The sequence below is a fragment of the Actinomadura rubrisoli genome (assembly GCF_004349215.1).
In the GTDB taxonomy this organism is placed as follows: Bacteria; Actinomycetota; Actinomycetes; order Streptosporangiales; family Streptosporangiaceae; genus Spirillospora; species Spirillospora rubrisoli.
Genome location: NZ_SMKU01000042.1, coordinates 1 through 40,896, shown reverse-complemented (window position 1 = coordinate 40,896; position 40,896 = coordinate 1). Strand labels below are relative to the sequence as shown.

The 40,896-nt window shown below is 71.3% G+C and carries 41 protein-coding genes and 1 riboswitch; of the genes, 26 read left to right on the top strand and 15 right to left on the bottom strand.

All coding sequences use genetic code 11. The annotated features are described in order from the left end of the window. From E1298_RS11475 to E1298_RS11465, 3 genes are all read left to right on the top strand, one after another. Positions 1 to 1,001: FecCD family ABC transporter permease (locus tag E1298_RS11475; RefSeq protein ID WP_243725517.1), on the top strand; the 1,001-nt coding region annotated here is incomplete at its 5' end. A gap of 73 nt (positions 1,002 to 1,074) precedes the next feature. Then, on the top strand, positions 1,075 to 1,857 hold the full coding sequence (locus E1298_RS11470) for an ABC transporter ATP-binding protein (RefSeq protein WP_131892175.1): 783 nt from the start codon (positions 1,075 to 1,077) through the stop codon (positions 1,855 to 1,857). Positions 1,858 to 1,899: 42 nt separating this feature from the next. After that, positions 1,900 to 3,303: a cation:proton antiporter gene (locus E1298_RS11465; RefSeq protein WP_131892159.1), complete on the top strand. Its 1,404-nt coding sequence runs from the start codon at positions 1,900 to 1,902 to the stop codon at positions 3,301 to 3,303. On the opposite strand, the gene E1298_RS11460 is transcribed toward E1298_RS11465, so the two are convergent. From E1298_RS11460 to E1298_RS11445, 4 genes are all read right to left on the bottom strand, one after another. Beyond that, a complete protein-coding gene (locus tag E1298_RS11460; RefSeq protein ID WP_131892157.1) occupies positions 3,300 to 4,109 on the bottom strand; it encodes an ABC transporter ATP-binding protein in 810 nt (269 codons plus the stop codon). The two genes, E1298_RS11465 and E1298_RS11460, sit on opposite strands and share 4 nt — an antisense overlap. Beyond that, complete coding sequence (locus E1298_RS11455; RefSeq protein ID WP_131892155.1) at positions 4,106 to 5,137, bottom strand: FecCD family ABC transporter permease; 1,032 nt, start codon at positions 5,135 to 5,137, stop codon at positions 4,106 to 4,108. Before E1298_RS11455 ends, E1298_RS11460 begins: the two co-directional genes overlap by 4 nt. Then, positions 5,134 to 6,126, bottom strand: coding sequence for an ABC transporter substrate-binding protein (locus E1298_RS11450; protein WP_131892153.1), 993 nt, complete (start codon positions 6,124 to 6,126; stop codon positions 5,134 to 5,136). Before E1298_RS11450 ends, E1298_RS11455 begins: the two co-directional genes overlap by 4 nt. Positions 6,127 to 6,171: 45 nt before the next feature. Further along, positions 6,172 to 6,349: riboswitch (cobalamin riboswitch) on the bottom strand. 40 nt (positions 6,350 to 6,389) lie between these two features. After that, positions 6,390 to 7,052 (bottom strand): FadR/GntR family transcriptional regulator, encoded by a 663-nt coding sequence (locus tag E1298_RS11445; protein WP_165975421.1) that lies wholly within the window; start codon positions 7,050 to 7,052, stop codon positions 6,390 to 6,392. A 212-nt stretch (positions 7,053 to 7,264) separates the two neighbouring features. On the opposite strand from E1298_RS11445, the gene E1298_RS11440 reads away from it, so the two are divergent. The 8 genes from E1298_RS11440 to E1298_RS11405 are packed head-to-tail and all read left to right on the top strand — an operon-like array spanning position 7,265 to position 16,069. Next, positions 7,265 to 8,434 carry a sugar phosphate isomerase/epimerase family protein gene (locus E1298_RS11440; protein WP_207944566.1) on the top strand — a complete coding sequence of 390 codons (1,170 nt, stop codon included), beginning with the start codon at positions 7,265 to 7,267 and terminating at the stop codon, positions 8,432 to 8,434. Then, a complete protein-coding gene (locus tag E1298_RS11435) occupies positions 8,431 to 9,588 on the top strand; it encodes a sugar phosphate isomerase/epimerase family protein (protein WP_207944565.1) in 1,158 nt (385 codons plus the stop codon). The genes E1298_RS11440 and E1298_RS11435 overlap by 4 nt, the downstream gene beginning before the upstream one ends. Beyond that, positions 9,576 to 10,817 carry a M24 family metallopeptidase gene (locus tag E1298_RS11430; protein WP_131892149.1) on the top strand — a complete coding sequence of 414 codons (1,242 nt, stop codon included), beginning with the start codon at positions 9,576 to 9,578 and terminating at the stop codon, positions 10,815 to 10,817. The genes E1298_RS11435 and E1298_RS11430 overlap by 13 nt, the downstream gene beginning before the upstream one ends. Before the next feature lie 40 nt (positions 10,818 to 10,857). Further along, positions 10,858 to 11,973 carry an ABC transporter substrate-binding protein gene (locus E1298_RS11425; RefSeq protein WP_131892147.1) on the top strand — a complete coding sequence of 372 codons (1,116 nt, stop codon included), beginning with the start codon at positions 10,858 to 10,860 and terminating at the stop codon, positions 11,971 to 11,973. A gap of 8 nt (positions 11,974 to 11,981) precedes the next feature. Beyond that, positions 11,982 to 12,812, top strand: a complete 831-nt coding sequence (locus tag E1298_RS11420) for an ABC transporter ATP-binding protein (protein WP_131892145.1) — start codon at positions 11,982 to 11,984, stop codon at positions 12,810 to 12,812. Continuing rightward, the gene (locus E1298_RS11415) at positions 12,809 to 13,576 is read left to right on the top strand and encodes an ABC transporter permease (protein WP_207944564.1); all 768 of its coding nucleotides are present in this window, start codon (positions 12,809 to 12,811) and stop codon (positions 13,574 to 13,576) included. The genes E1298_RS11420 and E1298_RS11415 overlap by 4 nt, the downstream gene beginning before the upstream one ends. Before the next feature lie 10 nt (positions 13,577 to 13,586). Continuing rightward, positions 13,587 to 14,351, top strand: coding sequence for an ABC transporter permease (locus E1298_RS11410; protein ID WP_131892143.1), 765 nt, complete (start codon positions 13,587 to 13,589; stop codon positions 14,349 to 14,351). Positions 14,352 to 14,380: 29 nt separating this feature from the next. Then, positions 14,381 to 16,069 (top strand): 2-oxo-4-hydroxy-4-carboxy-5-ureidoimidazoline decarboxylase, encoded by a 1,689-nt coding sequence (locus E1298_RS11405; RefSeq protein ID WP_131892141.1) that lies wholly within the window; start codon positions 14,381 to 14,383, stop codon positions 16,067 to 16,069. Here E1298_RS11405 and E1298_RS11400 read toward each other — a convergent pair. From E1298_RS11400 to E1298_RS11385, 4 genes are all read right to left on the bottom strand, one after another. After that, positions 16,035 to 16,982 carry an NsdA family TPR-like regulatory protein gene (locus E1298_RS11400; RefSeq protein WP_131892139.1) on the bottom strand — a complete coding sequence of 316 codons (948 nt, stop codon included), beginning with the start codon at positions 16,980 to 16,982 and terminating at the stop codon, positions 16,035 to 16,037. The genes E1298_RS11405 and E1298_RS11400 overlap by 35 nt on opposite strands. Continuing rightward, complete coding sequence (locus tag E1298_RS11395; protein ID WP_131892137.1) at positions 16,979 to 18,166, bottom strand: MAB_1171c family putative transporter; 1,188 nt, start codon at positions 18,164 to 18,166, stop codon at positions 16,979 to 16,981. The genes E1298_RS11400 and E1298_RS11395 overlap by 4 nt, the downstream gene beginning before the upstream one ends. Before the next feature lie 68 nt (positions 18,167 to 18,234). Further along, complete coding sequence (locus E1298_RS11390) at positions 18,235 to 18,735, bottom strand: hypothetical protein (RefSeq protein ID WP_131892135.1); 501 nt, start codon at positions 18,733 to 18,735, stop codon at positions 18,235 to 18,237. Between the two features lie 127 nt (positions 18,736 to 18,862). After that, complete coding sequence (locus E1298_RS11385; RefSeq protein WP_131892133.1) at positions 18,863 to 19,315, bottom strand: helix-turn-helix transcriptional regulator; 453 nt, start codon at positions 19,313 to 19,315, stop codon at positions 18,863 to 18,865. Between the two features lie 434 nt (positions 19,316 to 19,749). Between E1298_RS11385 and E1298_RS11380 the strand changes: the two genes are divergently transcribed. From E1298_RS11380 to E1298_RS11345, 8 genes are all read left to right on the top strand, one after another. Then, positions 19,750 to 20,571 (top strand): response regulator, encoded by an 822-nt coding sequence (locus tag E1298_RS11380; RefSeq protein WP_243725516.1) that lies wholly within the window; start codon positions 19,750 to 19,752, stop codon positions 20,569 to 20,571. A gap of 84 nt (positions 20,572 to 20,655) precedes the next feature. Beyond that, the gene (locus E1298_RS11375) at positions 20,656 to 20,820 is read left to right on the top strand and encodes a lasso RiPP family leader peptide-containing protein (protein WP_131892131.1); all 165 of its coding nucleotides are present in this window, start codon (positions 20,656 to 20,658) and stop codon (positions 20,818 to 20,820) included. Between the two features lie 351 nt (positions 20,821 to 21,171). Continuing rightward, positions 21,172 to 22,728, top strand: a complete 1,557-nt coding sequence (locus E1298_RS11370; protein ID WP_165975420.1) for an asparagine synthase-related protein — start codon at positions 21,172 to 21,174, stop codon at positions 22,726 to 22,728. Next, positions 22,725 to 22,985, top strand: a complete 261-nt coding sequence (locus tag E1298_RS11365) for a lasso peptide biosynthesis PqqD family chaperone (RefSeq protein WP_131892127.1) — start codon at positions 22,725 to 22,727, stop codon at positions 22,983 to 22,985. Before E1298_RS11370 ends, E1298_RS11365 begins: the two co-directional genes overlap by 4 nt. Beyond that, the gene (locus tag E1298_RS11360; RefSeq protein WP_131892125.1) at positions 22,982 to 23,413 is read left to right on the top strand and encodes a lasso peptide biosynthesis B2 protein; all 432 of its coding nucleotides are present in this window, start codon (positions 22,982 to 22,984) and stop codon (positions 23,411 to 23,413) included. Before E1298_RS11365 ends, E1298_RS11360 begins: the two co-directional genes overlap by 4 nt. Next, positions 23,410 to 24,375, top strand: a complete 966-nt coding sequence (locus E1298_RS11355; protein ID WP_131892123.1) for an ATP-binding cassette domain-containing protein — start codon at positions 23,410 to 23,412, stop codon at positions 24,373 to 24,375. The genes E1298_RS11360 and E1298_RS11355 overlap by 4 nt, the downstream gene beginning before the upstream one ends. A 29-nt stretch (positions 24,376 to 24,404) precedes the next feature. Further along, a complete protein-coding gene (locus E1298_RS11350) occupies positions 24,405 to 25,280 on the top strand; it encodes an ABC transporter permease (protein WP_243725515.1) in 876 nt (291 codons plus the stop codon). Between the two features lie 258 nt (positions 25,281 to 25,538). Further along, positions 25,539 to 26,150, top strand: a complete 612-nt coding sequence (locus E1298_RS11345) for a helix-turn-helix transcriptional regulator (protein ID WP_131892121.1) — start codon at positions 25,539 to 25,541, stop codon at positions 26,148 to 26,150. A 65-nt stretch (positions 26,151 to 26,215) separates the two neighbouring features. Here E1298_RS11345 and E1298_RS11340 read toward each other — a convergent pair whose 3' ends face one another. Then, positions 26,216 to 26,845, bottom strand: a complete 630-nt coding sequence (locus E1298_RS11340) for a TetR/AcrR family transcriptional regulator (protein ID WP_131892119.1) — start codon at positions 26,843 to 26,845, stop codon at positions 26,216 to 26,218. 152 nt (positions 26,846 to 26,997) lie between these two features. On the opposite strand from E1298_RS11340, the gene E1298_RS11335 reads away from it, so the two are divergent. From E1298_RS11335 to E1298_RS11320, 4 genes are all read left to right on the top strand, one after another. After that, on the top strand, positions 26,998 to 28,440 hold the full coding sequence (locus E1298_RS11335; protein ID WP_131892117.1) for an MFS transporter: 1,443 nt from the start codon (positions 26,998 to 27,000) through the stop codon (positions 28,438 to 28,440). Then, a complete protein-coding gene (locus tag E1298_RS11330) occupies positions 28,437 to 29,780 on the top strand; it encodes a carotenoid oxygenase family protein (RefSeq protein WP_131892115.1) in 1,344 nt (447 codons plus the stop codon). Before E1298_RS11335 ends, E1298_RS11330 begins: the two co-directional genes overlap by 4 nt. Positions 29,781 to 30,266: 486 nt before the next feature. Next, positions 30,267 to 30,764 carry a DUF488 domain-containing protein gene (locus E1298_RS11325; RefSeq protein WP_207944563.1) on the top strand — a complete coding sequence of 166 codons (498 nt, stop codon included), beginning with the start codon at positions 30,267 to 30,269 and terminating at the stop codon, positions 30,762 to 30,764. 503 nt (positions 30,765 to 31,267) lie between these two features. Beyond that, a complete protein-coding gene (locus tag E1298_RS11320) occupies positions 31,268 to 31,690 on the top strand; it encodes a hypothetical protein (protein ID WP_131892113.1) in 423 nt (140 codons plus the stop codon). Between the two features lie 164 nt (positions 31,691 to 31,854). Here E1298_RS11320 and E1298_RS11315 read toward each other — a convergent pair whose 3' ends face one another. After that, positions 31,855 to 32,418 carry a YciI family protein gene (locus E1298_RS11315; protein WP_243725514.1) on the bottom strand — a complete coding sequence of 188 codons (564 nt, stop codon included), beginning with the start codon at positions 32,416 to 32,418 and terminating at the stop codon, positions 31,855 to 31,857. 189 nt (positions 32,419 to 32,607) lie between these two features. Between E1298_RS11315 and E1298_RS11310 the strand changes: the two genes are divergently transcribed. Beyond that, positions 32,608 to 33,273 (top strand): helix-turn-helix transcriptional regulator, encoded by a 666-nt coding sequence (locus tag E1298_RS11310; RefSeq protein ID WP_165975419.1) that lies wholly within the window; start codon positions 32,608 to 32,610, stop codon positions 33,271 to 33,273. 192 nt (positions 33,274 to 33,465) lie between these two features. Here E1298_RS11310 and E1298_RS11305 read toward each other — a convergent pair whose 3' ends face one another. Beyond that, the gene (locus tag E1298_RS11305; RefSeq protein WP_131892109.1) at positions 33,466 to 34,107 is read right to left on the bottom strand and encodes a DUF805 domain-containing protein; all 642 of its coding nucleotides are present in this window, start codon (positions 34,105 to 34,107) and stop codon (positions 33,466 to 33,468) included. A 208-nt stretch (positions 34,108 to 34,315) separates the two neighbouring features. Here E1298_RS11305 and E1298_RS11300 point away from each other — a divergent pair, with 208 nt between their 5' ends. Both E1298_RS11300 and E1298_RS11295 read left to right on the top strand, forming a co-directional pair. After that, complete coding sequence (locus E1298_RS11300; RefSeq protein WP_165975417.1) at positions 34,316 to 35,881, top strand: FAD-dependent monooxygenase; 1,566 nt, start codon at positions 34,316 to 34,318, stop codon at positions 35,879 to 35,881. A gap of 36 nt (positions 35,882 to 35,917) precedes the next feature. Then, positions 35,918 to 36,775, top strand: a complete 858-nt coding sequence (locus tag E1298_RS11295) for a maleylpyruvate isomerase family mycothiol-dependent enzyme (protein WP_131892104.1) — start codon at positions 35,918 to 35,920, stop codon at positions 36,773 to 36,775. 96 nt (positions 36,776 to 36,871) lie between these two features. Here the strand turns inward: E1298_RS11295 and E1298_RS11290 are convergent, their stop codons facing one another. From E1298_RS11290 to E1298_RS11275, 4 genes are all read right to left on the bottom strand, one after another. After that, positions 36,872 to 37,531, bottom strand: coding sequence for a DUF4360 domain-containing protein (locus E1298_RS11290; protein ID WP_131892102.1), 660 nt, complete (start codon positions 37,529 to 37,531; stop codon positions 36,872 to 36,874). Positions 37,532 to 37,564: 33 nt separating this feature from the next. Beyond that, on the bottom strand, positions 37,565 to 38,218 hold the full coding sequence (locus E1298_RS11285; RefSeq protein WP_131892100.1) for a DUF4360 domain-containing protein: 654 nt from the start codon (positions 38,216 to 38,218) through the stop codon (positions 37,565 to 37,567). 744 nt (positions 38,219 to 38,962) lie between these two features. Continuing rightward, positions 38,963 to 40,450: a hypothetical protein gene (locus tag E1298_RS11280; protein ID WP_131892098.1), complete on the bottom strand. Its 1,488-nt coding sequence runs from the start codon at positions 40,448 to 40,450 to the stop codon at positions 38,963 to 38,965. A 5-nt stretch (positions 40,451 to 40,455) separates the two neighbouring features. Then, positions 40,456 to 40,896, bottom strand: a 441-nt coding sequence (locus E1298_RS11275) for an OmpA family protein (RefSeq protein ID WP_165975416.1), incomplete at its 5' end; no start/stop codon positions are given.

Sequence of the window (40,896 nt, the reverse complement as noted above, 5' to 3'; positions counted from 1 at the left end):
GCTCCGCCCGGGTCCGCCCCCGGACGGCCGTCGTCACCGTCCTGCTGTGCGTGCTGCTGGCCGCCGTCGTCGTCGCGGCCCTGGGGATCGGCGACTTCCCGCTGTCGCCCCGGCAGGTGATCGCGACGCTGCTCGGCGGCGGCCCGCCCGGCGCGGAGTTCATCGTGATGGACCTGCGGTTGCCGCGGGTGCTGGTCGGCTGCACGGTCGGCGCGGCCTTCGCGCTGGGCGGCGCGGTCTTCCAGAGCCTCACCCGCAACCCGCTCGGCAGCCCCGACATCATCGGGTTCACCACCGGGTCGGCGTCCGGCGGGATCGCGGTCATTCTGCTGTTCGGCGGCGGCGCCGCGCAGATCGCCGCCGGAGCCGTCGCCGGGGGCCTGTGCACCGCGGTCGCGGTGTACCTGCTGGCCTTCCGCGGCGGCGTCCACGGGATCCGGCTCGTCCTCGTCGGCATCGGGATCAGCGCCCTGCTGGAGGCGCTCAACGCCTACCTGCTCAGCCGGGCGTCGGTGAACGAGGCGCAGAGCGCGTCCGCCTGGCTCGTCGGCAGCCTCAACGCCCGCGGCTGGGAGCACCTGCGCCCGCTGGCCGCCGCGCTCGCCGTGCTCGTGCCCTGCGCGGCGCTGCTCGCCACCCACCTGCGCATCCTGGAGTTCGGCGACGCCACCGCCACCGCGCTCGGCGTCCGCGCCGAGCGGTCCCGGCTCGCGCTGATGGCCGTCGGCGTCGGCCTCACCGCCGCCGGGACCGCCACCGCCGGGCCCGTCGCGTTCATCGCCCTGTCCGCACCGCAGCTCGCCAAGCGGCTCACGCGGGCGCCCGGCCCGAACCTGCTGCCCGCAGCCCTGACGGGCGCGGTGCTGCTGTGCCTCAGCGACCTGGCCGCGCAGCGGCTCCTCGCCCCCACCCAGCTTCCGGTGGGCGTCATGACCGGCGCGGTCGGCGGCGTCTACCTGGGCTGGCTGATGCTCACCGAATGGAGGGCCGGACGTGCCTGACCTCGACGACACGGCACCGGACGCCACCGGGCCCGCCGCCGCGCCGCCCGCCGGCCGCCTCGCGGCCCGTGGGCTGACCGCCGGCTACGACCGGCGCACCGTCATCGGCGGCCTCGACCTGGACGTCCCCGACGGGTCGTTCACGGTCATCGTCGGGCCGAACGCCTGCGGCAAGTCGACGCTCCTGCACACCCTGGCGCGCGTGCTCAGGCCCAAGGCCGGGACGGTGCTCCTGGACGGGGCCGCCATCGCCCGCCTCCCCTCCAAGGAGGTCGCCCGCCGCCTCGGCCTGCTCGCCCAGCAGCCCGTCACCCCGGACGCCATCACCGTGGCCGACCTGGTGTCGCGGGGCCGGCACCCGCACCGGCGCGCGCTGCGCGGCTGGTCCCGCGAGGACGACGCCGCCGTCGCCCGCGCCCTGGCCGCCACCGACACCGCGGCGCTGGCCGGCCGCCAGGTCGACGAGCTGTCCGGCGGGCAGCGCCAGCGCGTCTGGCTGGCCATGGTCCTCGCCCAGGACACGCCGATCATGCTGCTGGACGAGCCCACCACCTTCCTCGACATCTCCCACCAGATCGACATGCTCGACCTGTGCGCGTCGCTCCACGAGGACCACGCCCGCACCCTCGTGGTCGTCCTGCACGACCTCAACCACGCCTGCCGCTACGCCACCCACCTGATCGCCATGCGCGACGGCGCCGTCATCGCGCAGGGACCGCCCGACGAGATCGTCACCCCCGCCCTCATCGAGGAGGTCTTCGGCCTGCGCTGCCAGATCATCCCCGACCCGGTCACCGGCACCCCCCTCGTCGTCCCCCTGTCGCGCAGGCACGCCCGCCGCACCGCGGACCTGTGACACCCGTCCGACGCCGGACGCCCAGAACCCGGAGGACCCCGGATGCCCCTGCTCGCGGCCCCCGTCGCCCCGCTCGGCGGTGACGTCCTGCTCGTCTTCCTGCTCCAGGTCGGGATCCTGCTCGGCCTGGCCGTCCTGCTCGGGCGGCTGGCCGCGCGCGCCGGAATGCCCGCCGTGGTGGGCGAGCTGGCCGTCGGGCTCGTCCTGGGGCCCTCGCTCCTGCCGCACGTGGCGCCGGGGCTATCGGACTGGCTGCTGCCGCAGCGGCCCGAGCAGGCGCACCTGCTGGACGGCCTGGGCCAGGTCGGGGTGCTGATGCTGGTCGGCGTGACGGGCATGCACCTGGATCTGGAGCTGGTGCGGCGGCGGGCGGGCGCCGCGCTGGGGATCAGCCTGGGCGGGCTCGTCCCGCCGTTCGCGCTGGGCATCGGCCTGGGGCTGGTCCTTCCGGGGCTGTTCCTGTCCCCGTCGGCGGACCGGCTGGTGTTCGCGTTGTTCATGGGCGTGGCGATGTGCGTGAGCGCGATCCCGGTGATCGCCAAGACACTGATGGACCTGAACCTGCTGCACCGCAACATCGGGCAGCTGATCCTGACCGCGGGCATGGTCGACGACGCCTTCGGATGGCTGATGCTGGCAGTGGTGTCGGCGATGGCGGGCGGTGGCGGGCTGGGCGGCGACACGCTGACCGCCGCGGTCGCGCTGGTCGGCATCGTCGTCGCCGCCGCGCTGGTCGGCCGCCCGGTGGTGCGGGCGGCGTTCCGGCTCGGCGCCGGCCGCACCGCCTTGACACCCCGGCCCGGCACCGTCCCCGGCACCGCCCCCGGAGACGGTCCTGACGGCGGCACCGCCGCTGGGGCCCCGGCGGCGGTGGCGGCGGTGCTGATCCTCCTGGGCGCGGCGGGGACGCACGCGCTGCACCTGGAGGCGGTGTTCGGGGCGTTCGTGATGGGGATCCTGGTCGGGAACGCCTCGGGGGTGGACCCGGCGCGGCTGGCGCCGCTGCGGACGGTCACGCTGTCGGTGCTGGCGCCGGTGTTCTTCGCCACCGCCGGGCTGCGCATGGACCTGACCGAGCTGGCCCGCCCACAGGTCGCGCTCGGCGGCGCCGCCGTCCTGGCCATCGCCGTCGCCGGCAAGTTCGCCGGGGTCTACGCCGGCGCCCGCCTGAGCCGCATGACGTCGTGGGAGGGACTCGCCCTGGGCGCCGGCCTCAACGCCCGGGGCGTCATCGAGGTCGTCGTCGCCATGGTCGGGCTCCGCCTCGGCGTCCTGACCACCGCCGCCTACACCGTCATCGTCCTGGTCGCCATCGTCACCTCGGTCATGGCCCCGCCGATCCTCCGCTACGCGATGGCGCGCGTCGAGCACACCGCCGACGAGCACCTCCGTCGGCAGCGCCAGGACGGCCTGGTCAGCGGCGAGACGGCCCGCTCGCCCGGCTAGAACGGTCGGTCAGGTCGATCGGCCAGGACGGTCACCTGCGGGACGCCGGTGCGGGGATGGACGGCCACCTCGGCGTCGACGCGGTAGACCTCGGCCAGCAACTCCGGGGTGAGGACCCGCTCCGGAGCGCCCGCGGCGACGACGCGCCCGCCGTCCAGGACGCAGAGCCGGTCGCAGAACGCGGCGGCGAGATTGAGATCGTGCAGGGCGACCACGGCGGTGACGCCGAGCCCCCGGACGAGCCGCAACGCGTCGAGCTGGTGCCGCAGATCCAGGTGGTTGGTCGGCTCGTCCAGCACCATCGTCCCGGTGCGCTGGGCGAGCGCGCGGGCGATCAGCACCCGCTGCTTCTCGCCGCCCGACAATCGGTCGAACGGCGCTTCGGCGAGCCCGCCGACGTCGGCGGCGGCCAGCGAACCGGAGATGATGTCGCGGTCGGACGCGTCGTCCCCGGCGAAGGCCCGCTTGTGCGGCGTGCGCCCCATCGCGACGACGTCGTACACCGTGAGCTCGAAGTCGCCGGGCGTCTCCTGGAGGACGGCGGCCAGCCGCCGCGCGAGCCGCCTGCCGGGCATCCGCCAGACGTCCTCGCCGTCCAGCAGGACCCGTCCCGAAGTGGGACGCAGCGCCCGGTAGAAGGTGCGCAGAAGGGTGGATTTCCCGGCGCCGTTCGGGCCGACCAGGCCGACGACCTCGCCCGCCCCGGCCTCCAGCGACACGCGGTCGACCAGGGTCCTGCCGCCGAGGGCGACCGAGACCTCCTCGGCGCGCAGCGTCGCGGCCGGTGCCGTGCCCGCCGCCGTCACATCGCCCTCCGTCGCATCAGCCAGAGGAAGAACGGGCCGCCCAGCAGCGCCGTGAGGACGCCGACCGGGACCTCCTCGGGGGCGATGAGGGTGCGCGCGGCGAGGTCGGTGGCGATGAGGAAGGCCGCGCCGAGCAGCGCCGCGGCGGGCAGCGCCCGCCGGTGGTCGGCGCCGACGAGCAGCCGCACCACATGCGGCATGATCAGGCCGACGAAGCCGATCTGCCCGCTGACCGCGACGATCGTGCCGATCAGCAGGGCGACCAGGGTGAAGAGCGCGGCGCGGAAGCGGTGCACGTCCAGGCCCAGGGCGGCGGCCGCCTCCTCGCCGGCCAGCAGCAGGTTCAGCGACCGGGTGACCCCGAGCAGGACCGCCGTGCCGAGCAGCACGGCCGCCGCCGGGATCCACACGATCGTCCAGGTGGTCCCGGCGAGCCCGCCGAGCATCCAGCGCAGCGCCGCCTGGGTCTTGTGCGGGTCGTCCGAGGTGACGACGAGGAAGCTCGCCACCGCCGACAGCACCTCCGCCATGGCGACGCCCGCCAGCACCAGCCGGACCGTGGTCATGCGCCCGCCGGACCGGGCCAGGAAGTAGACCGCCGCCAGCGCCGCGAGGGCCCCGGCGAACGCCGCGAGCGGCACCGAGAACGTGCCGAGCGCCGTCAGCCCGAACACCATGACCAGCACCGCGCCGACCGTGGCCCCCGACGAGATCCCGAGCAGCATCGGGTCGGCCAGCGGGTTGCGCACCAGAGCCTGGAGCGCCGTGCCGCTGACCGCGAGCCCGGCGCCGACCAGCCCGGCCAGCAGCACGCGCGGCAGCCGGACGTCCACCACGATCGTCTCGCGGACCGGCGTCCAGGTCGGCTCGGCCAGCGCGGGATGCACCCGGTGCAGCAGGATCCCCCAGACCTGCCCGGCCGGGACGCCGACCGAGCCGATCGCGATCCCGGCCGTGGCGGCGGCGACCACGAGCCCCGCCAGCAGCGCGAGCACGAGGGCGTAGGACGTCCTGGTCAGGCCCGTCACCGGAAGCGGTCCGGGTGGAGCTGGCGCGCCAGCGATTCCACACCGGACGGCACCCGCACCCCCAGCACCGTGGACGACAGCGGCAGCACCGCGAACCGCTTGTTCCTGATCGCCGGGACGTCCTTGAACGCCGGATTGCCCAGCAGGAACCGCTTCTTGGCATCGGCGGTCTGATCGCCGTAGTCGTAGATGACGATCACTTCGGGCGCGCGTTCGGCGAACTGCTCGAACGACACGTCCCCGAACGCCTTGCCGACGCCCGCGAACAGGTTCACCGCGCCCGCCAGCCGGATCATCTCGTTGCCGACGCCCGCGCCGCCCGCGGTGAACACCGTCTTGTCGCCGCTGTCGTAGACGGCGACCTTGACCGGCCGTACCCCGGAGATCTTCGCCCTGACCGCGTCCAGCGTGGCGTGCAGCTTCGCGATCTCCTGCTCGCCCCGGCCGGGCACGCCGAAGATCCTGGCGATATTGCGGATCTCCTCGTCCATCCGGGCCGTGGTGACGGGGCCGGAGGGGCATGCTTCGAGGTTGAGGTAGGTGGCGATCCCGGCCTTGGCGAGCACGGCCCGGCCCCGTCCCTCCTTCTCGTCGAACGTGCTGGTGAAGCCGCCGTAGACGAAGTCGGGCTCGGCGGCCAGCAGCCGCTCGTACGAGGGGTACTCCTTCGAGATCACCTTGATCTTGTCGTAGGCGGCCTGGTACGCGGGCAGGACCCTGTCGTCCAGATAGCCGGTGCCCACCATCGAGCCCTGGAGCCCGAGCGCCAGCATGACCTCGGTCGCCTGCTGGTTCAGCGCCACCGCGCGGCGCGGCGGGGCCTTGTAGGTCGTCTTGACGCCGCAGTTGTCCATCGGCACCGGGAACCCCGGCGCGGCCGCCGCGCTCCGCCCGGAATCGGCACCGGAGCCTTCGCCCGTCCCGCCGCACCCGCTGATCAGCAGCGCCGCGGCCACCAGGCAGGCCGGCAGCGCGCGTCTAACCGTCATGAATCCAGGTCCTCCTCATCCGGGGAGATCCGCCCCAGTCATTTCGAGGAGGCGACCGCGTGAGTCTCCTGGCTCTCGGGTCGACGCTCGTCCCGGCCTTCCCACCCGCCGCGCGGGCAGTGGCCTTCTCGGGAGTCGCTCACCGATCACAGTGGCGGGACCGCGCCGGATTCACACCGGCTTCCTCGTTCCGCCGTCGCCTTCAGCCGACATCATGGCACATCCGGCGCGTCCGTCTCGGACCAGGTCAGAGCGGAACGCCGTCAGCCCAGCAGGTCGCGCAGGAACCGCCGGTAGTCCTCGTGCAGGTCGTGGCACGCCTGCCGGGCCTGCTCGAACTCGCCCCGGAGCACGCCGGCGGCCAGGACGCGGTGCCGCTCCAGCGTGGCCTCGTCCATGGTGCTGCCGTTGGGGCTGATCTTGAGCACGGTCGAGATCTCGCCGGTGAAGTCCTCCCAGAGGCGGACCGCGGTCGCCGAGCGGGCGCAGGCGACGATCGCGCGATGGAACCGGTGGTCGGCGCGCGTCGCCAGGGTGCCGTGCGCGACGCACCGTTCGAGTTCGGCCAGCGCGGCCTCGACCTCGGCGATCTCCGCCGCGCCGGGGTCGCACCGCGTCGCCACGCCGAGGACGCCGCACTCGATCACCTCGCGCATCACGGTCACCTCGACGAGGGACCGCTGCGCGTCCTGGGACTGGACCGCGACGTCCTTGGCGGTCACGAAGGCGCCCCGTCCCACCTGGATGTCGACCAGCCCGAGCGAGCTCAGCATGCCGAGCGCCTCGCGGACGACGGGCCGGGAGACGCCGAACGACTCCGAGAGCCGCCGCTCCGACGGGAGCCGCTCGCCGGGCCCGTACCGCCGGGCCCGGATGTCCTGGAGCAGCTGGTCGGCGACGCGCGAGCGCTGGGTACCCGCGCTCACCAGTGCCCACTCCCGCGCCGCGTCATCACCGGGTCGACTCCTTCGTTCGCTCATGCAACATACCGGGCGGCTCGGCCGCGGTCGGCGCGGAGGTGACGCCGCTCTGCGACAGGACCCTGGACAGGAGCTGGGACGCATTGCTACATTCCCGGCAACTGGTAATACCAGTAATACCAGAGGACGGCCCTTAAGCGGAGAAGAGGTGCTCGCCGGTGCGTGACAGCAAGCCCGTCCCGGAGCCCGCCGTCCCGGAGACCACGGTCCCGGAGACCGCAGTGCCGGAGACCACGGGGGCGCCGTGGGCCCCGCGGATCGGGGTCGACGGCCGCAAGTTCCCGGGCGCCATGCGGGGCGGGTGCCACGACACCCTCGCCCGCGCCCACGAGGCGGGCTTCGGCGGTGTCTTCTTCCGCACCGTCCTCGACATGAGCCCGGCCCTCGACGCGGGCGAGCTGCGGGAGATCCGCGACCACGCCGACGATCTCGGCATGTACCTGGAGGCGGGCCTGGGCAAGGTCAACCCGTTCGCCACTCCGGAGGCGCCCGAGCTGCGGGCGGCGGGCGGCGGCGACATCCTGCTCGGGTTCCGCCGGATGATGGAGGCCGCCGCGCGGATCGGGTGCGTAGAGCTGTGGGCGGCCACGACCAACTACCAGGCCGGATACCCCGGCAAGTTCGTCTGGGACCGGTTCCGCACCGACGTGACCTGGCCGGCGCAGCTCGCGGCGACCCGCCGCTTCCTGAAGCGGCTGCGCCCGATCGCCCTCGACCTCGGGGTGCACATCAACCTGGAGACGCACGAGGAGATCACCTCGTTCGAGCTCGTCGAGCTGGTCGAGGCGGTGGGTCCGGACGCGTGCGGCATCGTCTTCGACACGGCCAACCCGCTCCAGCGCCTTGAGCATCCGCGGTACACCGCCGACCGGGTCGCGCCCTACGTACGGCAGACGCAGCTCAAGGACTGCGCGCTCACCCCGGTCGAGGGTGGCTACCGGTTCGACCTGACGCCCTGCGGGGACGGCCTGGTCGACTTCGCGTACGTCCTGTCGGCGCTCGCCCGCACCGCCCCGGCGGTGAACCTGACGATCGAGAACCAGGAGTCGCGCGAGGACTTCCCCGGCCCGGCGCCGGTCACGGTGCTGCCGATCCGCGACCCGGACTTCGTCGGCTCGCACTCCGACCTGACCGTCGCCGAGTTCGCCGCGCTCACCGACCTGGTGCACGACCGCGCGTCGCGGGACCCGCGGGCCAGGGCCTCGGCCGCGCCGGCCCGCTTCGGCGACGCCGAGGCGATGGCCGCCGTGCTGCGCAGCCTGGACCACCTCACACAGGTCCGCGAACGCGTGGCCGCCGCGTCCCGTCCCCTGGCGGTGACGGCATGACGGCCGTGCAGGGCTCGCCGCCGGCAGAGACATCGGCCCCCACCCAGGAGGACACCGCTCCCATGCGGGTCGGGATCGACGGGCGCAAAGTGCCCGGTGCCACGGGACGGCCGAGCATCGAGCGGCTGGACCTGGCCAAGGACCTGGGCCTCGACGGGGTGTTCTACCGGACGATCTTCGACATGGACCCCGGCCTGGATCCCGGCCGGCTGGCCGAGCACCGCCGGCATGCCGACGGCCTCGGGCTCTACCTCGAAACCGGCGTGGGCAACGTCAACCCGTACGCGATGGCCGAGCACCCCCATCTGCGCCGCGCGGGCGAAGGCGACACCGTGCTCGGCTTCCGCCGCGCGATCGAGGCGGCGGCCGGGATCGGGTGCCGGGAGCTGTGGGCCGTCACCGGCGGCTTCAAGAACTACCCGGGCCGGTTCGCCTACGACCGCTTCCGGACCGACGTCGACTGGCAGGCGCAGCTCGCCGAGACCGCGCGCTTCCTGGAGCTGCTCGCGCCGATCTGCCGGGACCACGGCGTCCACCTCAACCTGGAGACCCACGAGGAGATCACCTCCTTCGAGCTGGTCCGGCTGATCGAGCGCGTCGGCCCCGACGTCCTGGGCATCACCTTCGACACCACCAACCTCCTGCAACGCGGGGAGAACCCGCTGGAGAGCGCCCGGCGGGTGGCGCCGTACGTCCGCCAGACCCATGTCAAGGACTGCCTCCTCGGCATCGGGGACGACGGGCTGCGCTACCAGCTCCGGCCGGTGGGGAGCGGCGCGCTCGACGTGCCGGCGATCCTCCGGACGCTGCGGGACGCCGGAGCCCGGCCCAACCTCAGCCTGGAGACCCTGACCTCCGCGTCCGAGTCCGGCGGGGGCGAGGACGGCCTGCACCCGTACCTGCGCCCGCTGACGATCGAGATGTACGACCCGGTCTGGCACGCCATGCACCCGGACCTGACCTCCGCCGAGTTCGCCGCCACCATCCGGCTCGCGGTGGAGGGCGACCGCAGGGTGGCCGAAGGCGATGCCGAGTCGATGGCCGCGTTCGCGGGGCGCCCGTTCACCCACGCCGACGCGGTGGCCTTCGTCCAGGCGGGCGCCGCCCACCTGCGCTCGCTCGCGCCCGTGGGGAGGATGTCGTGCACGAGGTAGCGGCCGCGGCCGGGGCGCTGCCCGTCCGCTGGGACGAGCTCTGGCGGCGGGCCGGTGACGACGCGCTCGACGCGATCGTGGTCCTCGGCGCTCCGGGATGCCTGGGGCCGTCCGCCGACTCGCCCGGCGACGTGCGGTTCCTCACCGGCTGGACGCCGCCTTTCGGCCCGTCCGCCGTCGTGCTCCGCCGCGACCTGCGGCCGGTGGTGCTCGCGATCGGGCCGCATGACGCCCGGGGGTTCCGTGCGCGGCTGGGCGACGCGGCGGAGGTCCGGCAGGTGGCCGGGCCTGGAGTGCTCGCCGACTCGGTGGCCGGGCTCCTTGAGGCATCGCGAACCGGCGGTGAGGGCAGTGCGGGTGTCACGGGCGGCGCGGGTGTCACGGGTGTCGCCGGGCTGTCGGAGCTGCCCGCTGCGCTGGCGGACGCGCTGCGCGGGGCCCTGGGCGAGCCGCGGCCGGTCGACGGTCACCTCCACGCGTTGAGGGTGCGCCACTACGCCGACTTCACGTACCGGGCGACGGCCGTCGCGGCGATCTCTGACGCGATGGTCGAGCGGGTCTTCGCCGAGGCCGCCGCGCGCCCCTGCTCCGGCGCCGAGCTGATGATCCTGGCCGAACAGGTCGGACGGTCCCTCGGCGCCGAGACCGCCGGATGCTGGATCGCGACCGGCCCGGCACCGTCCACCACCTACTTCGAGCAGCGGGAGCTGCGGGAGGTCCTCGCCGACGGGGACCGCCTCCAGATCGGGACCACCGTCCGCTATGAGGGCTTCTACGGCCAGAGCCTCAGGATGGCCGTGATGGGCCGCCCGCCGGCCCTGCTGGAGGAGCACGCCCGCCGCCTGGTGGCCGTCCAGGACGAGATCGCCGCGCTGATGCGGCCCGGTGTGCCGCTCGCGGACGTCGCCGCCCGCATGGCCGAGCTCGTCGGCGAAGCGTGCCCCTACCCGGCGGGGGAGGACCCGTTCCGGTTCCAGTTCTGCCACGGGCTGGGGCTCAGCTACTCCGAACCGGCCATGCGCGCCATCAGCGGTGCGGGCCAGGCCGACCCCGCGTTCGCGGACGCCGTCCTCGCAGACGGCATGGTGGTGGAGGTCCACCCGAACTACTCCGTGCCGGACCTCGGGCACGTGTGCGCCGGGGACATGGCGCAGGTGACCCCGGCCGGAGCCGTCTGGCTCACCTCATCGGCCCGCGGCCTCGTCCGCCTCGGCACCGCCCCCGGCTAGCTCCCGGCCGGTTCCACCCCACCTCACGAAGGGCGCCACCGTGATCGAACAATCCCAGATCATCTCCGGTTCAGGCGGCACGACGCCGAGGTCGCCGGTCCGTTCCCGCCGGGACGTCCTCAAGGCCGCGGCGGCGGGGTCACTGCTGGCCGGCGCGGGGACGCTGGCGGCGGCCTGCGGAGGCGGCGCGGCGGCCGGCGGCTCCGGCTCCAAGACCCGGCTCAAGGTCGCGCTGGGGTGGGTGACCAACATCGAGTTCGCCGGGTTCTGGCTGGCCGTCGAGCGGGGCTACTACCGCGACGAGGGCCTCGACGTCGTGTTCAAGGGAGGCGGCACCAACTCCCCGCTCCCGCACGTCCAGCTCGCCTCGGGCGCGGTCGACCTCGCGGTCGACCCCAACATGCGCCAGGTGCTCGAAGTGATCGGCAAGGGCAACGACCTGGTGGTGCTCGGCGCCCAGTTCCAGACCGACCCCAACGGGCTGCTCTCGCTGTCCAAGCGCCCGCTGTCCAGGCCGAGCGACCTGCCCGGCCTGCGGATCCTCAGCCAGCAGGGAACGCAGCCGGTCCTGGAGGGCCTCTACAAGGCCAACAACCTCAAGCCCGACTTCACGTTCATCCCCACCGGGTTCGACCCCGGCGCCCTGATCCAGGGCAAGGGCGACGCCTACAACTGCTTCGTCACCAACCAGCCCATCACGCTGGAGACCAAGTTCGGGCTGAGACGCGGCGCGGGCTACGAGGTCGTGACCTACGGCGCCCTGGGCTGCCCGGCCTACGCCAGCCTCATCTCGTGCAAGCGCTCCATGGTGGACCGGCGCCGCGACGTCGTCGTGAAGTTCATGCGGGCGTCCGCGCGCGGCTGGCAGGACAACCTGGCCGACCCCGGCGCCGCGGTGAAGGTCGTGATGCGCAAGTACGGCGTCGACCTCGGCCTCAACGAGAAGCAGCAGAGCCGCCAGAACGAGCTGCAGAAACCGCTGACCGAGAGCGCCTTGACCAAGTCCAAAGGGATGCTGCGCATCGATCCGGAGCTCATGAAGTCCCAGATGTACCCGTGGCTCCGGTTGGCGGGCGCGGCGCGGCTGCCGGACGCCGACAAGGTCGTCGACACCTCGATCCTCGACGAGGTGTTCAAGAACGGCCCCCGGCTTTGAGCGGCGCCATGGTCGACAACGGGCGCCCCTCCAGGGGCGGGCACGACGAGCCGGCCGCGGACACCGCCGCGGTGGAGCTTCGCGGGGTCGTCAAGGAGTTCCCCCTGTCGCGCCGGCGCGAGCCCCTGTGCGCTCTGGACGGGTTCGATCTGACGGTCGCGCGCGGCGAGTTCGTCGCCCTGCTCGGGCCGTCGGGCTGCGGCAAGTCGACGGTGCTGCGAATGATCGCCGGGCTGGAGGCCCCCACCCGGGGCTCGGTCCAGGTCGAGGGCGGCGCTCCGTCCGCGCTGATCGCCGAGCACCGCCTCGGCGTCGCGTTCCAGGACTCGGCGCTGCTGCCGTGGGCGAGCGCGTGGGACAACATCGCGCTGCCGTTCCGGCTGGCCGGACGCCCCGTCCCCGAGCAGCGGATCCGCGCCCTGCTGGAGACGGTCGGGCTGGAGGGCTTCGCCCGGGCCCGTCCGAGGCAGCTGTCCGGCGGGATGCGGCAGCGGGTCTCGATCGCCAGGTCCATGGCGCTGGACCCCGACGTGCTCTTGCTGGACGAGCCGTTCGGCGCGCTGGACGCCGTCACCCGCCGCCGCCTCAACCTCGAACTCGGGGCCGTCTGGGCGCAGCGGCGCACCACCACCGTGCTGGTGACCCACGACGTGGCCGAGGCCGTCCTGCTCGCCGACCGGGTGGTCGTGATGACCGGCCGCCCCGGCTCGCTGGCCCACGTCGAGCCCGTCCCGGCGCCGCGGCCGCGCGGGGAGGACTTCACCCGCGGCCACGACTTCCACGACGTCGTCGACCGGCTCATCTCCCTGCTCGACGACCCCGCCGGCGGCCCGCGATGAGCCGCCGGCAGCACACGATGAACACCGCGCGCGGACTGGGCACCAGCGTCCTGGGCGTCGCCATCCTGCTGGGGCTGTTCGAGGCGGTCGGCCGGACCGGGGTCGCCGGGGAGACCTGGCCGCCGCTGTCCTCCGTCCTCGCCTACAGCGTCGATGAGCCGGGACGGGTGGTCCTCGCGCGCGCGACCAAGGCGACCGTGGCCGAGGCGTCGGCCGGGCTCCTCATCGGCGTCCTCGCCGGGGTCGTCGCCGCCGGGCTGGGCCTGCTGGTCCCGTGGCTGCGGACGGGCATGAGCCAGCTGGCGATCCTGCTCAGCACCCTGCCGCTGATCGCGCTCGGCCCGGTCCTGGTCACCACGGTCGGCAACGAGCGGACGCCCGCGGTGATCGCGGCGCTCGGCTCGGGCTTCGCGGTCTTCGTCGCGATGTCCTCGGCGTTCTCCCGTCCGGCGACGGACCTGGACGACCTGTTCCAGGTCCTCGGCGCCTCGCGGACGAGCACCATGGTGCGGCTGCGCGCCCCCGCGGCGGTCCCGGCCTTCCTCGACGGGCTGGCGCTGGCCGCCCCGGCGGCCCTGCTCGGCGCGGTCGTGGGGGAGTGGTTCGGAGCCCCGCGCGGCATCGGCCTCCTGCTTGTCAGCTCGATGCAGAACTTCGAGGTCGTCCAGCTGTGGGCGGCCGCGCTGTGCGTCTCGGCCGTGTCCCTGGCCGCCTACGGGACGCTGTCCGGCGTCCGCCGGGCCTCGGTCCGCCGATTCACCTGAGGAGGACCCCGTGAACCACGCGCGCACCCCGCGGATCCTGCTGCGCTCCCTCCAGGTCGCCTGGCCGGCCGTCCTCCTCGTCGGCGGATGGGCGCTGTGGGTCAGGGCGAACGGGTACACCGAGCTGGTGGCCCCGATGCCGCAGAGCGTGGCCGCCGACATCCTCACCCACCCGGGCGCCTACCTGGGACCGGTGCTCACCACGGCCTGGACGGCCCTGGCCGGGCTGGTCGCCGGGACGCTCGTGGGTTGCGTCCTCGCCGTCCTGGTCTGGTCCTCCCGGATCCTGACCGCCGTGCTGACCCCGGCGGCGGTGCTGATGCGGTCGGTGCCGGTGGTGGCGATCGTGCCGGTCATGATCGGACTGCTCGGCACCGGCAGGCCCTCGGTCGTCGCGATCACCGTGGTGGTGACCTTCTTCCCGGCGTTCAGCCTGGTCGCCTCCGGCCTGAGAGCACCGCCCGCGAGCACCCGGGACGTCTTCGCGGTGCTCGGCGCGTCGAAGACGGCCACCCTGGCCCGCCTGCTGATCCCGTACGCGGTGCCGAACGCGCTGGTGGCCGTCCGCATCGCCGCCCCCAGCACGATCCTGTCGGCGATGCTGGCCGAGTTCCTCATCGGCAAGAGCGGCCTGGGGTTCATGTTCGTCGACTCCGTGTCCTACTCCCACTACGCCCGCGCGTGGGGGACCGGCGTGGTCGCCACGGCACTCGCGGTCGCGGCGTTCGTCGCCGCGACCCGGCTGGAGCGCTGGACCCTCGCCCGGGTGGCGTGATTCCACCGCATCCTCACGGGAGAACACGCATGCACGATCACGACCGTGTCCGGCAGGCGGACGGCGCGTTCCGGGTCAGCCCGTTCAACGCCCGGCCCGAGCTCCACGACGCCTACGACTGGCCCGTCCCGCTCACCCTCATCGACAGCACGCTGCGCAAGACGTTGTTCACGGCCGGCACCGTCACCAGCATCGACGGGTTCCTGCGGATCGCCGAGCAGCTCGCGCTGGCCGGGGTGCGGCACGAGTGCCTCAACGTGGACTGGACCGGCGCCACCACACCGCCCGAACGCCAGCTTGAGCTGGTCCGGGCGGTCGGCTCCCGCGACTTCGGGTTCACCCTGAACGTGTTCGCCGACACCCTGCTGTCCGACGGGGAGCGCACTCCGCCGGTCGGCATGCGCGAGACCGCCGAGCTGCTCGTCGGCCTCGGCGCCGACACCCTGGCCCCCGGGATCGTCCCGGCCGCCGGTCCGGACGCCCGGGCCCGCCAGATGGACGAGCTGGAGGCGCTCTTCGAGGTGGCCCGAGACCTCGGCGCGGGGGTGACCGTCACCCTCGCGCAGGTGGGCCTGCGCGACCTCGACGAGATGGTGCCCGCGGTCAACCGCGCGATCGAGCTCGGGGCGCTGCGGATCGACCTGATGGACTCGGTGAGCAGCCTCGGCCCGGAGGCGTTGAAGCTGTTCGTCCGGACGTTCCGCGACCGGCTGGCGGCGCCCGTGCCGCTGACCATGCACACCCACGACGACTTCGGCCTCGCCGCCGCGTGCACCCTTGCGGCCGCGACGGCCGGCGCGTCCCCCGACGTCGCCGCCGGAGGCGTGTCGTACCGGTGCGGCTTCGCCGCGATGGAGGAAGTGGTGCTCGCCCTGGAGACCCTCTACGGCGTGCGCACCGGCATCGACCTGACGGCGCTCACGCGGCTCGCGCGGACGGTGGCCCGGGAGTCGGGCCTTCCCATCCCGCCGCTCAAGCCGGTCGTCGGCCGGTACGCCTACCTGCGCCACATGCCCCGCGACGTCGCCGCCGCGCTGCGCGACGGGCCCGACGCCTTCCCGCCGCCGTCGTCGTGCGTGGCTCCCGCGATGGTCGGCGGCCGGCTGGAGTGGGTGTGGGACAGCCTCGGCACCGACGACATGGCCGCGGCTCTGGCCCAGTCCCGCGGCGAGACGCTCACCGCCGAGGAGACGTCCTGCGTCCGGCGGGCCCTGGACGCCGCGGTGGCCGGCATCGAGCGGTACCCGCGATGGCTCGAACCCGGCCGCGTCGCCGAGATCTTCGACCGGACCCTCGCCGATCTGCGCCGCCGGGAGACCACGGTCCCGGCCGCCGTCACCGACTCCGCCGTCGAAGCCGGGGTGGCGGCCTTCGACGCGCTCGACCCGCGCCGGGCCGCCGAGCTGGCGTACACCTGCTGCGCCTGGGCGCCGTGGGCGGACCGGCTGGCCGTCGGGCGCCCGTACCGCACCTGGGACGCGCTGGACGAGGCGGCCCGCGCGGGCCTGGCGGGCCTGGGGGAGGACTCGCTCGCGGCGCTGGTGGACAAGCACCCGCCGATCGGCGCCGAAACCGGGAACGCGGACATGCGGCGGCGCATGGAGAACACCCGGTCGCAAGAGCTGTCCGTGGCCCGCGCGGAACTGACCGCGATCGTCCGGACCCGGCTCCGCCGCATGGCGGCTATCGAAGGCGGGACGGGGCGTTGGTCCGCTTGATGGCCTGCCGGATATCGTCGATCGAGTCCCGCACGCTCCGGGGCGTCCTCCCGTCCCGGCCGAATTGGTCGAGGGTGGCCAGGAGGCGGGATCGGGGGCGGCTCGACCCGACAGTCCCTTCCAAGGAGAGCAACTCGCCGGTGGTGGAATCCATATCGGTCCAGGCCCGGGATTCCAGTTGCGCGTGCAGCAGGATGCACAGATAGAGGAAACGGTCCCTGCGCGCCTCCGGCGGGGCGGCCGAGAGAGCGCTCTGGATGTGGGAAAGCGCCGGCCTCCATTCACCGAGGCTGCCGAGCATCGCGCCGGTGGCGTGGGTGAACCCTCGTTCGGAGACCCACCAAGCCCAGCCGGGATCGCGGTCGCGGGTGCCCTCGGAAAGCAGGCCCTTCGCCAGATCCAGCGTCTTGAAGGCATCGCTCTTGAGACCCATCTGGGCATGGGCACGGGCCACTCGCAGCTGGAACATGGCCGTGAGGCGGGGGGTGAGCCCGCCTCGGTCGAGGATCGGGCGGACCAGGTCGAGGGTTCTTTCCGGGCGTCTCAGATAGGTGGCCTGAAGGCTCATGTTGTGCAGGACGAACAGTTCCATCGAGCGGTCACCGGCACTGCGCGCGAGATTCAGCGCGAACCTGTTGCCGCGAAGCGACATGGGGTGCCGGTTCGCATCGCACAGCAGCCATGCCGTGACCTCCGCCAGTTCGGCGAGGGCGGCTTCAAGGTCACGCCTGGCGCTCTTCCTCACGCCGCGTCGGCGGAGGTCCTGGCGCGCCGCTTTCAGGGTCCTCAACGCAAGGGCGGAAGCCCGGTCTCCGCCGTGCCGGATATCGAGCGCCACAAGGTGCTGCACATGCTGCCGCACGTCGAGGACGTCGTCCTCATCGAGCGGGCCCAGCTCCGCGGAGAGAATCATCCGCGCCGGCCTCGCGTGCTCGCCAATGTCTGGGCGTCGATGCCTGAAGCCGATCGGGCGAACGCGTCCGCCAGCAGGGTCAGCCAGCGAATCTGGCTGGGCAGATCGTCTCCGGGAGCGGCGGGGACCACGTCCGCCGGCGCCGAGGCCGGACGGCCGTCGGCCTTGGCGCGCAGGGCCGCGCGGAGCTGGAACGCCTCCACGGCCGCCTGGAACGCCGCACCGTCCAGCCCGGCCGCGGACGCCCTTTCCCGGGCGGCGTCCGCATCGTCGGGATGGACGAATGGGCGCAGCGCGAGCTGACCGTCCAGGATCTCAATGACACGCCGGTAGAGCCGCATATTCAGGCCCCGGGAGGGAAGCTTGCCGGCGAGTCCCGGGCGAGGCTCCTTGGCTATCGTCGGATTGGCCTGGTACAGAGCGAACCAGAGCGGATAGAGCCGGTAGTAGGCACGGAATTCGCCGATCGACCGGCGAGCGGCGGACAGCGACGGGCCCCAGCCCGGAATCGTCCACCCCATCAGTTCCAGCAGGGAGCCGGTGTCCCCGGCCAGCCACTGTAAGGGGTCCCAGGGCTCCATGTCCGCGCCGGCCTGCACACCGGCGATCTCCACGTAGCGCATTATGCAGTACACCAGGATGAAGCCCGCGCCCGCGGCGACGATCCACATGCCGCGGCGCAGCCAGGCCCGAGCGGCGATTCCCGCATAGCGGATGGAGACCCGCATCGTGATGATCTGGCCGATGGCGACGACGCTGACATAGGCGTACAGATATGCCGCATAGCGGGGGTTGTCCAGGTTCAGCAGGCTGGCCGTCTCCGCCGTGCGCCGCTTGTCGGGCAGCGCGAAGGCGAAGAGGGCGATCAGGGATATCAGGAGCGGGCCGAAAACACCGATGATCTTGTAGCTCTTCGTCCTGGCGGCCTCCGGAGGATGCGACCAGTGCATGAGCACGATCAACTGGGCCGCCGTGAGGACGACGATGATGCAGTGGATGAGGATGGTCGTCGTGTTCTTGTAGCCGAACAGGTCCGCGATATGCGGCCATATGAAGTCCAGCCCCAGGAAGAAGCTCAGGAACGAGCAGGTGAAATAGGTGCAGATGGCTATCAGGGCGGGATCGGCGACGTCGCGCACGAGCCTTGGCAGCGTGTAGAGCAAGGCCGCCAGAGCGCCGATCATGCAGGTCCACTCAAAGACAAGGTAGGGCACCAGGAGTACCTGCCTCTCGGTTGGATGCGTTTCGGCGATCAGAGCCGGGAAGTCCCGCGCACGCCGACCGTCCCCTCGATCCTGGCGACGATCTCGGCGTGTTCACGGGGTGCCGCCGGCGCGCTGCGGCCGTACCGCGCGGTGGCCGGCGTGACCGCCAGGGACATGAGATCCGCGAACGTCTCCGCCTCCAGTTCCTGCACGCAGTCATAGGCCGTACGGCCGAGCATGGTGGTGATCAGCTCTGGATCGAGGTCGGGCAGCAGGGACGCGTAGCGGCCGCCGGCCGGGCCTGGGCCGGACCCGTGCTCCAGGAGCATGTGGCCTATCTCGTGCAGGACGATGTGCTGCTGATGCAGGATCGAGGTCCCCTGCTCGTGGAATATGTAGTCGGCCTCGGCCGCGCTGACCCATATGCCGCAGGGCGTGCCCACCCCGGTCGTGAGGGGAAGCAGCCGGATCGGACGATTCCGCTGCTGTCCGAGCCGGTGGCAGAACCCGTCGAGGTCGAATGGCTCGGGAACATCGAGAGCGTCCACCAACTCCTGGCATCGATTCAGCACGTCGCGGCGGACCAACGCGTGATCTCCCGTCTCGTCATGGAGGCATCCCAGGGTCACGGCATCAGGCGGCGCCTCCAGTCGCGAACTGCCCTAACGAACTGCCCTAACGATCGTCCTGACCGCCCGGCGGCCGACCGGAGCGCTGCTGTTCCATGCGTGCCGCGCTGGTGATGATCTCGGTGATCATTTGCCTTCCCTCGGGTGACAAGTCCGCCAGGGCGCGGAGCGTCGCGTTCCCGATTCCGCCGTCGCGCATCAGAGCGAGCAGCGATAGCTGCCCTTCGATGCGCTCGGCCTCTTCGCCGTCGCCGAAGTAGCCGATAGGCACCTTGAAGAAGGTAGCAAATGCGTTCAGCGTGCGCAGAGTGGGATTCGGCTGGCGCCCCGTCCGGAGCTTCCAGACCGTGGACCGCGATATCACCTCGTTGGTCGCTCCCTGCACCGCGGCGGCCACCTCGGCATCGGATGGTTGCTGCGCGCCATCGGCCGGCCACATGTGGCAGATCAGCCAGTTGATCTTGTCCGCCAGAGACCGGTGCGGTTTTTCGGCTGACACAACGTCCTCCACTGCGGGGAAAGCGGTGACTGATCACCGCGAAAGCCAAGGTGGGGGGTTATCTGACGCCGGATCGGCGGCGAGCTGCGAGGGCGGGACCGCTCGATCGGCTGCTTGACGCTGATCATCAGCGTAGGTTATGAAACAGGTAAGTGCTACTTCGATCTACAGATGCAGCGAGATGTTGCTTACAGTCGCAAGGTGAGCCTGATGTGTAGAGATCTGCCGAGGTGTCCTTTCGAGTGAGGTTGAGGGCGCGCTGCGCGCGCGTGATTCTCCGGGTTGCCGCCCCCGAGTGAATCCGGACAGAAGAGGACATTATTCCCCCGTGCACGTCCGCTTTGGGAGAGGTGTGAGGTGAACGGCTGGCTGATCGTCCAGCAGTGGCCCGGAGAACCGGCGGCCGCTCTCGCAGTGATTGGCGCCGCCCTCCCGTGGCGGCCGCGATGATACGCGTTTTCCTTGTCGACGACCACCCGCTGTTCCTGGCCGGCGTGAGGGCCGCGCTGGAAGGCGCGGGGATGAACGTGATCGGTGAGGCGGATACGGGCGAGGCCGCCTTGCGGGCACTTCGGCGGTCCGAAGTGCAGGCCGATGTGGTGCTGCTTGAGCTCCGGCTCTCCGGGATGTCGGGCGTAGAGGTGATCAGGGAGGTCAACGCCGGCGACGCGCGGCGGCCGCACCCCGGAGTGCTGGTGGTCTCGCTGCTTGAGGACGACGACGCGGTGGTCGGCGCGCTGCGGGCGGGCGCCCGCGGCTACATGGTGAAGAGGGCCCCGCTGGACGAACTTCTCCTGGCCGTGCGCATCGTGGCCGATGGGGGAGCGGTGCTCAGTCCCACGTTCGCCTCGCGGCTGGCGCTCTATTTCACCGAAGTGCACGAGCTGCCCCATCGTGCCGCTTTCCCCGAGTTGACCGACCGGGAGCGGGAGGTCCTGGACCTGCTCGCCCGCGGTTACGACAACCGGCACATTTCACGGAAGCTGGTGCTGGCGGAGAAGACCGTGCGCAACCACATCTCGCATGTCTTCTCGAAGCTCCAGGTTTCCGACCGTGCGGCGGCGGTGGCCCGAGCGCGCGACGCCGGCCTTGGAAGCGAAGAACACGGGGTGCCCGGCGCCAATGGCGGACGAACCACTTCCGGCTCCGGACAGCGCTCACTCGGCGAATCCGCGCACGCCGGGAAACTCGATCCCTGCCCCACGGGACATGGGCGGGAACGCTGTCCCAGGCGCCTGGGACAATGGGACACGTAGTTTCAAGGTGTCCGAGGAGATGAGGGCACTCCGCTGGATCGGTGCTCTCGTCGCGTCTCCAATCGAAAGGATGGTGTCAGCGCCATGACCGAGACCGGCGGTTATGAGCCGCCTATCGTGAACGAGGACGACGGCATCTACGAGCCCCCCGTCCTGACGGCGGCCGGAGGCTTCGCCGAGCTCACCCTCGGCATCCCGAAGCCGCACCGCCCGCTCGACCTGCTCCTGAAGTGGGCGCCTTTCCCATAACCAAGCGGGGGACCAGACCGATGCAAGGGGGCGCGCCCCCTTGCATCGCGTCCCCATTGTTGAGGAGATATGGACTTTCTCGTCCTCCCCGATGGCCCCGAAGCCGAGCCGATCCTCCAGCGAGTCCAGGGCCGCGAAAAGCGCCAGGTCATATCGCACCACTCGGGACGCCCGTGGGTGGTGGGATCCTGGCGGAAGGAAGATCTCGCCTTGGTCACCGCGGGCCGGCGGAAGCTGGCTCTTTTCGGCCCCACCCGCTTCGATGCCAAGGCTCTTGAGCGGACTCTCGACCGCGCGAGCTCGCTGCGTTCTCTGGACTCCGTGGCTCGGGCCCTTCCGGGCAGCGCGCATATGATCGCGTCGGTCGACGGCCGGACGCGCAGCCAAGGCACCCTGTCGACGGCCCGGCAGATCTTCTTCGCGGACATCGACGGTGTGACGGTGGCCGCGAGTGGAGTCCGGCCGCTTTCGATGCTGGCCGAATCGCGGCTCGATGAAGACGCCCTCGTCCTGCGGCTCTTAGAGCCGGTTCCGCCCTGGCCGCTGAGCCGGCGCCCCGTGTGGACCGGGATCAGCCAATTGGAGATGGGACATTGGCTGGACGTCGACGCCGGCGGCCGGCACCGGAGGGTCCGCTGGTGGGAGGCCCCTCCGCCCGATCGGCCCCTGAGAGACGCGGCGGGCGGGCTGCGCGAGGCGCTGCTGGAGGCGCTGGCCGTCCGCGCGAAAGGCCACGGACCGATCGGCGCCGACCTTTCCGGGGGAATGGACTCCACTGGCCTTTGCTTTCTCGCCTCCGCCGCCGGGGCCGATCTGATCACCTACCATCGCAAGCCCAAAGACCGGTCCAACGACGACACGGTATGGGCGCAGCGGGCGGCGAAGCATCTGCCCTTGGCCCGCCACCGGATCGTCGAGGCACCGGGGACGCTCGCATGGTGGGGGGACGTCGAGGGCGGTTCCACGCGCCGGGGCGACGCGGAAGGACCGGGGACCTGGTACCACATCCGCTCCTACATGGAGCACCTTGCTCAGGCCGACGCGTCCGAGGGGGCGCGCCGCCATCTGATAGGGCTCGGGGGCGACGAGCTCTTCATCAGCCTTCCCACCTATCTCTGGTCGCTGGTCCGCGCGCATCCGCTGAGGGGGCTCCGCGTCGCCAACCAGCGGAGGGCCGCGAATCGGTGGGGCCTGCTCTCGACCGCGCGGGGGCTGCTGGACCGGTCTTCGCTCGGGGAGTCCCTGATCCGGGCCGCAGACGAGCTCACGGCCCCTCTGGAAGCGGCTTCCCAAGCTCCTCTGGGATGGGGGGACGGCCTGCGCATGCCGCCATGGGCCACGAAAGAGGCCGTCGGGGCCGCGAGCCGGCTCCTCCGGGCAGAGGCGGCGAAGGATCCGCACCCCTTGTGCTCCGACCGGGTCCGCCACCAGATGCTGGAGTTCGCCGTCCACAGCGGGGGGACGATCAGGCAGCTGAGGCTGGCGTTCGCCGATCTCGGCGTCGAGTGGGACGCCCCGTATCTGGATGACCGGGTCATCGAGGCCGCGCTGTCGGTGCGGATCGAGGACCGCGCGGCCAGAGGACGGTACAAGCCGCTGCTCCGCGCCGCCATGACCGGCGTCGTCCCGGACGAGATTCTCGAACGCCGCACCAAAGGGGAGTACAGCGCCGACGAGGACGAGGGACTGCGGCGCAACCGCCGATCCCTTCTCGGACTGTGCGACGACTCGCGCCTCGCCCAATTGGGCATGGTGAATGCCGACCGCCTGCGGGCCGCTCTGATCAGCCTGGGCTCCGATTCACCGCAGATGCCTCCGCTCGCGAACACGATGGCCTGCGAGTCCTGGCTCCGCTCTCCGAGTTCTGTCGCCCCCATGGCCGCGTTCCCCCAAGGAGACCCACGATGACCGTAGCTCTCTCACGCGACGTCTCGGCCACCGATCTCGACGATGGACTCGCGTTACTCGACCAGCGAGGAGGCCGGTACTTTCGGCTCAACGTCACGGGCGCGGCCGCGCTGCGGCTGTTGCTGGAAGGGTTCTCGCCCGAGGAGGCCGCCGAGTCGCTGGCCGAACGGTTCCCGGTCCCGGCCGAGCGTGCCCGCACCGATGTCGAGACACTCCTGGAGAGCCTGCGCCAGGCTCGTCTGGTGGTGACGTCATGACGATGCTGACCACCTCCGAATCGCCCGTCGCGCTTTCCCGGCGCCTGCGGGTGACGGCCTGCGCCGCCGTCGCCGTGGCCCGCCTGCTGGTCGCGCTGTCGCCGCGCCGCCTGCAAATGGCGCTCAGGCTCCTCCGCACCGGTTCGCGTCCGGCGAATACCGCCCTGGCGCTCAACGCGCGTCAGGCCGTGGTGACCGTGAGCGCGCGATGCGCGGGCCAGGGCTGCCTTCAGCGGTCCGTGGCGACGGCGGTGCTGTGCCGGTTGCATGGAGGGTGGCCCGACTGGTGCACTGGGGTACGGAGCCGACCATTCCGCGCGCATGCCTGGGTGGAGGTCGATGGAGCCGCCATCGGCGAAATCGATGACATGGCCCTCTTCCGGACGACCATGAGCGTGAGGCATCCCGGAGCTGGAAAACTCTTGTGAGAGCCACTGTCCCCCTCGCCGTCCTGACCGAGGGCCTGCGCAAGAGTTACGGCGGGACGGAAGCGGTCGCCGGATTGGACCTTTCCGTTCCCGCCGGACAGATCTTCGCGTTCCTCGGGCCCAACGGCGCGGGCAAGACGACCACGATCGGCATCCTGTGCACTCTGCTTCGCCCTAACGCGGGACGGGCGGAGGTGGCCGGATACGACGTTCTGCGGCAGCCGGAAGATGTGCGCCGTCATATCGGGCTCGTCTTCCAGGAATCCACACTGGATCGTGACCTGACCGGCGAGCAGAACCTGCGCTTCCAGGCCGACCTGTTCGGCTTGTCCCGGCGCGAGGCCCGCCGGGCGGTCGCCGCCATGCTCGAACTCGTCGATCTCACCCATTGCAAAGACGCTCCGGTCAGCACCTATTCCGGGGGCATGCAGAGACGCCTGGAGATCGCCAGAGGACTGCTGCACGCCCCCAGGGTGCTTTTCCTGGACGAACCCACCACCGGGCTTGATCCGCAGACACGCGTGGTCATCTGGGAGCACCTGCACCGTCTCCGGCGTGAGGAGCACATCACCGTCTTCCTGACCACGCATCACCTGGAGGAGGCGGAGAACTGCGACCAGATCGCCATCATCGACGAGGGAAGACTGGTCGTGGAAGGGAGCCCGAGCCGGCTCAAAGCCGAAGTCGGCGCCGACCTTGTCGCGCTCCGCACCGGGAACGATGAGGCGGCCGCCCGTGCTGTGCGCGAACAGTTCGGTTTCGAGGCCACCGCTGGGCCCGGGGGTGTCCGATTCCGAGTGACCGGCGGTGCGGAGTTCGTGCCCCGGCTGTGCGCCGAACTCCACGTCCCCGTGCACTCCGTGACCGTCACCCCGCCCACACTGGACGATGTGTTCCTGCGTCATACCGGTCGCACCATCCGGGAGGCCGACGATACGCCATCCGTCTTCTCAGAACTGTGAGGGAGAGCGAATCTGTGGCTCGTGATGGCGTGCACTACCAGAAGCCGACGTCGACGAGCGGTGCGCATCCGGTGGCCTTGACCACCGCGGTCACCAGCCGCCGGCGGCTGGCACGAGATCTGCGCACCATTCGTGTGCAATGGCAGCGTGAGATGATCCGTCTCCGGCGCAACCGGCTGAGCGCTGCCATGGGTCTTCTCAGCCCGCTGCTGTACTTGCTGATTCTCGGGACGGGGCTCAGCTCGGTCGTCGCGGCCGGCGGAGACGGTTCCGGCGACTTTCGGGCGTACCTCTTCCCCGGTGTGCTTCTGATGGCGGCCCAGGCTCCCGCGTTGACGGTGGGAGCGTCCATCGTCTGGGACCGCCAATCGGGCTTCCTGCGTCAGATGCTGGTCCTGCCCGTCGGCCGTCCCGCACTTCTCACAGGGCTCTGCCTGGGGGGCGCGAGCACAGGCGCGGCCTCCTGCGTGCCCGTTCTCGTCCTTGCCGGACTGGTGGGGGTTCCTTACGACCTGCGGCTCCTGGTCGCCCTTGTGGAAGTGGCGCTGCTGTCGTTCGCCTTCGCCACTCTTGGCGTTCTGATGGCGGTGTGCATCAGGCGGCTCGAAACCTTTCAGGTCGTCGCCGGGCTCAGCACGGCACCCATGCTGTTCCTGTCCGGCGCGGTGTTTCCCGCGAGCGGCCTGCCCGGATGGCTCGGCGCCGCCGTCATCGCCAATCCGCTGACGTACGGTGTCGATGCTTTGCGGCGCACTCTGCCCGGCCCCCTCGATCTCGGCGGGCAGGCGAGCGGGCCCGGATGGGGAGGTTGGACACCGCCGGTATTGCTGGAGTTGGGAATTATCGCGCTTCTTGCCCTAGCGGCACTATGGGTGGCAACGTACCGCTTCTCCCGGCCCGAATGACTTAGCGGAGTGGGATCTCCAGCGGGATCTCTCGGGGGGACCGTCCCCTCTGAGTGGCGCTGAGCAGGCGCGATTATCGCCGGTACAGGAGGCTGTACCGGCGATTGGGTAGCGTGCGGCACTGTCGCGGGCGGCGGTTTTAGCGAAGCTTATCGGCATGACAAGATGTGTGTTCTCGGGGGCCCTCGCGCTTGGCGCGAAGGGGGACACCAGGGTCTGCGCGCCGGCGCGGCCGGCCTGGCGCAGGGACGTGACGTGATGGAGACGATCGCCGTCGCGGTGCACGCGCCCGACCCCATCTCGTACGCGGGGGTCGTCGGCGGACTGCGCCACCGTCCCGAGGTGAGCCTGGTGGAGGAGGCCGACGCCGTGGTCACCGTGGTCGTCGCCGAGGCCGTCGACGAGCAGGTCAAGAGGGTGCTGCGGCGGTTCTCGCGGTCGATCGGCGCCCGCTCGGTCCTGATCGTCGGCGACCTCAAGGAGGCGCACCTGCTGGAGGCCGTGGAGTGCGGCGTGGTGGCGGTGCTCTGGCGGCGCGAGGCCGGGCCCGATGGCATCGCCCGCGCCATCGTCGCGGCGGCCGGCGGCGACGGCAGCCTGCCCCCGGATCTGCAGGCGCGCCTGCTGAAGCATGTCGGCCGCATCCAGCGCGGCGTGACCGGTCAGGGCCTCGCCGCCGCCGGGCTGGTCGAACGGGAACGCGAGGTGCTCCGCCTCATCGCGGAGGGGCTGGACACCTCCGAGATCGCCAGGAAGCTCGCCTACTCGGAGCGGACCGTCAAGAACGTGCTGCACGGCCTGATGACCCGCATGCAACTGCGCAACCGGGCCCACGCGGTCGCCTACGCCATCCGGGAGGGCTACATCTGATGCGCCGCGAAGTGGACGACGCGCTTCTCGCCGGGCGCCTCGGCCCGGCTCCGTCCGCGGGCTCGTCAGTGCCGCCCGTGAGCGCCGAGCGCCGCCAGGGTCATCGCCGTCAGCCGGTCGAGGTAGTCCGGGCCCACCGGCGTGCCGATGATCAAGGTGCGCAGCGCGAGGGGCCCGGCCATGACGTCCAGCGCCAGGTCGATGTCCACGGCGGGGGGAAGGTCGCCCCGCTCGATCGCGCGCTGGAGCAGCGCCGTGGCATTGCGCCGGCGCGGCTCGGAGACCCTCGTCCGCAGCATGACGGCGAGCTCCGGCGTGTAGGCCATCTCGCCGATCAGGTTGCGCGCTATCGCCGCCACCTCGGGACGGGTCAGCGCGTCCCACGCGTCGGACAGGAACGCCTTCATGTCACCCGCCAGGCTGCCGGTGTCGGGCATCGGCAGCGCGTCGACGGCGAACCGTGAGATGACGTCGATGACCATGGCCTCCTTGGACGGCCAGCGACGGTAGATCGCCGCCTTGCCGATACCCGCGCCACGGGCGACCGCGTCCATGGTGAGCCCCCGGTAGCCGCGGCTCGCCAGCTGCTCGACGACGGCGGCCACGATCGACTCCGTCAGCTCGGGCCGGAGAACGGCGGCGCCCCTGGGGCTTCCTCCGGATCTTCCGTCGCGGCTGTCGTCCCGGACCGCCATGCCCTTCTCCCATCCTCGGAACGAGACCGTTGCGTTCCAACGCAAACCGAGGTTAGCTGGATTCGGGCCCGACCGCCACCGCTGAGGAGCCAGATCATGGTCAACCGCACCGCCGCCGAGCAGCACGGCGTCCACGAGAACCCCCGGCCGGCATGACCAGCCCGCCGGCGTCACCGGTCGGCCACGGCCCGGGCGGCCCAGCACCCGCGAAGACCCGCCCCGGCTCCGCGCGCCGGCTCGGGCCCGCCCTGGCCGTTCTCGCGACGGCCCAGTTCCTGGTCGTCCTCACCACGTCGATCGTGAACGTCGCGCTGCCCGCCCTCGGGACGGGACTCGGGCTGTCCACGGTCGGGCTGTCCTGGACGGTCAACGCCTACGTGCTGGCGTTCGGTGCGCTGCTGCTGCCCGGAGGCCGGCTCGGCGACCTCCTGGGACGGCGCACGATCTTCCTGGTCGGGACCGCCGTGTTCATCGCGGGCTCGGCGGTCGCGGGACTGGCGGGCGGGCCGGCGGTGCTGCTGGCCGCTCGCGTGGTGCAGGGCGTGGGCGCGGGACTGCTCGCGCCCACCGCCCTCGGCCTGGTGCTGGCGCTGTTCCCGCCGGGGGCGGGCCGCGCCCGCGCCATGGCGGTGTGGGGAGCGGTGTCGGGTACCGGCGGCGCGGCGGGCGTGCTGTTCGGCGGGCTGCTCACCGAGGCCGCCGGCTGGCGGTGGGTGTTCCTGGCCGGGATCCCGATCGCGCTGGGCGTCCTGGCCTGCGCGCTGTGGCTCGTCCCGCCGGACACCCCGGCGGGCGGACGGATCGACCTGCCCGGCGCGGTCGCGGTCACCGCCGGGCTGGCGCTGGCGACCTACGGGCTCTCCGGCGCCGCCCGCGACGGCTGGGCCGCGGCCACCGTCCTCGGCCCGCTCCTCGGCGGCGGCATCCTGCTCGCGCTGTTCGCGTTCTGGCAGACCCGGGCGGAGTCGCCCCTGGTGCGGCCGGCCGTGCTGCGGATGGGCGGCGTCGCGTCCGCCAACGCCCTGATGACCCTCGTCGGCGGCGTCTGGATCGGGCTGTTCTTCTTCCTGCCCCTCTACCAGCAGAAGGTCCTCGGATACTCGCCCGTGAAGGCGGGGCTGACCCAACTGCCGCTGGCCCTGGCGATGACCGGCGCCTCCTGGCTCACACCGCGCGCCGCGCGCCGCCTCGGCTCCCGGACGGCGCTCGCCCTGTCCCTGGCCCTCGCCGCGGGCGGGCTGCTGTGGCTGTCGCGCACCCCGTCCGGCGGCTCGGCCGTCCTGGACCTCGCCCTGCCCTCCCTGCCCATCGGCATCGGGCTCGGCGCCGTGTTCGTCCTGCTGACGAACCTGTCGGCGGCCGGCGTCCCGCCCGCCGACGCGGGCCTGGCGGGCGGGCTGATCAACACCACCCGCCAGATCGGAGGCGCGCTCGGCCTCGCCCTGCTCACGGCCGTCGCCGCGCCACCGCGAACGCACGCGTCACCGGGCGCGCTCGCCCATGACTACGGCGCCGCCCTGCGCGTCGCCGCCGCCATCGCGGCCCTCGCCGCGCTGCTGTCCCTGTTCGTCCGGAAAGAGGCACGAGAGCCATGACCAAGCCCTACATCAGCGGCCACTACACCCCCGCCGTCGACGAGATCTCGGCGACCGACCTGCCGGTGCGCGGCACGATCCCGCCCGAGCTCGAAGGCCGCTACCTGCGCAACGGCCACAACGCCAAGCCGGGCGTCACCCCGACGCACTGGTTCCGCGGCAGCGGCATGATCCACGGCGTCCGGATCCGGGGCGGCCGCGCCGAGTGGTACCGCAACCGGTGGGTGCACACCACCGCCTTCGACGACGACGCTCCGCTGTTCCGCCCCGACGGGTCGCTGGACCTGGCCGCCAGCGCCGCCGCCACCCACATCATCGAGTACGGCGGGCGGCTGCTGGCCCTCCAGGAGGTCAACCTCCCCTGGGAGCTCAGCCCCGAGCTGGACACGATCGGGACGTTCGACTTCGGCGGCACCCTCAAGACCGCGATGACCGCGCACACCAAGGAGGACCCGGTCACCGGCGACCTGCATTTCCTGTGCTACTCGCCGTTCCCGCCGCATCTGGTCTACTACGTCGCCTCGCCCGCCGGGGAGATCGTCCGGAACGACGTCATCGAGGGCGCAGGCCCCGCCCTGATGCACGACTTCGCGATCACCGGCGAGCACGTGCTCTTCATCGACTTCCCCGTCGTGTTCAACCCGGCCGAGCAGTCCGGCATCCCCTACCGCTGGAGCGACGACTACCCCGCCCGGCTCGGCGTCATGCCGCGCACCGGGCCGCCGCGGGTCCAGTGGTTCGAGGTCGAGCCGTCCGCGCTCCTGCACACCACCAACGCGCACGTGGACGCCGCCGGCCGTATCGTCCTGGACGGTCCGCGCTACGACCGCGCCGCCTGGGAGACCAGCTGGAAGTGGTGGGTCGGCGCCCCCGGCTACGCCCCGGTGCCCGTCGCCGGCGTGACCTCGCACCGCTGGACGCTCGACACCGCCACGGGCAAGGCGGCCGAGGAGCGGACCGACGACCTGGTCACCGAGTTCCCGACCATCGACAACCGGCGCATCGGCCTGCCGAACCGGCACTCCTACGCGCTGGCCTTCCCCGGCGGCGGCCTCGACGGCTGGGCCGTCGTGAAATACGACCACCAGGACGGCACGCGGCGCCTCTTCGACCTCGGACGGGACCGGCTGCCCAGCGAGCCCTACTTCGTCCCCGCCGAAGGCGGCACCGACGACGACCACGGCTACCTGATGACGATCACCAGCGACCTCGCCTCGAACTCCTCCGAGATGCTCATCCTCGACGCCGGCGACCTACACGAACGCGCCGCCATCCAACTGCCCCGCCGCGTCCCGGCCGGCATCCACGGCTCCTGGATCCCCGACTCCGACCTACACTGACCCCCGCCGACCGCTGACGGGAGCAGTTCCGGCAGCCACCAATTCGGAGGGGGCGGTATCCCCTCCGGGCCAGCCTCCGTCATCTGTCCAAGCAGCTCGACCACTGCCTTGGGCACGCCCGGCCCCGGCGCCGCGACGACCTGACAGATGCGGCACGATCGGGCCCGTCATCTACGGCCGCGCTTCAGGGCCTGTGGCATGGACCTTGTCGAGCTGCGGTGAACAGGCTCTAACGGTGCGGTCAGGGGGTCCGGGCCGGCGCTGCACCAGGTCCTCCTCGGAGAGCCTCGGCGCTCGCTGCGGACCCCGGTCGGCACGCATGCGAACCTTCCCGGAATACACGACACAGGGTGTCGTGATTTGCCGGGAGGCTTATCGAAGCGACGTCAAAGGTGACGATACCGAGCCGATGGACCTAAATGGAGCTGATGCGACCTCGCCGCCTCCGGCAGGACCGCCGGTCGAACCGCCACGAGGAGCAGGCAGGTGGGTGATCCGGTGTTCAGAATGGTGACGATCGGCGTCTATGGCTTCGACGGCGAGTCCTTTCTGCGGCGACTGCGGTACGCGGACGTTCGCCTCCTTCTGGACGTACGCCAGCGCCGCGGTGTCCGCGGACCCGAGTACGCCTGGGCGAACTCGCTCCGGCTGCAGGCGGCCCTCGCCCAAGCACAGATCGTCTACGAGCATCACCGCGAGCTGGCCCCGACCACGGAGCTACGGCAGCTCCAGTACGCCGAGGATGGCCGCCAAGGGGTCGGCAAACGCTCGCGCCGCGAGCTCGCCGCCGAGTACGCCCGCCGCTACACCACCGAGGTCCTCGACCGCGCCGACCTCGCGCCGATCGTGTCGGCGCTGCCGAGCGTCGGGACCGCGGCGCTGCTCTGTGTCGAGCGCGACTCCGCGGCCTGCCACCGCTCGCTGATCGCCCAGCGACTGACCGAGCGGCACCACGTCACAATCGAGCACGTGCGCCCGTTGTGACGCGTGAATTCCTGGCATGTCCGCTAAGGAGCGTGGGCGATCACCGCCGGGACGTCGCGGGCGCGCGCGACGCCGGTCACGGGTCCGAGCGCCATCGCCAGGAGCGGCCGACGCCCCTTCACGCTGACCGGTCCGGACGTCGTGGCCACAAGCGACGCGAGGAGAGCCATCCGCGCCGCCCAAGGCAACGAACAGCCGCCTGGGGTGGACGCGGGCAGCCATTCCCATGTACGGAGATCCACCCAGCTACGCCGGTCCGAGGACAACGTGCTGCACCAGGTCGGCGACCACGGCGTCATGGTCGCGCGTGGTGAGCCGTCCGCGACCGAGCACCCATCGCGGGCGTATCGCCTTTGGTGATGCGGGTGTCCGACCCATCCGCTAGCATCGAACATGTGTTCTACTGCGAGCGTGATGCGTCCGGATAGCCGGACCGATGCCGTGATCGGGCGGCCGGAGAGACCCTCCGGCAGGCCGGACTCTCGACGGAAGGCGGACCTGCGATGACAACCTCTCCCGACGTCCTCCCCACCCCCGTCCAAGCGATCGTGAGCGCCCAGGCACGCCGGCGCCCCGTCACCATGATCACCTCCGATGCCGACGGCTGCCCCCGGGCCTGCCTGCCGGCCGACGGGGACCTCCGCGTGATCGACGACCAGCACCTGCGCGTGGCCCTCTGGCCGACGAGCCCCACCGCGGTCAACCTGGAGCGCGGCGCCCCCGTCCTGCTCATCGCCACCGCCCCGCCGGACGTCCACCTCGTCCACGCCACGGCTCGTCGGCTGGTCAACGCCGCCATGATCTGGGCCCACTACGAGCTGACCGTCACCTCGTCCCAGATCGCCGACCACGGCACCGCACCCCAAGCGCAACCCGCGCAGTTCAGCAATACCACCAGCACCCGCGGGGAGGTCTTGGAGATGTAAAACGACGACCCGCACCCACCACCGGCGTCCCCGGCGCGGTTCCACCGGCGCGCCGGGCCCCTTGGCCACCTCCAATACAGGACGACAGGGGCGAAGCGCCAGCTCCGACGGTCCTCGTCGCGGAGCAAGCAGATCGGCTCCACCTCGGACAGTCGGCGGCAGGGTTACCGGCGTCCGCCGAATTCCCACTCGTGGACCTCGATGCCGGCGTACTGGTCCGGGGCCAGGACGGCGCGTGCCGCGTCCGGACCCGGCGCCCGGACCAGTGCCGCCGTGCCCAGCCAGGTGGTGCCGTCGTCGGACAGCAGCGGCCCGTAGGCGATCAGCTCGTCCTGATCGGGCGGGACGGCGAGGTCGGTGTCCTTCTCCGGGCCGAGGCCGAGCACCAGGAACCGGTCGCCGCCGGTCCGGCCGCCGGGGAACTCCCACATGGTGCGTCCCAGCATGTTGCGCCATCGGCGCAACAGCACGTCCCGGTACGCGCCGGCCTGGTAGCCGGGCTCGTCGAAGGCGAACGCGCGGGCGGCGACGGGATCGGGCAGATCAACGATGTGCACGCTGCCGGTGGGCGTCTCGTCATCGCCGGCGAAGGTCGGGCCTCGGGCGATCAACTCCGCTGCGTATCGGTCCATGTAAGACCAGTGCTCTTCCAGCAGTTCGTAGCGCAGCGCTACTGAGCCGGGCCGATCGCGGTGGTAGCAGAAGAACTCCATGCCCACAGTCTTCACCGAAGGCTCTACCCATGGGGTGAGTGAGCTGGCCGAAGAGCTGTCGCGGCTGCTCATGCCCATCGTCGCCCACGATGCGGCGGCGCTGGCGGCCACCCATCCGTCGGCCGGCGCCGATCTCGCCTCGTTCAGTTTCTGGCATGGCTTCGACCCGGACTTCGGCCAGGACTACCCGGCAGCCAGATGCAGATGCTGCTCAGAGACCACCGAGGTTCCTGGGGCGGGCTGGGCCTGCTGCGCGCCAGGGGCGCACGTCCCTTCGACGCCGCCGACATCGCGCGAGCGGCTCGGCTGGGCCCCGCTCTGACGGCGATCCTGCGCCGCTGTGCCACCCGCGCGCCGCTGGTCTCCGCCGTCTCGGTGCCGCCCACCGGCGTCGTCCTCGTCGGCCCCGACGAACGGATACGAGCGGCGACGCCCTCGGCTCTGGCATGGGCCGAGCACATGCGCGCGCACGTCCGAGCTCCGGAGTGGATCACACTGGCGTCGGTGACCGGGCTCGCGATGCGGGCACGCCGCCTGCCCTCCTCCTCGGACGCCGGGCCGCTGGTGATCGGTCCGGCCGCCGTCTACGGCGGCTGGATCAGCGTGGAGGCCCAGCCGCTCGACGACGACATCGCCATCGTCATCCAGTCGGCCCCGCACTCCCAGGCTCTCGCGGCGTTCTGCGACTGGTACGGGCTCACCCCACGCGAGCGCACGATGGTCACCCACCTGTGCGATGCGTTCTCCGCGAAACAGATCGCCCGTCTCGCCGGGCTGTCCCTCCACACCGTCAACGACCACCTGAAGACCATCTACCGCAAGACGGGCGCCACCGGCCGTGACGAGCTCACGGCCGCCCTCAACCGCTGAGCCTGTGCTCCAAGACCGCGCAGCCATTGCGGCTTCTGACAGACCGTGGCGGACCGCTGACAACCGGCTGTACGCGACGTTCGGCGCTGCGTGCGGCCATCCTCGTGGCACGAACGGGGTCAACGGGCGTCGTGGACCAGCAAGGCCGGCCGAGTGCGGTTCTCCAAGCCGAGCTTGCCGAGCGCGTGAGCTTCACTCTCCAGGGTAAGCATCGGAGGTCGAAGTGAGCTGAGAATGGGAATCGGCCACCATCCGGATGAAGGTTTCGGCGTCGGGTCCGCCTAGGACTTCGCACAGGCGCTGGCGGAACGCGAGCTCTCCGAGTACCTCGCGCTGGCGGGCCAGGACGGCCATGTCGCCATCGATATTCTTCCCGGCCTCGGTACCGAAGATCACGCTCAGTGCGGTGTAGCCGACCGCAAGATATACCTTGTCATGCTTCTCGTAACTCCGCCCGAGCCGCCGAGCCAGCTTGGCCTGCGCGGCGGCATCGCTCGGCGAGCCGTACCTGTTGAGGCCAAGAGTGCTTGGAAGGCAGTAGAAGACCAGGAGCACTAAAGCGCCCAGATACGGGACGAATCCAATGAACCACCAGCCTCCCGAGTGATCGCTGTCGTGAAGTCTGCGGACGGCTGCTCCCAGCGTTGGGATAATGAATATGAGGATCCAGGAAAGAAAAAAGGCCACGTTCTCGAGCGTCATGGTGAGAGAGAGGCATAACGCAAAAGCGAGCCAGGAGGAGAGCGCAAACCACCAGTACTCGGAGCGTGAAGTCCGGCCGGACCATGAGAACGTCCGGCGGAATCCCTGCTGGACCGCTATATGTGGCTTCATTGGTCGCCTCCACCGCTCGTCGTGCACGAGAACCGTACGCAGCTCTCAGCGGGACCCCTCCCCATCCGTCAGTCGGCGCAGTCCTGGGCGGAAGAGAGACCCGAGCCCCGGGCGGCGCGCGCCATGGGCGGTGGTCCGCGGGGTTGCGCTCAAGTTGGCTTGAGTGTGCAGCATGGGGCCCGCGATTCACTGTCGATGGGGGAGACGAATGGACATCGAGACACCCGTTCTCGTGGTGGGCGGCGGTATGGCCGGCATGTCGATCGCGGCCTTTCTCTGCCACCAGGGAATTCGCCCGGTCCTGGTCGAGCGGCACCAGGGGCCGTCCAGGCTGCCTCGTGCGCGCACCATCAATGCCCGGACGATGAAGCTGTACCGCACAATGGGCTTGGAAGGCGTTATCCGAGCCCGTCCATCGGTGTACGCCGAGTGGCCGGGCATGGCGCGGACGGACACGGTCTCCGGGGAGGAGAAGTTCCGCCCGCGCGCCGGCGAGTACACGCCTCCCGATGTCAGCCCGGTGACGTGGGGGCCGATCAATCAGGACGAGCTGGAAAGGGTCCTGTGCGACTACGCCCGCGAGAACGGCGCCGACATACGGTTCGGTACCGAACTGGTGTCCTATGACGCCGGCGACGCCGGCGTTACCGCGCGGCTCCGTGAACGGGCGACCGGGGTGGAGCATGTGGTGCGAGCCGCGTACCTGGTCGCCGCCGACGGCCCCCGCAGCCGCATTCGCGAGCGGCTCGGCATTGGTTTCCGTGACTTTCGTGGCATCGGGACGGTTTGCCATTACGCGAACGTGTTCTTCCGGGCCGACCTGACCGAGGCGACACGCGGCAGGCCGATCGGGTTGTGGTTCCTTGAGCGGCCGAAGCCCGGAACCGTTCTCATGCCGCGGGACACGAAGGGGACGTGGGTGCTGATGCTCCCGTTCAGCCCGGAAAGCGGAGGCGATCTCTCCGACGCGGATTGCGTCGACGGCGTGCGCGCCGCCACCGGGCTGGACGACGCCGAGATCGAACTGCTGTCCGATGTTCCCGGCGAGCCGCGGAGGATACGCACCTGGGAACTCGCCGCCCGGATCGCCGACGGCTACGGGCGCGGGCGGGTGTTCCTGGTCGGTGACGCGGCCCATGTGATGCCGCCGACCGGTGCGTTCGGCGCGAATCTCAGCGTCCAGGACGGGCACAATCTCGCCTGGAAGCTCGCGCTGGTCCTGAACGGACGGGCAGGCCCGGACCTCTTGGCCACCTACGAGGCGGAACGCCGTCCCGTCGCCGAGTTCACCCTTGACCAGGCCCTGCGGCATCTGCGGGAGAGCACCGGTATGGGGGAGGGCGGCGACGGCACGGTCGACGAACTCGAAGTGATCTTCGGGTACACCTACCCTTCCGCCGCGTCCTCGCAGGTCGCCCCCGCGGCGCTTCACCCCAGGGCCGCCTCTGGGCTCCCCGGAACACGGGCACCCCACATAGAGCTGACCCGTGCCGGTCGGACGATCTCGACCCTCGATCTGTGCACCGGCCGCTTCGTGCTGATGGCGGGCGGCGACGGCCAGGGCTGGTGCGACGCATTCCGGCGTTCCGCGCAGCGCCTGAGCCTGCCCCTCGACGCCCACAGCGACGGGGACGTTGAGAAGGGCTACGGGATCGAGGCGGCCGGAGCCGTCCTGATCCGTCCCGATGGCTTCGTGGCCTGGCGGAGCCCGCAGCGGGCGGACGACGCCGACGCCGTCGCTCATGGGGTGCTGACCGGCCTGCTCCACCCCTGACGGCGGCGGGTGAGGAGACTCTGGCAGGCTTCGTTCATGGATTCTCGGACCGATGACGCGGCGGACCACGGCTGGCTCGGGGCCCCGATCGACGCCCGCCCTCTTTTCGCTCCCGAGCACGCCGAGCTGATCGGCACGCTGCGCGCCCTCGCGCCCGGCGACTGGCGCGAGGAGGCGGTGCCGGGCTGGAACGTGCGTGATCTCGCCGCCCACATCCTCGGCGACTGCTACTGGCGGCTCGCCGGCGGCCGTGACGGGCACCGGGAAGGACCCGTCCCCGCGCCGGGCGAGACGCTGGAGAGCTTCCTCCACCGCATCAACCAGGAGTGGGTGGACGCCTTCTCCCGCGTCAGCCCGGCCGCGCTCACCGACACCCTGGACTTGATCGGCCGGCAGACCGTCCGGTTCTTCGAGGCCACCGACCCCGGCTCCACGTCGCTGGGGGTGTCGTGGGCCGGTGCCGACCCGGCGCCGATGTGGCTGGACAGCGCCCGCGACTTCACCGAGTACTGGACCCACCGCCAGCAGATCCGCCATGCCGTCGGCCAGGGCACCGATCCCGAACCCCGGTTCCTGTCCGTGGTCCTGGACACCTTCATGCGCGCTCTGCCCCACACCCTGCGCGATGTCCCCGCGCCGGCGGGCACACAGATCCAGGTCCGGGTGGACGGCCCGGCCGGTGGTGCCTGGACGGTCACCGCCACCGGGGCCCGCTGGTCCCTGGCCGAGCCGGACAATGGACGTCCGGCGGCCCTCGTCCGATTGGACGCGGAGACCGCCTGGCGCCTGTGCACCCGCGGCGTCCAGCCGGACGACGCCCTCACCCGCGCCCGCATCGACGGCGACCGCGAGCTCGCCGAGGCCGCGTGCCAGATCGTGTCCATCATCTACTGACCGCAGCCGCTCCGTTCCAACGGCGGTCACCGGCTCGTCACACGACGGAACCGGGCCGCGCCCTTCCCGTACGAGGGCGCGGCCCGGTCGACCGGATCAGCGTCCGGGGCACTTCTTCCACTCGAAGTGGTAGATGGTGTTCACGTTGCCGTCGGTGGAGTCGAAGGAGATGAAGCTGGTCTCGTCGGGCTTTGAGCTGCCCTTGTCGACGCGCAGCTCGGTGTTGATGTTGAAGTTGCGGTCCTCGCCGCAGGGCTTCCAGACGAGTTCGGCGACCGGGGTGCGGTCGGTGAACTGCCAGTTGTCGGAGTACTTGCCGCGGATGTTGTGGGCGACGGATGTCGACTGCGGCATGCCCTGGTGGTAGTAGTTCGCGCGCTGCTGCGCGGTCGCGCCGTTGGCCAGGTTCGCGTAGCCCCGGTAGTCGGCGCTGGCGATGGCGTAGGTGAATCCCTGCGGGATGTGGACGGCGAGGCTGAGCTGGCAGTTCTTGCGGAGGTCGGTGGGGTTGGAGTTCCCGCCGGCCTGTGCCAGGTACTTGCTGTAGGTGACGGTGAACGAGGTGTTGTCGCGTGCCGCGGACACGGCGGCGGTGCCGGCGGGGCAGCCGGAGCCGTTCACCGTGAGGACCCGAATGGTGATCTCACCCTTCGGGGGGTCTTTTGGCGCCGCCGCCGCCGATGCCGCGGGGGCCATACCCGCGCACAGCACGAGAGCGGACAGGCAGGCTGCCGAAGCAGTCACTCCCTTGCGCATGGATTTTTCTCCTTCAGTGTTGGGTTGCCCGGATTATGGGCAGGGCTTCCAGGCGAAGTGATAGGTCGTCTTGATGCTGCCGTCGGTGGAGTCCATGGCGATGAAGCTGACCTTCTTAGGGTCGGCATCGCCCTGGTCCACTCGCAGCTCGGTGTTGATGTTGAAGTTCCGCTCCTCGCCGCATGCCTTGTATACGAGCTGGGACACATCCACCTTGTCGCTGGACTGCCAGCTCTTGTTGTAAGGGCCGGGTACGGGGTGCGAGAACTGTCTGGTGCGCGAATCGCCTTGGAAGTAGTAGCTGGCGAGCTGGGTGGCGCTCACGCCCTTCTGCAAGGAGGCGTAGCCGCGATAGTCCGTCGACGAGATGGCGTAGGTGAAGCCCTGCGGAACGTGCACGATCATGTTGATCTGGCAGTTCTTGCGGAAGTCGATCGGGTTCGAGGCGCCGCCGGCCTGGGCGATGTATTTGCTGTAGGTGACGGTGAAGGCCTCGTTGTCTTCCGACAGGGCGATCGCGGTGCTGCCGGGCGGGCATCCGGAGCCGTTGACGGTCGCGATCTCGATGGTGACACCCTTGGGGCCGCGTCCGAGCAATTGCTCGGACGCGGCGGCGGCGGGGGCGACCGTCGCCGCGGTCATGGCGAGCGCGGCGGCAGCGGCGGAAATGGCGATCCCTTTACGCATGCGGTTCCTCTTCGCTGGAGAGCGGGCGCGATTTACTTCTTCGGTGGCCGAAGAGGCGGGTGCCTGATATCCGGATTAAGCAGGCACCTTCAATGGGGTAGATCCAGGATCTCAACGGAGAGTAACTTTCGCGTCAAGTGCTGTCAATCATAGGTTTTCAACCTATTTCGATCCGCCTTCAATTGACAAGCAAGGGCGCCTCGTTCAATTTGGTCATCGATTATCGAACTTCAATACCTTCCTTTTGACAAGGATCGTTCCATCGGGCTTTCCGGCCGCCGCCAGGGCTGTGAGCAGGCGAGACGCGCATCGGGGAGTGGCCGGAAACGGTCGCCCTGCCCGTCTTGACTCCCCGGCACCGGCCGCCCGACCCGCCGCCGGCCACGCGCGCGCGGGGCCGCGGTCTCCAGGGGCGCGGCGCACGGTGATCACCTCGGTACCCAGGGCGGCGGAGGTTTCGGGGCCGTCCGATGCGTTCGGCTGTGAGCGCACGATGACAGGAAGCTCACCTGGGCATCGTCCGGCGGGGCCGCCGGGATCGGGGAAACCGCCATGGGCGCGCTCGAACAGGTCATTTCCCGGAAACGTCCGGCGCCGACGGGTATCGGGCCGGACGGCAGCGTGTTCTTTGTCAGATGTGCCGCGAACGACGCGGCCGACGCGGCCGCGCCAATTGCATTCTTCGATCCCCGCGGGATGGCCGTAGCCGCTGAACCGCCGAAGTCGCGGAGACCGGTCTGGTGCTCAGTTGACCCCTGGAGGTTTCGCGCCGAGGAACCATGCCCCGGTGCTCAGGCGGTCGCGGACGGGGGGGAATTCGCGGAGTTTACCGGTTTCGGCGGGCGGCAGGGCGCCGGCGCCGGAACCCAGGATGACGCAAACGGCGATGAAGGCGCCGACCAGGGTGAGGAATCCGAAGAAGACCCAGTTGATCGCGAAGAGGCCGAAGCCGACGTAGGCACCCGCGGCCACCGTTACGGCGGCGGAGCCGAAGACCGTCAGACGCCGCCGGACGTGCGCGGAGCGGCAGGGGGCGCAGCGGGGGACGTTGACCGTGAGGACCTGCCAGGTGACGCGGCCCATGGTGTGCCGGACGTTGCCGTAGAGCTTCTGCTCGAAGACGCTCCGGTCGCTGGACGGGAGGTCCTTGCAGAACCAGCACGTCGAATAGGACAGATTGCTCCGGACGGTGGCGAGGCTGTCCTTGAGGCGTTTGCGCACGGCTTTCGTCGCGGCCACGGGAAGGGCGCGCTCGATCACCTGGACGGCGGACTTCCAGTCGTCGGTCTCGTTGCAATAGGGGATGACGCAGTGAAGCGTCCGGACGGCGACGTCGTCCTTGGCGCCGCGCAGCACCGGATGGTCCGGGGGAAGGGCGATCGCCAGGGCGTCGAGCAGCGGCGCCGCCTGGTCGAGGAGGCGCTGGGCGGCCTCGGCGCCCTCGGCCGGATCGGCGTCGACGGCCCTCTCGGCCTTCTCCCCGATCGACCTGAGCCGGGCCGCGTCGGGTTCCACCGCGCGGCGCAGGGCCTCGGCGATGTCGAGCCGGTCGAAGCCCGACCGGTTCATGAAGCCGATGTGGGCCTCGGCTTCGGAGCGGCGGCCGTCCCGCAGCGCGGTCACCGCGAGCCGCGCGTTGATCCCGAGCAGTGCTTCGGGGAGGTCCTCGCGCAGGCGGGCGGCGGTTCCGGGGCCCAGGCGCGGGTCGGCGAACTCGCGTGCGCGGGTCTCCAGCAGCATCCAGAACGGGTCGTCGCGGACGACCCGCTGCCAGGTCTCGAAGACCTCGTGCCAGAGGGCGGGGTCGGACGAGTCGAGCGCGCGGGCATGGGCGAGGACGGCCAGGTTGTGCTGGGCCACGGCCGATCCGTCGTCCTTCCAGACGCGTTCGGCCTCGGCCGTGTCGCCGCGTCGCAGGGCGGCGACGGCCTGGTCGGGCCGTCCCGCCTCCAGGGGCCAGAACCAGAAGAACTCGTCGAGCAGGCGGCGCGCCGGATCACGCAGGCGCTGCGCGGCCTGCCGGGTCTCGGCGGGGTCGGGGGGCTCGCCGAACAGGACGGTCTCGGCGGGCGCGTCGGTCTCGAAGCGGCTCGCCACGCGGAGCCGCTCGGTGTGGCGCCGGATGTCGCGGGCGCTCGCGCTCACCGCCAGCCCGGTCACGCGGAAGGCGTTCTCGCGGTACAGGTCCGGGCCCAGCCCGTCCAGGAGGGAGCCGATCACGTCTTCGGCCATGGTCGTCACGCCTGTCCGGCCGCGGAGATCCGCAGGCCGACGGTCCGGTTCCGGGCCGGGGAGCCGCCCCGGCCGAGGGCTGCGGCGGCGCCGAGGCTCGACACCGTGAACCTGGAGGTCGGTATCCCCGCGCCGTCGTGGAGGAGTTCGCGGACGACCGTCGCCCGCAGGATGCCGAGCTCGGTGTTGGTCGCGTACCCGCGGCCGGGGGGCACCGCGCGGCCGTCGGTGTGGCCGATGACGGTGACGGACACCCGTGCCGCGTAAGGTCGCAGCCGCGCCCCGAGGACGGTGAGGACGGTGCGTCCGTCCCGCGAGAGCCGCACGCCGTCGCGGAACAGCCCCTTCTCGAAGGCGACGGAGAGCTCCCCGTGACGGCGCCGGACGATCGTCCCCGGCACCTGGAGGTTCATCTCGGCGAGCACGTCCGGTGCGGGGGACGGGCG

Excerpts from the sequence above, each read along its gene's own strand:
- E1298_RS11420 (WP_131892145.1), top strand. The coding sequence starts at position 11,982 with ATGGTCGACAACGGGCGCCCCTCCAGGGGCGGGCACGACGAGCCGGCC.
- E1298_RS11280 (WP_131892098.1), bottom strand. The coding sequence starts at position 40,450 with ATGGCCGAAGACGTGATCGGCTCCCTCCTGGACGGGCTGGGCCCGGAC.
- E1298_RS11370 (WP_165975420.1), top strand. The coding sequence starts at position 21,172 with ATGATCGCGTCGGTCGACGGCCGGACGCGCAGCCAAGGCACCCTGTCG.
- E1298_RS11435 (WP_207944565.1), top strand. The coding sequence starts at position 8,431 with ATGACGGCCGTGCAGGGCTCGCCGCCGGCAGAGACATCGGCCCCCACC.
- E1298_RS11395 (WP_131892137.1), bottom strand. The coding sequence starts at position 18,166 with ATGATCGGCGCTCTGGCGGCCTTGCTCTACACGCTGCCAAGGCTCGTG.
- E1298_RS11300 (WP_165975417.1), top strand. The coding sequence starts at position 34,316 with ATGGACATCGAGACACCCGTTCTCGTGGTGGGCGGCGGTATGGCCGGC.
- E1298_RS11285 (WP_131892100.1), bottom strand. The coding sequence starts at position 38,218 with ATGCGTAAAGGGATCGCCATTTCCGCCGCTGCCGCCGCGCTCGCCATG.
- E1298_RS11320 (WP_131892113.1), top strand. The coding sequence starts at position 31,268 with ATGACAACCTCTCCCGACGTCCTCCCCACCCCCGTCCAAGCGATCGTG.
- E1298_RS11465 (WP_131892159.1), top strand. The coding sequence starts at position 1,900 with ATGCCCCTGCTCGCGGCCCCCGTCGCCCCGCTCGGCGGTGACGTCCTG.
- E1298_RS11290 (WP_131892102.1), bottom strand. The coding sequence starts at position 37,531 with ATGCGCAAGGGAGTGACTGCTTCGGCAGCCTGCCTGTCCGCTCTCGTG.
- E1298_RS11400 (WP_131892139.1), bottom strand. The coding sequence starts at position 16,982 with ATGATTCTCTCCGCGGAGCTGGGCCCGCTCGATGAGGACGACGTCCTC.
- E1298_RS11360 (WP_131892125.1), top strand. The coding sequence starts at position 22,982 with ATGACGATGCTGACCACCTCCGAATCGCCCGTCGCGCTTTCCCGGCGC.
- E1298_RS11415 (WP_207944564.1), top strand. The coding sequence starts at position 12,809 with ATGAGCCGCCGGCAGCACACGATGAACACCGCGCGCGGACTGGGCACC.
- E1298_RS11375 (WP_131892131.1), top strand. The coding sequence starts at position 20,656 with ATGACCGAGACCGGCGGTTATGAGCCGCCTATCGTGAACGAGGACGAC.
- E1298_RS11310 (WP_165975419.1), top strand. The coding sequence starts at position 32,608 with ATGCTGCTCAGAGACCACCGAGGTTCCTGGGGCGGGCTGGGCCTGCTG.
- E1298_RS11295 (WP_131892104.1), top strand. The coding sequence starts at position 35,918 with ATGGATTCTCGGACCGATGACGCGGCGGACCACGGCTGGCTCGGGGCC.
- E1298_RS11330 (WP_131892115.1), top strand. The coding sequence starts at position 28,437 with ATGACCAAGCCCTACATCAGCGGCCACTACACCCCCGCCGTCGACGAG.
- E1298_RS11305 (WP_131892109.1), bottom strand. The coding sequence starts at position 34,107 with ATGAAGCCACATATAGCGGTCCAGCAGGGATTCCGCCGGACGTTCTCA.
- E1298_RS11405 (WP_131892141.1), top strand. The coding sequence starts at position 14,381 with ATGCACGATCACGACCGTGTCCGGCAGGCGGACGGCGCGTTCCGGGTC.
- E1298_RS11365 (WP_131892127.1), top strand. The coding sequence starts at position 22,725 with ATGACCGTAGCTCTCTCACGCGACGTCTCGGCCACCGATCTCGACGAT.
- E1298_RS11340 (WP_131892119.1), bottom strand. The coding sequence starts at position 26,845 with ATGGCGGTCCGGGACGACAGCCGCGACGGAAGATCCGGAGGAAGCCCC.
- E1298_RS11450 (WP_131892153.1), bottom strand. The coding sequence starts at position 6,126 with ATGACGGTTAGACGCGCGCTGCCGGCCTGCCTGGTGGCCGCGGCGCTG.
- E1298_RS11335 (WP_131892117.1), top strand. The coding sequence starts at position 26,998 with ATGACCAGCCCGCCGGCGTCACCGGTCGGCCACGGCCCGGGCGGCCCA.
- E1298_RS11345 (WP_131892121.1), top strand. The coding sequence starts at position 25,539 with ATGGAGACGATCGCCGTCGCGGTGCACGCGCCCGACCCCATCTCGTAC.